This window comes from Parageobacillus sp. NEAU-HV-2 (genome assembly GCF_059115485.1).
The window spans coordinates 1-57,671 of the sequence record NZ_JBXUJJ010000006.1; the positions used below are offsets into that span (position 1 = coordinate 1).

At 47.1% G+C, this 57,671-nt stretch carries 53 protein-coding genes, 1 tRNA gene, 3 pseudogenes and 1 riboswitch (1 of these 58 running past the window's edge); of the genes and pseudogenes, 46 read left to right on the plus strand and 11 right to left on the minus strand.

The genetic code is table 11. The features are described from left to right. The coding region (locus AC1WMD_RS11000) for an IS200/IS605 family accessory protein TnpB-related protein (RefSeq protein ID WP_494257221.1) at positions 1–1,184 on the plus strand (1,184 nt) is incomplete at its 5' end. Between the two features lie 222 nt (positions 1,185–1,406). Beyond that, on the plus strand, positions 1,407–1,937 hold the full coding sequence (locus tag AC1WMD_RS11005) for a hemerythrin domain-containing protein (protein WP_494257378.1): 531 nt from the start codon (positions 1,407–1,409) through the stop codon (positions 1,935–1,937). 132 nt (positions 1,938–2,069) lie between these two features. On the opposite strand, the gene narI is transcribed toward AC1WMD_RS11005, so the two are convergent. Genes narI through AC1WMD_RS11025 form a run of 4 tightly spaced genes read right to left on the minus strand, consistent with a single transcriptional unit; the run spans position 2,070 to position 8,486 of the window. After that, a complete protein-coding gene (gene narI / locus AC1WMD_RS11010; protein WP_494257222.1) occupies positions 2,070–2,774 on the minus strand; it encodes a respiratory nitrate reductase subunit gamma in 705 nt (234 codons plus the stop codon). A gap of 2 nt (positions 2,775–2,776) precedes the next feature. Continuing rightward, positions 2,777–3,325, minus strand: coding sequence for a nitrate reductase molybdenum cofactor assembly chaperone (narJ, locus tag AC1WMD_RS11015; RefSeq protein WP_043904524.1), 549 nt, complete (start codon positions 3,323–3,325; stop codon positions 2,777–2,779). A gap of 15 nt (positions 3,326–3,340) precedes the next feature. Then, entirely contained in the window at positions 3,341–4,813 is a 1,473-nt protein-coding gene (narH, locus tag AC1WMD_RS11020) for a nitrate reductase subunit beta (RefSeq protein ID WP_494257223.1), read from the minus strand. Next, positions 4,803–8,486: a nitrate reductase subunit alpha gene (locus AC1WMD_RS11025; RefSeq protein WP_494257224.1), complete on the minus strand. Its 3,684-nt coding sequence runs from the start codon at positions 8,484–8,486 to the stop codon at positions 4,803–4,805. Before AC1WMD_RS11025 ends, narH begins: the two co-directional genes overlap by 11 nt. Before the next feature lie 180 nt (positions 8,487–8,666). Here AC1WMD_RS11025 and AC1WMD_RS11030 point away from each other — a divergent pair, with 180 nt between their 5' ends. From AC1WMD_RS11030 to AC1WMD_RS11065, 8 genes are all read left to right on the plus strand, one after another. Next, on the plus strand, positions 8,667–9,173 hold the full coding sequence (locus tag AC1WMD_RS11030; protein ID WP_494257226.1) for a metal-dependent hydrolase: 507 nt from the start codon (positions 8,667–8,669) through the stop codon (positions 9,171–9,173). A 75-nt stretch (positions 9,174–9,248) separates the two neighbouring features. Continuing rightward, positions 9,249–10,004 carry an alpha/beta hydrolase gene (locus tag AC1WMD_RS11035; protein ID WP_494257227.1) on the plus strand — a complete coding sequence of 252 codons (756 nt, stop codon included), beginning with the start codon at positions 9,249–9,251 and terminating at the stop codon, positions 10,002–10,004. 213 nt (positions 10,005–10,217) lie between these two features. Continuing rightward, entirely contained in the window at positions 10,218–14,411 is a 4,194-nt protein-coding gene (locus tag AC1WMD_RS11040) for a tetratricopeptide repeat protein (RefSeq protein WP_494257229.1), read from the plus strand. A 90-nt stretch (positions 14,412–14,501) separates the two neighbouring features. Then, the gene (locus AC1WMD_RS11045) at positions 14,502–14,777 is read left to right on the plus strand and encodes a hypothetical protein (protein ID WP_043904530.1); all 276 of its coding nucleotides are present in this window, start codon (positions 14,502–14,504) and stop codon (positions 14,775–14,777) included. A gap of 29 nt (positions 14,778–14,806) precedes the next feature. After that, positions 14,807–15,562: a membrane protein insertase YidC gene (gene yidC, locus AC1WMD_RS11050; protein ID WP_494257230.1), complete on the plus strand. Its 756-nt coding sequence runs from the start codon at positions 14,807–14,809 to the stop codon at positions 15,560–15,562. Positions 15,563–16,019: 457 nt separating this feature from the next. Beyond that, on the plus strand, positions 16,020–16,571 hold the full coding sequence (locus AC1WMD_RS11055) for a cysteine hydrolase family protein (protein WP_494257232.1): 552 nt from the start codon (positions 16,020–16,022) through the stop codon (positions 16,569–16,571). A gap of 72 nt (positions 16,572–16,643) precedes the next feature. Continuing rightward, positions 16,644–18,113, plus strand: a complete 1,470-nt coding sequence (locus AC1WMD_RS11060; protein ID WP_494257234.1) for a nicotinate phosphoribosyltransferase — start codon at positions 16,644–16,646, stop codon at positions 18,111–18,113. Between the two features lie 229 nt (positions 18,114–18,342). Next, complete coding sequence (locus tag AC1WMD_RS11065) at positions 18,343–18,783, plus strand: hypothetical protein (RefSeq protein ID WP_494257235.1); 441 nt, start codon at positions 18,343–18,345, stop codon at positions 18,781–18,783. Between the two features lie 97 nt (positions 18,784–18,880). Here AC1WMD_RS11065 and pepF read toward each other — a convergent pair whose 3' ends face one another. Continuing rightward, positions 18,881–20,737 (minus strand): oligoendopeptidase F, encoded by a 1,857-nt coding sequence (gene pepF / locus AC1WMD_RS11070; protein WP_494257379.1) that lies wholly within the window; start codon positions 20,735–20,737, stop codon positions 18,881–18,883. 128 nt (positions 20,738–20,865) lie between these two features. Here pepF and AC1WMD_RS11075 point away from each other — a divergent pair, with 128 nt between their 5' ends. The 4 genes from AC1WMD_RS11075 (at position 20,866) to AC1WMD_RS11090 (ending at position 25,169) form a co-directional block, all read left to right on the plus strand. Continuing rightward, positions 20,866–21,756: an aldo/keto reductase gene (locus tag AC1WMD_RS11075; protein WP_494257381.1), complete on the plus strand. Its 891-nt coding sequence runs from the start codon at positions 20,866–20,868 to the stop codon at positions 21,754–21,756. 28 nt (positions 21,757–21,784) lie between these two features. Further along, complete coding sequence (locus tag AC1WMD_RS11080) at positions 21,785–23,941, plus strand: DNA topoisomerase III (protein WP_494257237.1); 2,157 nt, start codon at positions 21,785–21,787, stop codon at positions 23,939–23,941. A 157-nt stretch (positions 23,942–24,098) separates the two neighbouring features. Beyond that, positions 24,099–24,560, plus strand: a complete 462-nt coding sequence (locus tag AC1WMD_RS11085) for a helix-turn-helix transcriptional regulator (protein ID WP_494257239.1) — start codon at positions 24,099–24,101, stop codon at positions 24,558–24,560. A gap of 45 nt (positions 24,561–24,605) precedes the next feature. Beyond that, complete coding sequence (locus AC1WMD_RS11090) at positions 24,606–25,169, plus strand: netrin-like domain-containing protein (protein ID WP_494257240.1); 564 nt, start codon at positions 24,606–24,608, stop codon at positions 25,167–25,169. Positions 25,170–25,185: 16 nt separating this feature from the next. On the opposite strand, the gene AC1WMD_RS11095 is transcribed toward AC1WMD_RS11090, so the two are convergent. Beyond that, positions 25,186–27,393, minus strand: coding sequence for a glycerophosphodiester phosphodiesterase family protein (locus AC1WMD_RS11095; RefSeq protein WP_494257241.1), 2,208 nt, complete (start codon positions 27,391–27,393; stop codon positions 25,186–25,188). Positions 27,394–27,908: 515 nt separating this feature from the next. On the opposite strand from AC1WMD_RS11095, the gene AC1WMD_RS11100 reads away from it, so the two are divergent. The 21 genes and pseudogenes from AC1WMD_RS11100 to cobO all read left to right on the plus strand — a co-directional run bounded on the left by AC1WMD_RS11100 (position 27,909) and on the right by cobO (position 45,960). Next, positions 27,909–27,980 (plus strand) — tRNA-Gln (locus AC1WMD_RS11100). 102 nt (positions 27,981–28,082) lie between these two features. Beyond that, entirely contained in the window at positions 28,083–28,568 is a 486-nt protein-coding gene (gene rraA, locus AC1WMD_RS11105; RefSeq protein ID WP_494257382.1) for a ribonuclease E activity regulator RraA, read from the plus strand. A gap of 59 nt (positions 28,569–28,627) precedes the next feature. Then, positions 28,628–28,820, plus strand: a riboswitch (cobalamin riboswitch). 124 nt (positions 28,821–28,944) lie between these two features. Beyond that, on the plus strand, positions 28,945–29,343 hold the full coding sequence (locus AC1WMD_RS11110; RefSeq protein ID WP_043904540.1) for a (2Fe-2S) ferredoxin domain-containing protein: 399 nt from the start codon (positions 28,945–28,947) through the stop codon (positions 29,341–29,343). Beyond that, on the plus strand, positions 29,340–30,080 hold the full coding sequence (locus AC1WMD_RS11115; RefSeq protein ID WP_494257243.1) for an energy-coupling factor ABC transporter permease: 741 nt from the start codon (positions 29,340–29,342) through the stop codon (positions 30,078–30,080). Before AC1WMD_RS11110 ends, AC1WMD_RS11115 begins: the two co-directional genes overlap by 4 nt. Positions 30,081–30,083: 3 nt before the next feature. Then, positions 30,084–30,368 carry an energy-coupling factor ABC transporter substrate-binding protein gene (locus AC1WMD_RS11120; RefSeq protein ID WP_494257245.1) on the plus strand — a complete coding sequence of 95 codons (285 nt, stop codon included), beginning with the start codon at positions 30,084–30,086 and terminating at the stop codon, positions 30,366–30,368. Further along, on the plus strand, positions 30,365–31,081 hold the full coding sequence (cbiQ, locus tag AC1WMD_RS11125; protein ID WP_494257247.1) for a cobalt ECF transporter T component CbiQ: 717 nt from the start codon (positions 30,365–30,367) through the stop codon (positions 31,079–31,081). Before AC1WMD_RS11120 ends, cbiQ begins: the two co-directional genes overlap by 4 nt. Positions 31,082–31,098: 17 nt before the next feature. Then, positions 31,099–31,943: pseudogene (locus AC1WMD_RS11130) on the plus strand (energy-coupling factor ABC transporter ATP-binding protein). A 68-nt stretch (positions 31,944–32,011) separates the two neighbouring features. After that, positions 32,012–33,574, plus strand: coding sequence for a precorrin-3B C(17)-methyltransferase (gene cobJ, locus AC1WMD_RS11135; RefSeq protein WP_043904545.1), 1,563 nt, complete (start codon positions 32,012–32,014; stop codon positions 33,572–33,574). 15 nt (positions 33,575–33,589) lie between these two features. Next, positions 33,590–34,420: a sirohydrochlorin chelatase gene (locus AC1WMD_RS11140; RefSeq protein WP_494257249.1), complete on the plus strand. Its 831-nt coding sequence runs from the start codon at positions 33,590–33,592 to the stop codon at positions 34,418–34,420. 12 nt (positions 34,421–34,432) lie between these two features. Next, positions 34,433–35,209, plus strand: a complete 777-nt coding sequence (cobK, locus tag AC1WMD_RS11145; protein WP_494257250.1) for a precorrin-6A reductase — start codon at positions 34,433–34,435, stop codon at positions 35,207–35,209. 21 nt (positions 35,210–35,230) lie between these two features. Continuing rightward, positions 35,231–35,878, plus strand: coding sequence for a precorrin-8X methylmutase (locus AC1WMD_RS11150; protein ID WP_494257251.1), 648 nt, complete (start codon positions 35,231–35,233; stop codon positions 35,876–35,878). Between the two features lie 4 nt (positions 35,879–35,882). After that, a complete protein-coding gene (locus AC1WMD_RS11155) occupies positions 35,883–36,980 on the plus strand; it encodes a cobalt-precorrin-5B (C(1))-methyltransferase (protein ID WP_494257252.1) in 1,098 nt (365 codons plus the stop codon). After that, positions 36,967–38,172, plus strand: coding sequence for a precorrin-6y C5,15-methyltransferase (decarboxylating) subunit CbiE (cbiE, locus tag AC1WMD_RS11160; RefSeq protein ID WP_494257254.1), 1,206 nt, complete (start codon positions 36,967–36,969; stop codon positions 38,170–38,172). Before AC1WMD_RS11155 ends, cbiE begins: the two co-directional genes overlap by 14 nt. Next, positions 38,169–38,870 (plus strand): precorrin-2 C(20)-methyltransferase, encoded by a 702-nt coding sequence (cobI, locus tag AC1WMD_RS11165; protein WP_494257255.1) that lies wholly within the window; start codon positions 38,169–38,171, stop codon positions 38,868–38,870. Before cbiE ends, cobI begins: the two co-directional genes overlap by 4 nt. Beyond that, positions 38,867–39,637, plus strand: coding sequence for a precorrin-4 C(11)-methyltransferase (gene cobM, locus AC1WMD_RS11170; protein ID WP_494257257.1), 771 nt, complete (start codon positions 38,867–38,869; stop codon positions 39,635–39,637). Before cobI ends, cobM begins: the two co-directional genes overlap by 4 nt. 4 nt (positions 39,638–39,641) lie before the next feature. After that, positions 39,642–40,715, plus strand: a complete 1,074-nt coding sequence (locus AC1WMD_RS11175; RefSeq protein WP_494257258.1) for a cobalt-precorrin 5A hydrolase — start codon at positions 39,642–39,644, stop codon at positions 40,713–40,715. A gap of 13 nt (positions 40,716–40,728) precedes the next feature. Beyond that, positions 40,729–42,093, plus strand: a complete 1,365-nt coding sequence (locus AC1WMD_RS11180) for a cobyrinic acid a,c-diamide synthase CobB (protein WP_494257259.1) — start codon at positions 40,729–40,731, stop codon at positions 42,091–42,093. Then, a complete protein-coding gene (locus AC1WMD_RS11185) occupies positions 42,086–43,597 on the plus strand; it encodes a cobyric acid synthase (RefSeq protein ID WP_494257260.1) in 1,512 nt (503 codons plus the stop codon). The genes AC1WMD_RS11180 and AC1WMD_RS11185 overlap by 8 nt, the downstream gene beginning before the upstream one ends. After that, positions 43,597–44,652: a nicotinate-nucleotide--dimethylbenzimidazole phosphoribosyltransferase gene (gene cobT / locus AC1WMD_RS11190; protein ID WP_494257261.1), complete on the plus strand. Its 1,056-nt coding sequence runs from the start codon at positions 43,597–43,599 to the stop codon at positions 44,650–44,652. The genes AC1WMD_RS11185 and cobT overlap by 1 nt, the downstream gene beginning before the upstream one ends. Beyond that, complete coding sequence (gene cobA, locus AC1WMD_RS11195) at positions 44,649–45,428, plus strand: uroporphyrinogen-III C-methyltransferase (RefSeq protein WP_494257262.1); 780 nt, start codon at positions 44,649–44,651, stop codon at positions 45,426–45,428. The genes cobT and cobA overlap by 4 nt, the downstream gene beginning before the upstream one ends. Further along, positions 45,415–45,960 (plus strand): cob(I)yrinic acid a,c-diamide adenosyltransferase, encoded by a 546-nt coding sequence (cobO, locus tag AC1WMD_RS11200; RefSeq protein ID WP_494257384.1) that lies wholly within the window; start codon positions 45,415–45,417, stop codon positions 45,958–45,960. Before cobA ends, cobO begins: the two co-directional genes overlap by 14 nt. Positions 45,961–45,970: 10 nt before the next feature. Here the strand turns inward: cobO and AC1WMD_RS11205 are convergent, their stop codons facing one another. Together AC1WMD_RS11205 and AC1WMD_RS11210 are read right to left on the minus strand one after the other, a co-directional pair. Beyond that, positions 45,971–46,123, minus strand: a complete 153-nt coding sequence (locus AC1WMD_RS11205) for a hypothetical protein (RefSeq protein ID WP_494257391.1) — start codon at positions 46,121–46,123, stop codon at positions 45,971–45,973. 25 nt (positions 46,124–46,148) lie between these two features. Beyond that, complete coding sequence (locus AC1WMD_RS11210; protein WP_494257263.1) at positions 46,149–46,310, minus strand: DUF3892 domain-containing protein; 162 nt, start codon at positions 46,308–46,310, stop codon at positions 46,149–46,151. Positions 46,311–46,445: 135 nt separating this feature from the next. Here AC1WMD_RS11210 and AC1WMD_RS11215 point away from each other — a divergent pair, with 135 nt between their 5' ends. Beyond that, positions 46,446–47,126 (plus strand): class I SAM-dependent methyltransferase, encoded by a 681-nt coding sequence (locus AC1WMD_RS11215; RefSeq protein WP_494257264.1) that lies wholly within the window; start codon positions 46,446–46,448, stop codon positions 47,124–47,126. Positions 47,127–47,225: 99 nt separating this feature from the next. Here AC1WMD_RS11215 and AC1WMD_RS11220 read toward each other — a convergent pair whose 3' ends face one another. Together AC1WMD_RS11220 and AC1WMD_RS11225 are read right to left on the minus strand one after the other, a co-directional pair. Then, positions 47,226–47,324 carry a YjcZ family sporulation protein gene (locus AC1WMD_RS11220; RefSeq protein WP_494257265.1) on the minus strand — a complete coding sequence of 33 codons (99 nt, stop codon included), beginning with the start codon at positions 47,322–47,324 and terminating at the stop codon, positions 47,226–47,228. Positions 47,325–47,467: 143 nt separating this feature from the next. Next, on the minus strand, positions 47,468–47,596 hold the full coding sequence (locus AC1WMD_RS11225) for a hypothetical protein (protein WP_017434161.1): 129 nt from the start codon (positions 47,594–47,596) through the stop codon (positions 47,468–47,470). 359 nt (positions 47,597–47,955) lie between these two features. Here AC1WMD_RS11225 and AC1WMD_RS11230 point away from each other — a divergent pair. Then, positions 47,956–48,178 (plus strand): annotated as a pseudogene (locus AC1WMD_RS11230) (radical SAM protein); the annotation flags it as partial. Between the two features lie 277 nt (positions 48,179–48,455). On the opposite strand, the gene metA reads toward AC1WMD_RS11230, so the two are convergent. Further along, positions 48,456–49,364, minus strand: a complete 909-nt coding sequence (gene metA, locus AC1WMD_RS11235; protein ID WP_494257266.1) for a homoserine O-acetyltransferase MetA — start codon at positions 49,362–49,364, stop codon at positions 48,456–48,458. Between the two features lie 108 nt (positions 49,365–49,472). On the opposite strand from metA, the pseudogene AC1WMD_RS11240 reads away from it, so the two are divergent. From AC1WMD_RS11240 to AC1WMD_RS11280, 9 genes and pseudogenes are all read left to right on the plus strand, one after another. Next, positions 49,473–49,667: pseudogene (locus AC1WMD_RS11240) on the plus strand (formate--tetrahydrofolate ligase); the annotation flags it as partial. Positions 49,668–49,699: 32 nt separating this feature from the next. After that, a complete protein-coding gene (locus tag AC1WMD_RS11245; protein WP_494257267.1) occupies positions 49,700–50,221 on the plus strand; it encodes a hypothetical protein in 522 nt (173 codons plus the stop codon). Positions 50,222–50,282: 61 nt separating this feature from the next. Continuing rightward, a complete protein-coding gene (locus tag AC1WMD_RS11250) occupies positions 50,283–50,759 on the plus strand; it encodes a glutathione peroxidase (protein ID WP_494257268.1) in 477 nt (158 codons plus the stop codon). 197 nt (positions 50,760–50,956) lie between these two features. After that, positions 50,957–52,837, plus strand: a complete 1,881-nt coding sequence (locus AC1WMD_RS11255) for an ABC-F family ATP-binding cassette domain-containing protein (protein ID WP_494257270.1) — start codon at positions 50,957–50,959, stop codon at positions 52,835–52,837. A gap of 18 nt (positions 52,838–52,855) precedes the next feature. Beyond that, positions 52,856–53,989: a conserved virulence factor C family protein gene (locus AC1WMD_RS11260; protein WP_494257271.1), complete on the plus strand. Its 1,134-nt coding sequence runs from the start codon at positions 52,856–52,858 to the stop codon at positions 53,987–53,989. Between the two features lie 182 nt (positions 53,990–54,171). Then, positions 54,172–54,609, plus strand: a complete 438-nt coding sequence (locus AC1WMD_RS11265) for a BrxA/BrxB family bacilliredoxin (RefSeq protein ID WP_043904568.1) — start codon at positions 54,172–54,174, stop codon at positions 54,607–54,609. A gap of 160 nt (positions 54,610–54,769) precedes the next feature. Beyond that, positions 54,770–54,901: a YuzL family protein gene (locus tag AC1WMD_RS11270; RefSeq protein WP_088124130.1), complete on the plus strand. Its 132-nt coding sequence runs from the start codon at positions 54,770–54,772 to the stop codon at positions 54,899–54,901. 266 nt (positions 54,902–55,167) lie between these two features. Further along, positions 55,168–56,331 carry an LL-diaminopimelate aminotransferase gene (locus AC1WMD_RS11275; protein ID WP_043904569.1) on the plus strand — a complete coding sequence of 388 codons (1,164 nt, stop codon included), beginning with the start codon at positions 55,168–55,170 and terminating at the stop codon, positions 56,329–56,331. 210 nt (positions 56,332–56,541) lie between these two features. Next, positions 56,542–57,671, plus strand: partial view of an SSO2105 N-terminal domain-containing protein gene (locus tag AC1WMD_RS11280; protein WP_494257274.1) — the 5' portion only. The gene runs 439 nt beyond the window's last position; 1,130 of the gene's 1,569 nt are visible here — the first part of the coding sequence; the start codon lies at positions 56,542–56,544; the stop codon falls past the right edge of the window.

The following is a 57,671-nucleotide window of genomic DNA, read 5'->3' on the forward strand; positions in this document are numbered from 1 at the left end:
CAAAAGAAGCCGAGCTAAAGCACCATCTCGACCAAGGAACGATTCCACGTGTGATTTTTGGCGGAAAACAAAACTTTTACAAGCGCTTGAAAGGAAACATCACGAACGAAGAATGGAAAGATTTGCGCTCCAATCAGTTGTATGCCAGAGGCGATAAAAGCAAAAAAGGAAATTTAAATATTCGCCTCGTGTATGACGATCACACTGATGAATGTTATGTAGAAATTGCGAATCCACTTGGACAACAGGAAAGTAAAACCGCTCCCCGTTTACGATTCCCTGTGTCTGTTCCTGAAAAATATGAAGAGGAAATCATCGATCTCGTCATGGGAGAACAAGTCGGAGTGAATGCAAAAGGAAAGTCGATCATCGAATATCAACCATATACCGTCGAAATCCAACGCAAAAGCGGGGAATATTATGTCCATCTCATCTATGAAGAAGAGGTATATGGCAGAGAACTTGCCTATGATGAACCGATTCAAGCAGAACGAATCGCAGGGATTGATATCAATATGGACCGCATCGCCGTAAGCATCGTTTCGAAACAGGGAAATTTTCTTCAATCAAAGGTGTTTTACTGCCATGAACTCGAATATGTGCGGGCGAATAAACGAAACAACATCATTGGCGAAACAGTAAGAGATGTGTATGACTGGCTGCTTCAAGAGAATGTGGGGGCAGTCGTCATCGAAAACATTCAACTGAGGCAGCGGCACGATACAGACAAACGATTCAATCGCCTCACCCATAATTTTAAAAAGAAAAAGCTGACGGAAACGATCGTTCGTCGGGGAATGCGGCTTGGGTTTCGCATCAAAAAAGTGAATCCGGCGTACACAAGTGTTATCGGTCGTTTCAAGTATATGAAAAAATATGGGCTATACGTTCATGAAAGTGCCGCTTCGGTGATTGGCAGACGAGGATTAGGGTATCGTGAACGATTGCCAAAAGAACTCATGGACACCATAAAAACGAAAGTGAAACGCCATTTGGTTGCCGTGTTAGGGTCGATGGAAGAATCCTACAAGCAATCGAAAAGCGGAACGAAACAACGACAATATCTCGGCATGATGTTACGCAAAATCGAGAGCTTCAAACAAGAGCATGAATGGTCATTATGGAATATCTTGCATAAATTCTGCTGGCTGAACCAGTATCAAATTCAACTAAGGGAGGTGTAGACCTGGTTACTAAAATCGTTGTCGTGTACTGACCGAGGGAAGGAATGGTGCACGACAGGTGCCGTCGCTAACAGCGAGCCACGGGGTGTCTTTCACAGCAGGTGAATGACAAGGGGATTCCCTTCCTGATGGAACTCGGTGAGAATCCGAGCGACAAGCGGTGTTTCCTGGTTCCATCGCGATGTGTCGATTTTTATAGATTTTAGTAACCAGGGATGGATGATGCATTTGTTTTGTCATATGGGCGGACAGGAAGAAGTGGAGCTATGCCCAGGTTTAGAGCGTTTAAAACAGGAGCATGGACCGTTGCGTGAGCTAAAACAGCGTATGTTTGAACTTGCACAAGCAATCGGCGACGAGGAAGGGCAAAATTGGAAGGAACGGTTGCTTGCGTTGCGGGAAAGTGTACAGTCATTTGTGAATGAACTCGATCCGCACTCCGAGCGGGAAGAAGGCGTGCTGTTTCCAATGATGGCGCAGTATATTGGAAGAACATCCGGCCCGATTGCCGTCATGGAGTATGAACATGATCAGGCGAATCAGCGGCTTGCTTCCTTTTTAACGAAAACTGCGGAGCTTCCGGAAACGGTTAACCGTGAAAGTGCGGTGGCGCTCGCCAATGAGGTGATCGACGCTTATCATATTTTAGCAGAACACTTTATGAAAGAAGAAAACGTGCTATTTCCGATGGCAGAACGCCTGTTGTCCGACGAAGAAAAAGAAGAATTGGCGGAAAAAATCAACCAAATATAAGAAAAAACGGGATGTCTCCTTCATAGGTGCATCCCATTTTTTACATACGCACAAAAAAATCTCCCACCCCTGAAAGAAAGGAGGAGGTGGGAGAGATAGATTATATAAAAGAGGGATTCGGACACGTTTCAATCAATGAATGTTATATGGCTGTTCTGCCTGTTTCGGCATGCGTTTGCGGTAAACGACATAGCTTCGGCGCAAGTAGCGAAGTGGAAGGCTAAACACATGCACGAGCCGCGTAAACGGCCAGACAGCGAAAATGCCGAGAGCAGCCAAAATATGAATTTGAAACCAAACTGGCACGGTTTCCATGTAAGATGGATCGGGATGGAATAGAAGGATGCTCCGGAACCAAGGGCCGATCGTTGTTCGATAATCGAAACCATGCGAATCGACGTTCAGCAGCGTCGATGACAGCCCCGTTGCGATGACCATCGCCAAGAACAAGAGGGCGATCCAGTCACCGCGGCTGCTTGTAATCCGCACCCGTTTGACGGTCGCGCGCCGGCGGATCAGAATGAGAAGCCCAATAAGAGCGGCCAATCCTGCCGGAATACCGCCGGCAAGGGCGATGAGATGGTACGTTTCTTCCGTTATGCCGAGCGTTGCGTACACCGATTCCGGAATTAAAATGCCCATGACGTGGCCGACGAACACAAACAAAATTCCCCAATGGAACAGCAGGCTGCCAAGCCGCAATTGCTTCTTTTCCAATACTTCGCTCGATTTCGATGTCCAGCCGAATTGGTCGTATTGATAACGCCAAATATGACCACCAATAAAAATCGTTAACACAATATAAGGGAAAATCACCCAAAGAAATTGCTCCAACACGGTTACACACTTCCTTTCGGAGTCGGCGTCACGCCGAGTTCTGCAAATGCGAGAAAAATTGCGTCCAACACCGCGGCATAAGGGCTGCTGCCCGCGGCAAGCTGTTTCCGTATTTCATCGATGTTATCGGCGTATGCGGCAAAGAGCGGCACGACGTGCTCCTGTTCGGCATAAGCGGCGAACTCAAGCATGAGCGGCAAATAATCCGGGAGTTCCTGCTCAGTCATATCAAATCCAGCCGCTTTATAGCGCTGTTTCAGCTGCAATAGCTCGAGACCGCGTTCGCGCTGTTCGCCTGTATTCATGTAGGTCACATATAAATTCGTTTTTTTGCCGAAATCAAATGCTTCGACATATTGTTCCATCCGTTTGCGGGCAGGCATCGATTGGATGTCGTGAATAAAAGCGCTCATTTTTTCGACGATGGCGTCGTTTGGGACGACGCTGATTGCCTCGAGGCAATCAGCGAGAGAGTCCGCCCATTCTTCATCGGGATAGGACAATAGATGGGACGCGCATAAAAACACCGTTTGCATTTGTTCTTTATTCATGTTTCCTCACCTCCATTAAGAAAGTGTGCCGCAGGCGCCAGGACCGCCGGCAAACGCCAACCCGCAGCTTCCTTGTTCGGCGTATAGTTCCGCGACTTCTTCACGGTGGGAGGCAGGAATGACAAAGCGGTCATTGTATTTTGCGATGGCGAGCAGACGATACATGTCTTCGATATCTTGCTCGCTTAGCCCGAGTTCTTCAATAATGCGGACATCCGGCTGTTTGTTCGTTTGTTTTGCGCGCATATATGAGCGCATCGCCGCCATTTTTTTCAACGTAATGCGGATATGTGTTTCGTCGCCGGCTGTCAGTAAGTTCGCCAAATATTCGATCGGGATGCGCATTTCGTCAATCGCCAGGAAAATGTCTTCCGCATTCGCTTTGCTTCCTTTTCCTTCAAACATGTTCATAATCGGGCTTAATGGCGGAATGTACCATACCATTGGCAATGTCCGGTATTCCGGATGAAGCGGAAGCGCGATTTTCCAATCGACAATCATTTTATAAATCGGCGAACGCTGCGCTGCTTCGATCCATTCGTCTGGAATGCCTTCTTTTTTTGCTTTTACGATCACTTCCGGATCGTGCGGGTTGAGGAAAATGCCAAGCTGGGCATGGTACAGCTCTTTTTCGCCTTCTACGCTCGCCGCTTCCTTCACTTTGTCGGCATCGTAAAGCATGACACCGATGTAACGGATGCGGCCGACACACGTTTCCGCGCAGATCGTCGGCATGCCTGCCTCAATGCGTGGGAAGCAGAGCGTGCATTTTTCTGCTTTATTTGTTTGCCAGTTGAAATATACTTTTTTATATGGACAGCTCGTTACGCAATGGCGCCAGGCGCGGCAGGCGTTTTGATCGACGAGGACGATGCCGTCCTCGTCGCGTTTATACATCGCTCCTGACGGGCAGCTCGAGACGCACGATGGATTGATGCAATGCTCGCAAATGCGCGGCAAATACATCATAAAGACGTTTTCGAACTCCGCTTGAATCGACTGCTCCATTTTGACAACGTTTGGATCTCTCAACCCGGTAATATGGGCGCCGGCAAGGTCGTCCTCCCAGTTTGGACCCCATGACAGTTCCATGAATTCGCCGGTAATGGCCGATTTCGGGCGAGCAACCGGCTGATGGCGTTTTTGCGGGCTGTTGATCAATGTTTCATAATCGTAATTCCACGGTTCGTAATAATCATCGATCGTTGGCTGGTACGGGTTGTAAAACAAGTTAAGCAGACGGGTTACTTTCGAGCCGGATTTGAGCTGGAGCTCGCCGTTTTTGAGCTCCCAGCCACCTTTATATTTGTCTTGGTCTTCCCATTGTTTCGGATAACCGATTCCCGGTTTTGTCTCGACGTTATTGAAGTACATGTACTCCGCTCCAGGACGGTTTGTCCATGTGTTTTTACAAGTGACGCTGCACGTATGGCAGCCGATACATTTATCCAAGTTCATCACCATGCCGACTTGCGCTTTAATCTTCAAGCCAATCGACCTCCTCTAATTTGCGGATAATGACGTACAAGTCGCGTTGATTTCCCGTTGGGCCGTAATAGTTAAAGCCGTAGCTTAATTGCGCATACCCGCCGATCATATGCGTCGGTTTCACATGAATGCGCGTCGGGCTGTTGTGTGTGCCGCCGCGATTGTTCGTCAGCTTCGTGCCTGGCACGTTAATGTGGCGGTCTTGTGCGTGATGCATAAACGCCATTCCGCGCGACAGGCGGTGGGAAACAACGGCGCGGGCAACGACGACGCCGTTGCGGTTGAAGCATTCAATCCAATCGTTATCGCGTATACCGGCTTCTGCGGCATCCTCTTTGTTGATCCAGACGGTCGGGCCGCCGCGGAAAAGGGTGAGCATTGGCAACGAATCGAAATACATGCTGTGAATCGACCATTTGTTATGCGGCGTTAAATAGTTCAAAATGATTTCTTTTCCTTTTGCTTCCGGCCGTTTTCTCGAGAACGGGCGGTGCTGCAATATCGGCTTAAAGGTAGCCATCGTTTCGCCAAATTCGTGCATTAATTCGTGATCCAAGTAGAATGACTGCCGCCCGGTGAGCGTACGCCACGGAATGAATCGCTCGACGTTTGTCGTAAACGGCGAGTAGCGCCGGCCGCCTTTTTCCGAACCGCTGAACGCCGGCGAGGTGATCACTGTTTTCGGCTGCGCCGTAATTTGTTCGAACGTAAAGCATTCTTCCTCGCGTTCTCTCGCTAAATCGGCGAGCTGCAATTTCGTCTTTTTCTCGAGCGCTTTCCATGCTTTCACCGCCACTTTTCCGTTCGTTGTCGATGATAATGTGAGAATGGCTTCCGCTGCTTTTTTCGCATCGCTGATGTCCGGGCAGCCGGCGGCGATCGAAGCACGTTTGATCGTTCCTAACGTCTTTTTCAATTTTTCGTATTCGTCTTTGGCTGACCAAGCGATGCCTTTTATGCCCATTGGCTGTTTGGCTGCGTTCGGTCCAAGGGAAATCATTTTGTCGTAAATAAGCGTATAATCGCGCTCGACGACATGAATGTTCGGCATCGTTTTTCCCGGAATCGGTTCGCACTCGCCTTTGCTCCAGTCTTTCACTTGGCCAAACGGCTGCGCCAGTTCTTGTGCTGTATCGTGCAAGAGCGGGGTGGCGACGACCTCTTTGACCGGCTTCATGCCGATTTGTTTGGCGACATCGGAGACGGCTTTCGCTAACGATTTAAAAATGTCCCAATCCGAGCGTGCTTCCCATGGTGCAGAAATCGCTGGATTGAACGGATGCACGAACGGGTGCATATCCGTACTGCTTAAATCGTGTTTTTCGTACCATGTCGCCGCCGGAAGAACAATATCGGAATAAAGCGCTGTTCCCGCCATGCGAAAATCAAGGTTCACTAATAAGTCGAGCTTTCCTTCCGGCGCCTCGTCGCGCCATGTAATTTCTTGCGGCCGCAGGCTGTCCTCATCATCGTTTAACAAACCGTGCGTCGTGCCGAGCAAATGTTTTAAGAAATATTCATGGCCTTTGCCCGAGCTGGAAATTAAGTTCGCGCGCCAAACGATTAAGTTTCTTGGAAAGTTTACTTCATTGTCCGGGTCTTCGATCGCAAATTGCAATTGCCTTGTTTTGAGCTGTTCGGCCACGTAATTTCCGATTTGTTCCGGAGTCGTTGCTCCATTGGCGATAGCTTCTTTGTAAAGGTCAATGCCGTTCTTGTTAAACGTCGGGTAAGACGGAAGCCAGCCAAGCCGGGCGGCGAGAACGTTATAATCTGCGTAATGGGAATAGCGCGCTTTTTTCACAAGCGGTGATACAAGTTCATCGACCGGCATTTCTTCATATCGCCATTGATCGGTCGCAAAATAGAAGAACGATGTGCCGTTTTGCAATTTCGGCGGCATCGTCCAATCGCGTGCCGTTGCGATCGTTTGCCATCCTTCCGCCGGCCGCAGTTTTTCTTGTCCGACGTAGTGCGCCCAGCCGCCGCCGTTGACGCCTTGTGCGCCGACAAATAAGACGAGGTTTAAGACGGCGCGGTAAATCGTATCGGAGTGGAACCAGTGGTTAATGCCAGCGCCGACAATAATCATCGAGCGGCCATTAGTATCAATCGCGTTTTGCGCAAACTCGCGCGCGATTTTAATGGCAAGCTCCCGTTTCACGCCTGTAATCGCTTCTTGCCATGCCGGCGTGAATGGAACAAGATCATCGTACGTACGGGCGACGTTTCCACCAATACCGCGGTCAACGCCGTAATTGGCAAGGACAAGATCATAGACGGTCGTCACATACGTTTCGCCATTTTCGGTTTGTATTTTTTTTGCCGGGACGACGCGTTCAATCGTTTCCCTTCCTTCATTAGTAAAGTACGGAATATGAATCGTAACGAGCTCGTCTTCGCTCCCTAAAAACGATAGACAAGGTTCAATCGGCTGTTCCGTTTCTTCATCCACCATATGTAAATTCCATTTTCCTTGATCGTCCCAGCGCGAACCGATTGTTCCATGCGGAATCGCAAACGTTTTTTTGTTTTCATCGTAAACGACCGGCTTCCATTCGGAGTTGGTGACGCTGCGGCCGAGGTCTTTTGCCTGCAAGAAGCGGCCGGCTATCCATTTGTCGCCATCTTTTTTCAAGGTGACGACGAACGGAAAATCGGTGTACGTTTTCGCATATTGCTGGAAGTAAGGAACTTGCCGATCGACATAATATTCTTTTAAAATGACATGTCCCATCGCCATCGCGAGTGCGCCGTCTGTTCCTGGTTTTACGCTGAGCCAGTCGTCGGCAAATTTCGTCGATTCGGCGTAATCCGGGCTGACGGAAACGACTTTCGTGCCGCGGTAACGGACTTCCGCTAAAAAGTGAGCGTCCGGCGTTCGAGTAAGCGGTACGTTCGAGCCCCATGTAATGATGTAGCCGGAGTTATACCAGTCGCTCGATTCGGGAACGTCGGTTTGGTCTCCCCAAACTTGCGGCGATGCTGGCGGCAGGTCTGCATACCAATCGTAAAAGCTAAGCATCGGCCCGCCCATGAGCTGCATAAAGCGAGCCCCAGAGGCATAGCTGACCATCGACATCGCTGGGATCGGCGAAAAACCGACATTGCGGTCCGGGCCGTATTTGATGACAGTATATAATAAGGAAGCAGCGACAAGCGTTAACGCTTCATCCCAGCTGACGCGGACAAATCCCCCTTTTCCGCGCACCTGTTTATAACGTTTTGCCTTTTCGGGATTTTCAACGATGCTTTTCCATGCATCGAGCGGATTTTTGTGTGTTTGCAGCGCTTCTCGCCACATGTCGATTAACACGCCGCGCACATATGGGTATTTGACGCGCAGCGGGCTGTAAATGTACCAAGAGAAGCTCGCGCCGCGAGGACAGCCGCGCGGTTCAAAATCCGGCATATCCGGCCCGGTTGATGGATAATCGAGCTGTTGTCCTTCCCAGGTAACGATGCCATCTTTTACGTAGATGTTCCAACTGCATGAACCTGTGCAGTTGACACCGTGGGTTGAACGAACGACTTTATCGTGCTGCCAGCGGCGGCGGTACGCATTTTCCCAAGCGCGGTCGCCGTAGTTTGCTTCGCTATGCTCATTCGCATACCGTTCGATCGGTTTCATATATTTGAAACGGTTCCATAACGGTGATCGTTTTCGTTTCATTTTGTTCACTCCTTATCAATGTTTGTAATTTTACTATAGCCATAATGGAAATAAAGGGATGTTAACTTTGTCACAGTTGACGCGATTGTCACAAATTTGTCAAACGGTGACGAAAAAACGAACAAACATTCCTTTCTTGTGTTATAATAGAGAAAAAGTTTTACATAATGAGGAGGATAAATGCGATACCATAGCCATATTGTTACGTCATTATGCCTTGGGGCGGCGGCCGCCGCGTACACATCGCTTTCCTTTACAGCAAGCTATACGGCGGGAGTCGTCATCGGCAGTTTGCTCCCCGACATTGATGAACCGAAGTCATACGTCGGGCGACGCTCAATGGGGATGTCCAATAAAGTAAAAGAAGCATTTGGCCATCGCGGTATGACCCATTCGCTTGTTGTATGGGGGGTTATTGCTCTCGTCATTTCTTGGGAATCGTCTTCGTTATTTGCGGCTGGCTTTGTGCTCGGCTATTTGTTTCATATTCTCGAAGACTTTTTCTCTGTCCAAGGCGTGCCTCTCTTTTGGCCGTTCACCGCAAAGCGATTGAAAATTCCTATCTATCGCACAGGCAATCTCGTCGAAAAAGCGCTTTTTTACGTGGCGTTTGCCTTGCTTGTCTATATCGGCGCAAAAGAACAGCTATTTTCCGAATGGTGGCGTTCGCTTGCTTTATTTCGATGAGAAAAAAGGAAAAAGTCTGTCTGCAGCGAAATAAAAGATAAAAGGAAGTGCATTTTCTAAAGCGGGGGAGAGGCGATGAAAGAGAAGTATCCTGTACTGCCAGGGGCGGAGCCGTTTTATTTTGAAGGAAGCCGGGTGGGCATTTTGGTTTCCCACGGTTTCACCGGCACGACGCAAAGCATGCGTCCGTTAGGCGAAGCGTACGCCAAGGCGGGCTATACCGTTTGCGGCCCGCGTCTGAAAGGACATGGAACGCATTATGAAGATATGGAACAGACGACATACGAAGATTGGATTGATTCCGTTGAAGAGGGGTATCAATGGCTGAAAGAGCGGTGTGACACTATTTTTGTGACGGGATTGTCGATGGGCGGGACGCTCACCTTGTATATGGCCGAGACCTATCCTGACATTCAAGGTATCGTTCCGATTAATGCGGCGATCGACATTCCGGTCATGGCTGACGGTGCCGCTCATCGTGCTGAGCTACCGCGCTACTTAGACGCGATCGGCTCGGATATCAAAAACCCGGAAGTGAAAGAGCTGGCGTATGAAAAAACACCAACCGCTTCACTCCAACAAATTGTTAAACTGATGGAGAAAGTAAGAAACAACCTTCACCGCATTACGTGTCCGGCGCTCATTTTTGTGTCGGAAGAAGACCATGTCGTTCCGCCCGATAACTCACGGCTTATTTTGGAGAAAATCAGCTCGGCGGAAAAAGAGCTTGTATCCTTGAAAAACAGCTACCATGTCGCGACGCTGGACTATGACCAGCAAACGATTATCGATTTATCGTTGCGCTTTTTTGCCGCGCATGCGAACAAATAGTTTTTTCACAAAAAGGATTTGCCCGCCATCATCCGCGGCAAATCTTTTTTGTTAGAAAGATAGGATTCATTTCCCATCTGTTATTTCTAAAAACTTATAGCACTTCTCTGCGATTCATTTTACACTAAAAATATCACGAAAAGTTGGCATCATCTGTTGGGCAGGCTTGTACAGTTATAGTATGAAATGGAAGAAAGAAAAGGAGCTTCGTACATGAATATAGAACGAATCGCAACCTATATAAAAGAAAAACGCATTATCGAAGCATTAGAGGAAATAAAGCCGATGATTCAGGAAGCAAACGGGCGTCCATTTTGCTGGAGGATGCCGCTGCGGGCATGGCAATCAGCGGACTCGTTTCATCATCTGATCCGCTTGTTTGATTATGCGTTAATGTACCGCCATAGCGCGCTGTTGGCGCGCTACGCCCACCGCCGCTTTTCGACGCTGCAGACGCTGACGTGGGTATGTGATGAGTGGATTGAAGAACGACGGCCGTTGGATGTCGAGGAAGCGCTGCGGCCGCGCTTGGAAGAAGCGATCGCGAACGGAAAGGAAAAACCGGAACATATCGCGCGTGCTGCTTTTACACTTGTGCGCGCTCTTTTAGAAATGCGCCGGATCGAAGAAGCACGGCAGTGGATGAACGTGGTAGAACGATATGAAACTATTCCGATGTACGATAAATGGGGATACTTTTATATGGAAACCGACGATCGCAATAGAGCGGAAGAAATATTACGGAAAGGATTGGATGAGCCGGAGCGCGGCGATATGTGCCATTTGCTTTTGGCCGACTTGTACGCGCTAAACGGCTGTCAGCGGAAAGCACTGGAAATCGTTGAATGCGGCATCAAACGGTTTCCGCAAGTACCGGCACTATATGCCGAAAAAGCGCGCCGGTTGCGCGATTTGCATGAGTACAAGGCAGCGCTCGAAGCGATGGACGAGGTCGACCGTCTCACTCCGTTTCATGTTCACCGCCGCTATTTTGCCCATGTGCGTGCGCAAATCTATTACAAGCTTGGCAAGTTCGATGAACTAGCGGCGCTTGTTCAAAGAGAGAAATCATTGGTATCTACGCCATACGCGCGTGCAAGCGAACGAGCTTCTCTGCCGCAAGTGATCTTGCCGCTTGTGCCTGTTGTACAAAAGCATAATTATTGTGTGCCCGCAAGTTTGGAAATGATGCTGCGGCTGTTAGGTAAGGAACGCACACAAGATGAAGTGGCCGAGCATATTTTCGATGTGCGCGGTTCAAAATTGTCGACGACGGTACATTATTTGGAAACGCTTGGCTTTTTATGCCGCTTTTTCATCGGTTCAGCGGAGCGGTGGAAACGGCTGCTCGATGCTGGAATTCCCGTGCTGTTAAGCGTCGATTACGAACAATCGTCCCATGTGCAAGTATTGTTCGGCTATGATGAGCGCCTCGGGGCGTTTTACGTGCAAGACCCAAACATGCTCGAGCCATTTGTCGTTGCTTATGACGAAGTCGAAAAATGGTATGCAGGAACACATTATTTGTCGATTGCTGCGATTCCCCGGGAAAAAGAAGCGATTGCCGTGTCGCTGCCGGAAGCGGAAGATCAATATTTCCGTCAACTTCATGCCTTCGCCGAAAAAATGGATGAAGATGAACAAGCGTATATGGCGCCGTTTCTCGCGTTTTTGCGCAAGCACGAACACATTCCATACACATGGCTGTATGTCGTCAAACATTTTAGCACGGAAGAAGCGAAAGAACTGCTTCTCGACTATACCGAGCGGGTACTTGCTAAATACGGTGATATTAATGATTTGCTGCTTGCGGCGGCGAAAGCGTATGTGTATGTGAAAGAAATCGAACGGGCCGAAGCGGTGTTGGCGCGGGTGAAAAGAAAAAACCACAGTCCGCTCTATCACTATTTACAGGGACGGATCGCGTTTTACGAAAGCCGGTACGAAGAAGCAAGCCGCCATTTCCGGGCTTCGCTCCAGCTCGATCCCGACCAGCCCGACGTCTGGAGCTATATGGCCCTTAGCACCACGTACGGCGGAAAGGAAAAGAAAGGGCTGGAACTGTCGCAAATCGCTTTAACGATACACCCTGACGATCCGTTTATTGGCACGAACCATGGCATCATGTTATTTCATGCCAAACAATTTCAGGAGGCGCGCGCCTTTTTTGACGAATTGCTGCGCCGCCATCAACGCGATGCCCATCTATGGTATGAACGGGCGCGTTGCGATGAAAGGCTAGGAAAGATCCGTAAAGCGGAACGCGGCTTTCTTGTCGCTAAAGCGCTTGATGGCAAAGAGCCGTATCCGTATTTGGCGTTAGCGGATTTATATGAAAATGAGTTAGGGGATTGGCAAAAAGCTGAAGCTGTTTTGCTAGAAGGAGCGGCAAAGGCCGGAAGCTCCCCTGCATTACACGTTCGTCTTGGCGACTGGTATATGGAACGAGACGAAGCGGAAAAGGCGGAAGCGCATTACCAAAAAGCGCTCGAGCAAGAGGAAAAAGATGTCTTTGCCCATCTCGGCCTTGCATACGTGATGATGCAACGGGGGCAGCGCGATGAAGCAAAACAGTATCTGTTGGATAAGAAGCCATTATTTGCTCAAAACAGCGAATATCTATTAAATGCCGGAAAAATGCTCCTGGCCAATAAGCTAGCTATAGAAGCAGAAGAAAAAGGCATCGCGCTTGCCTTTCTTGAAGAAGGATTGCGCCTTGCGCAATTTGATGTGGCAGAAGCGTACGAGTTTTATATTGAACAATTAACCGACCATTTCCTTGTCGACCGAGGAATTGCTTTTCTCGGGCAACTCATCAACGAGCGTCCAACCGATGTAAACGCGCTTTGTTATCTCGGCGTACTTTATGAGCAAAGCGGCATGTTTTCGAAAGCGATCGATTTATACGAACGGGCGAGCAAGGTGCGAAAAAGCACGTTCCCGCTCTATCGCTTGGCCGAAACGTATCGGGCGTTCGAGCGCTGGAACGAGGCAAAACGGTATTATGAAGCGTGTCTCGAAGTTGATGATACGTTTGCGGTGGCTCACCTTCGCTTAGCGGTTCTTTACGAAATGGAAGAAAACATTGATAAGCAGCGGTTCCATTTGCAAAAAGCGTTCGAGTGCGACCCGCTTCAAGTTCATGTCGAAAATGCGGTGTGGCTGTTTGACGATCCCGCCACATTAGTAGACACGATCGAAGCGGTGCGGACGCAAGCAGGCGATATTTGGTATTATAACAGCCTTGGCTACGTATATGGAGCAATGGGGGACGGTGCCAAAGAAAAAGAGGCGGTCGAACACGCGCTTCGCCTCCATCCTGATCATCCGGAAGTGCTCCACCATTATGCGAAAGTGCTTGTCAAGGAAGGGAAGTTACGCGAAGCGATCGCCATCCTTGAACGATTGATTGAGCAGGATGTCCGCAATGAAGCCTTGTATGAAACGTATATTCAAGCATTTTCGTATACAATGAGAGGAATAGGAAAACTGCGTGAGCGGCTGCGCCGATGGAAACTGGAAAACAGCAAAAAAAGTGTAGTATGTATGTATGCCGCTTCCGCTCTTTCCTCGTATATGATGAACATGCAGCGAATCGGGGGGGAAGGATTTCTCCCCAAACGACTGTGGACAAAAACGAAAGCGTGGACGAAACAGGTTATTTTTGCTTCCGCTGTTTTGGATTTATATGAAACGGCGATTCGTTTGGACCGAAGCAATATAGAAGCGTATGAGCGCCTCGCTGGGTTTTACGAAGCGTCAGAATTGACGGATGACGCGATCAAGACGCTGCGCAAGGCGTTAACATATGAGTGGAATGGCGATGTCGCCCGTGAACTTGTTATGCTTCTCATTCACTCCGAAAACAGCAAGCGGCAAAAAGAAGCAGGCGAGTGGATCGAGCGGCTGCTCGAAGAACAGCCGAACGACCTAACTATGCTGGAGCTAAAGGCGTTCCTGCTCCTTGACGATGGACGGGAAGAGGAAGCAGAAAATTTGCTTCGTTCCATTATCGAAATAGAGCCGCTCTTACATCGCAGTATTTTGACGTTAGGAACGATGTATATGGCAAAACAGCGCTATGATGAAGCGATTGCCGTACTTGCAAACGGGCTTTTCCATCATCCATATGATGTAGAGATGAGTCAAGAATTGGCGCGTGCGTATGACGAAGCGGGGCAGACGGAAAAAGCGCTTTCCGTTATCGACAAATGGCTTCAATTTGCCCAAGAAGACTTATCCGCTCGTTATCAACGGGCGTGCTATTTAGCCAAGCTCGGGCGAATGGAGGAAGCGAAGCGCGAACTAGCGCATGTTCTTGATAAAGATGAAACAGGAGATTTTGCCGAACTGGCTAACGAAGAACCGGTGTTGGTGCCGCTATTACGGCCATCGGCGGAAAAATAGCGGCGTGCGAATCTTTTTCTTTTCTTTTTTCGCTAAGTTTGCTATGTTATGTAAGGAAAAGTTTTTCTTGAATAGAAAAGAGGTGGGAGAATGGAAGCTCCCTTTGATTTGCTGGCATATGTGTCGCTTGTGGGCGCACTGCTTGTCGTCGTGAAATGCTATATCGGCGAATATCGAAAAACGAAAGCCTTTTTATATGACGTTACGCTCTCGCGTGTAGCGGGAAAAAAAGACGAAAGATATGTGGCAGGCACGATGGCCCCGCTCTGCCGCGTTTTCATTAGGAAAAGGCGAAAGATTCCTGTGCACGAACGTTCACATCAAACTGATGAAGAAGGAAGGAGACCTCGCTTATTTCTTGCCTGATTGCCTAAAAAACAACAAGGAGGTCTCTTATGAGAAAGTGGATTTTTGCATTACTAGGAACGGTTGTTTTACTAAGCGGCTGCAATCGCAACGCGCCGATTAATGAACATAGTCAAGGAATTTGGGATCATTATTTTGTCTATCCAATGTCGAAATTGCTTTTAACGATTGGGCATCTGTTTGGAAATAACTACGGGATTGCCATCATCGTATTAACGTTAATCGTCCGTTTTTGCCTGCTGCCGCTCATCTTAAAGCAGTTTAAAACGACGATTGCGATGCAAAAGCTTCGCCCGGAACTGAAAAAGCTCCAAGAGAAATATAAAGGCACTGACATCGAAACACAGCGCAAGCTCCAGCAGGAAATGATGCAATTGTATCAAAAGCACGGCGTCCATCCTGCGAGCGGCTGCCTGCCGGTGCTGATTCAAATGCCGATTTTTATGTCGCTTTATTACGCGATTTCGCGCACGCAAGAAATTAAGATGCACTCGTTTTTATGGGTGCAGCTCGGCCATCGTGATCCGTACTTCATTTTGCCAATTTTGGCCAGCCTGACGACTTTCATCTCGCTGCGCTTGTCACCGTCAATGGCGGAAGAACAAATGCCGCAAATGGCGATGATGTCGTATATCATGCCAGTCATGATTTTTATCGGGGCAAGCTCCGTTCCGTCCGCCCTGTCGCTTTATTGGGTTGTCGGCGGCTGCTTCTCGATTATTCAATCATTGATTTTGCGCACGCAACTAAAAGCGGCCAAAGCCGCAGAAAATGGACAGGCATGACAACTCCCCGCTTTCCAACAACGGAAAGCGGGGGTGTTTTTTTGTAATCGTGACAAGGCATCGCAAGTGGCAAAGAAAGACGCGAGCAGCAAGCGGTCAAATGGATTGGTGAAAAGGCGGCAGTTTAGAAGTAAGTTTCTTATTTCATAACTCAGCAACAGAAAATGAAATAATAGGGTGTCCGTGGAGACGCGTAATCTGGCGGAGCGATTCGACGATATGGAAGATCGTACAGTTTGCGTATATCTACTCATGATGCATTTGGGTTGGATTAAGGAGAATATTTAATAAATAATGTCCAGCATATTTTTTGTAGTCCCTTTGTTATTTAGAAAGAACAACGACAGGTTTTCAAGAGTGAACGTCGACCTCTACGCGCGCTATTAAATTTTTTTATTTTTTCTTTTAACAATATTATAATAAGTGTTAAATTCGAATATTGGGGGGGGAATTGAGTATGAAAAAAGCATTGATTAACATTGATTATACGATTGATTTCATCGCCGACCACGGCGCACTTACTTGCGGAAAGCCCGGCCAGCAAATCGAATCGGAGCTGGTGCGGATTACGAAAGAGTTTATCGAAAATGGCGATTTTGTCGTATTTGCGATCGATATACATAAAGCGGGGGATACTTATCATCCGGAAACGAAGCTGTTTCCGCCGCATAATATCGAAGGAACGGACGGGCGGAAATTATATGGGGAATTGGAAGCGGTTTATCAGGCGAACAAGCACAAAGACAATGTGTATTGGATGGATAAAACGAGATATAGCGCATTTGCCGGTACGGATTTAGAAATAAAGCTAAGAGAGCGCGGCATTACCGAAGTGCATTTAGTCGGCTGCTGTACGGACATTTGCGTGCTTCATACTGCGGTCGATGCGTACAATAAAGGTTTTCACATCGTTGTACATAAAAATGCGGTCGCCAGCTTCAATCCGGTCGGGCATGAATGGGCGCTCGAGCATTTCAAACATACATTAGGTGCGGAAGTAGTGGAATAATAGAATAAAAATGGTAGAATAGACGATGGACGTTTTTTGTGTCAAACTGATTTGTGTTTTGGAGGTAGCACCATGAACGAAAAATATGCGGATGACAGTTTTACCCTTCATACGGACTTATATCAAATTAATATGGTGGAAACGTATTGGGAAGACGGCATTCATAACCGCAAGGCAGTGTTTGAAGTGTTTTTCCGCAGGCTGCCGTTTGGAAACGGATACGCGGTATTTGCCGGCTTGGAACGGGTCATTCAATTTTTGCAGGAATTCCGGTTTTCCGAAAGCGATATTGACTATTTGCGATCGGAATTGGGATATCGGGACGATTTTTTAGATTATTTGCAAACGGTTCGTTTTACCGGCACGCTGCGCTCGATGAAAGAAGGGGAAATCGTTTTCGGCAACGAGCCGATTTTGCGCATTGAAGCGCCGCTTGCCGAAGCGCAGCTCGTGGAAACGGCGATTTTAAACATTATCAACTTTCAAACGTTAATCGCGACAAAAGCGTCTCGTATTAAACATATTCTCGGCGATGAGCCGGCGATGGAGTTCGGCAGCCGCCGGGCGCACGAGATGGATGCCGCGCTGTGGGGAGCACGCGCTGCCTATATCGGCGGGTTTGAAGCGACATCGAACGTACGGGCAGGGAAACTTTTCGGCATTCCGGTTGCCGGCACCCATGCGCACGCGATGGTACAAGCCTATCAAGATGAATACACCGCGTTCCATAAATATGCGCGCCGCCATAAAGATTGCGTCTTTCTCGTCGACACGTACGATACATTGAAGTCAGGGGTGCCAAACGCGATTCGTGTCGCCAAAGAGCTGGGCGATCAAATCAATTTTATTGGCATCCGCATCGACAGCGGCGATCTCGCCTATTTGTCGAAAGAAGCGAGAAAAATGCTCGATGAAGCGGGATTTACGAAGGCGAAAATTTTCGCGTCGAACGATTTAGACGAAGAAACGATCCTCAATTTAAAATCACAAGGCGCGAAAATCGACGTCTGGGGAATCGGCACGAAATTAATAACCGCGTACGATCAGCCGGCGTTGGGCGCCGTTTATAAATTAGTCGCCATTGAAGATGAAAACGGAAATATGGTCGATACGATTAAAATCAGCGGCAACCCGGAAAAAGTCACGACCCCGGGGCTGAAACGGGTGTACCGCATTGTCAACAAAATCAATAAAAAAGCGGAAGGCGACTATATTGCCTTAGAAAGCGAAAATCCGCAACAAGAAGAACGGCTCAAAATGTTTCATCCTGTTTATACGTTTATCAGCAAATTTGTCACCAATTTTGAGGCAAGGGATTTGCATGAAACGATTTTTGACAATGGCAAGCTTGTGTATACGTCTCCGCCATTAAAAGAAATTCAAGCGTTTGTCAAAGAAAATTTGCGATTGTTTTGGGATGAGTATAAACGGACGATGAATCCCGAACAATATCCCGTCGATTTAAGCCAGGCCTGTTGGGATAACAAAATGGAAAACATTAGGAAGGTGAAGGAGAAGATTGAAAAGCTGGAAGAATATTGAGAAATTGTCGATTTTAGCGCTAAAATGGTCATCGCAGGTTCACATGCGGTGATCTTTTTTCGTTTTTCCGACTATTTCGAAGCATTGGTTACAGGTAGAAGAAATAGTGTGATGAAGGGAGACGCAATGGATCAGATAAAGATTAGTTGGAAGTGATGGATTCACCATAGTAACATTTATCTTTGCGCGCCGTCTAATAAGTAAAAGGCATATAGAGGGAGCGGTAGCCATGAAAAAATTTTTTGCCATATTGATGATCGCCGGGTTATGCAGTTTTGGGACATACTTTTTTGTGACTGCCAGCTCCAAACCACCTGAGTTAGACATATCGGCGGCAGGACAAAAAATTCCGGTTATACAAGGTTCTTACTGCTGGAAAACATTTTTCTCTAAAAAGTGTGTCGATTGGGCTTACGCGTCTCCATGGAAAATAGGAGACGTACACGAACCGGTTGAGGTTGTGCCTCATTCAGAAATAGAAATTGATTTTGAAAAAGAACCAGTTTCTTTATCTGTAGAACAGTGGATTAATAAAGGAAAGGCAAAAAATATAAAGGTAAAGAACAAAAAAATTACCGCGCCAAGTGAAAGCGGGGTATATGTTTATCATCTTATGGCGAATTGGAAGCAAGGAGAAGGCAACTATGTTTTCCGTATTAAAGTAAAATAAATGTTGTGTGTCGATTGCCGCTTAAATATCATGAATCAAAAAGCGCTGGCTCGAAAAGGCTCGGAAAGCTACCTTTTGGAGCCATCGCCATATCCAGTTACAGTCTTCCTTGCTTTTTTAACAGCTGTTCCATTTCGCGAACGAGCGAGTCGAAATAAGACAGCAGGTTCTCGAGCGGCTTCGGCGATGTCATATCCACTCCTGCTTTTTGCAAAAGGCGGATCGGGTCGTCGGATGTGCCGGCGCTTAAAAACTGCAAATAGCGTTTCGTTGCCTGTCCGGTTTCATCCGCTTTCATTTGCTTGACAAGCTCGAAGGAAGCGGCGAGAGAAGTGGCGTATTTATAGACGTAAAATGCGTCATAAAAATGCGGGATGCGCAGCCAGCCGCGCGCGGCTTCTAAATCGGCGGCGTACGCCGGGCCGTAATATTTTTTCAATAGGCGAAGCCAAAGCTCGTTCAACTCCTTGGCGGTTAAGCTCCCGCCTTGCCGCACTTTGTCGTGAATCGCTTGTTCAAATTCGGAATACATCACTTGCGTGTATAATGTGCCGCGAATTTGATCGATTTGCTGGTTGAGTAAATACAGCTTTTCTTCGTCCGATTTTGCTTGCTCTAGGAAATAATCCATCATCAGCCATTCGTTGGCGGTGGAAGCGACTTCAGCGGTAAAAATCGATTGCCCGGAATAATGGTACGGCTGCGTTTTGTTTGTATAGACGGAATTCATCGCATGCCCGATTTCGTGGGCAAGCGTCAGCACGCCATCAAGCGACTCGTCGTAGTTGAGCAAAATAAACGGATGGGTGTCGTACGCTCCCGTATTATAGCCGCCCGTATATTTTTTCGGACGCGGATATGCGTCAAGCCAGCGCTGTTCGAAAGCGCGCCGCACATGTTCGAGGTAGTCATCCCCGAGCGGTTTCAGCCCTTTAAGGAGGAGCGTCTGCGCCGTTTCGATCGGAAACTTCATTTTTTTCGTGACCGTCTCGTCGACAAGCGGCACATACATATCGTAACTATGGACGCGGTCGACGCCGAGTGCTTTTTTGCGAAGTTCGACATAGCGGTGCAATGATGGCAAATGATCCTTGACGGTAGAAATGAGATTCGTAAACACTTGTTTTGGCACATCATCGGCCGATAGTGCCGCATCGAGGCCAGATTGATATTTTCGTGCTTTCGCGTATAGTTCATCCGCTTTTACGGAAGCGTATAGCGTGGCGGCGGATGTGTTTTCGATCGCTTCATAGCTTTGAAAACGTGTTTGAAACGCCCGCTTGCGGTAGCCGCGGTCCGGGTGTTCAAGCGCTTTTGTATAGTTTTCATCCGTCAGCGAAATCGTTTTTCCTTCCGGTGTGCGGATCGAAGGCGGCTCATAATCGCCGCGTGCGGCATTGTTATAAATGTTTTCCGGGTCGCTCATGATGGGAGAGAGCTTGGCGAGCAGCTGTTCTTCTCGTTTGGAAAGAGTATGCTTTTTCCGCTCGCTCAATTCTTCAAAATAATAGCGGTACGGCTTGAGCGGCTTGCTTTTTTGCAGCTTGTCAAGCGTATGCTCGGAAAGCGACAGCAGTTCCGGTTCGATAAACGCCGTTTTGGCCCCATAGTCGGAAATAAGTGTTTCCACTTTTGCTTTCAGCCGTGCCGCGCTCTCGTCTTCAATATTTAAATCTTGTTTTAAATGAGCATAAAGCGACAATTTTTCGAGCTTTCGTGCTATCCTTTCATTAAGGGCAAATAGTTTGGCGACGTTGGAAGGCCGCGCTAGTTCTCCTTCATAGGCGGACAGTTTTGGCAGCGCATCGACGACTGCTTGATAGTCGCGCTCGAAATCGGCTTCTGAAGCATAAATGTCAGCAAGGTTCCATTGATATTTTGTGTCTGCGGCGTAGGCGCGCCATGGAGCAAGCAGCAGTACGATCATTAGCCATACATATAGCTGTTTTTTCATCATCTTCCCATTCCTTTCCTGTTTTTCCGCTGTTACGTAGTATGCGCAAAAAGAAACAGATTACTCTAAAAAGGAATGGGGAAATCGATTTGGTATATACCGCATGAAAAAGAAAGAGAGGACAAATGATGGAACGAATTCGTTTAGCAGAAGATTTAACATTTTCCCGCATCATTCATGGATTATCGAGACTAGCGAAGTGGAACTATTCCAAAGAACAGATACTCGATCTCATTGAATTTTGTCTTGAACAAGGAATCACGACGTTTGATCATGCCGATATTTACGGGAATTATACGTGCGAGGCGTTATTTGGCGAAGCATTGGCGCTCAAGCCAAGCTTGCGCGGGCACATCGAGATTGTCACAAAATGCGGGATTAAGCGCGCATCGAAATACGGCTTGAATCATTATGATACGAGCAAGGAGCATATTATCGCTTCCGTCCACCAATCGTTGAAAAATTTCCGCACCGATTACATCGATGTGCTGCTTATTCATCGTCCGGACCCGTTTATGAATCCGGAAGAAGTGGCAGAGGCGTTCACCCAGCTGAAAAAAGAAGGGAAAGTGCGCCATTTTGGCGTGTCCAACTTTAAACGTTCGCAGTTTAACATGCTTCAATCGTATTTAGATTTTCCGCTTGTGACCAACCAAATTGAAGTGTCGGCCTATTGCTTAGAAAATATCGAAGACGGAACCGTTGATTTATGCTTAGAAAAGCGGATTCCGCCGATGGTGTGGTCGCCGCTTGCGGGCGGGAAAATATTTACGGCGGATGATGAAAAAGCGGTTCGTCTCCGTGATACGCTCGAGCGGATCAAAAATGAATTAGGCGCGGAGACAATCGACGAAGTATTGTACGCCTGGCTGCTTGTCCATCCGGCTCGGATGATGCCGATTGTCGGTTCCGGTAAAAAAGAGCGTATTATTCGTGCGGTGCGTGCGCTAGGGCTGCCGCTTCGCCGCGAGCAGTGGTTTGAAATTTTGCAAAGCTCGATGGGGCATGAGGTACCGTAATTAGTTCAACAGCGAGGAGAAGTTTGCAATGAAAGTGATTATCGCCGAAAAACCAGACCAAGGCGCGACTCTCGCGTCCATTTTTAAAAACAAAAAACATCAAGGTTATATTGAAATTTTTCCAAATGAATTGTTTCCGAAAGGAGCATATATGACGTGGGCGGTCGGGCATCTTTTCCAGCTTGTGCCGCCCGAACGGTATCGTCCGGAATGGAAACAATGGAAACTCGAGACGCTGCCGATCATTCCGGAGCGTTTTCAATATGAGGTAGAAAAAGCGAAAGCAAAACAGTTTGCGATTGTGAAAGAATTGCTTCGCAAACCGGAAGTGACGGAAATTATCCATGCCGGTGACGCCGGAAGAGAAGGGGAGCTGATTGTCCGCAATATTATTCAAATGAGCGGCGTGAAAAAGCCGATGAAGCGCCTTTGGCTTTCGTCGTTAACGCCGAAAGCAATTGAGGCCGGATTCCGGCAGCTGTTAGATGAAGCAGAAACAAGAAATTTATATGAAGAAGCGTACGCGCGCGCTTGTGCCGATTGGCTTGTCGGGATGAACGCCTCGCGCGTGTACAGCATTTTGCTAAAGCAAAAGGGAATGAATGACGTTTTTTCGGTTGGAAGAGTCCAAACGCCAACACTCGCGTTCATCGTGAAGCGGGAAAAAGAAATTGAGCAGTTTCGTCCCGAACCGTTTTGGGAAGTCGTGGCGACGTTTGCGGTTGATGACAGGCGGTATGAAGGGAAATGGACAAGTGAAGAAGGAGAAACGCGGATCAAGGAGGAGCAGCTGGCGCAAAAAATCGCCCAGTTTTGCCGAAACAAGCCGGCCGAAGTAAAAGAGGTTCAAACGGAAAGAAAAACGTTTCAGCCGCCGCTCTTATTCAATTTGTCCTCCTTGCAGGCAACGGCCAACAGGATGTACCAATTTTCCCCGAAAAAGACGCTCGATATTTTGCAGAAATTATATCAAAAAGGAATTGTGTCATATCCGCGTTCCGATTCGAACTATGTGACAAAAGGCGAGGCGGAAACATTCCCGGACATTTTGCAAAAATTGCGAGCGTTTCCGGAATATCAGCCATTTTTTCCGCTGCCGAACGCGTCTATTTTACATAATAAACGTTATGTAAATGAAAAAAAGGTGACCGACCACTATGCGATCATCCCGACGGAACAGGTGACCGATCCGGCGAAGTTATCGGCGGATGAGCGGAAAATTTACGATTTGGTCGTGCGCCGTCTTATTGCCGCGCATTACGAAGCGGCGGTGTTTGACTATACAACCGTCACAACGCTTGTCGATGGGCGCGCCCGTTTTATCTCGAAAGGAAAGCAGCAAATTCAGGAAGGATGGCGGAAAGTCATCAGCCAGCGCGAGGAGGACGAGGAAGCGATCCTCCCGGCGCTTCGGGAAGGAGAAAGCGGCAATGTGCTTGATGTCCGTGTCAAAGAAGGAAAGACCCAGCCGCCGAAACGGTATACAGAAGGTCAGCTGATTACGCTGATGAAAACGGCGGGGAAATTTTTAGATAACGAAGAATTGGAAAAAGTGCTCGCCAAAACGGAAGGTCTCGGCACGGAAGCGACGCGCGCGGCCATCATTACGACGCTGAAAGAGCGCAACTATATTGAGGTAAAGAAAAACCTAGTGTATGCGACCGACAAAGCGAAAGTGTTAATTGAAGCGATTGGCGATAAAATTTTAGCATCTCCGGAAATGACGGCGAAATGGGAACAACGCTTAAGCGAGATTGGCGAAGGAAGGGCGTCAGCGGCGCAGTTTATGGAGCAAGTAAAAAGGCTGTCTGCAAAAATTATTCAAGACGCCGTTGAAATGTCGGAAGCATGGAACTTCGCCGGGTTGGATACCGAATCCATTCAACGGGCAAAATCGAAAGCAACACTTGGAAAGTCTATTGGCACCTGCAAGCTGTGTGGCGGCACGGTCATCGACAAAGGCGCGTTTTACGGCTGCGCCAATTATGCCAAGACGAAATGCTCGTTTACGATTTCGAAAAAAATTCTTGGCAAAACGATTTCGCAAGCGAATGTGAAAAAGCTTTTGCAGCATGGGAAAACGAACATGATTAAAGGATTTAAAAAAGGAGAAAAAACGTTTGATGCGGCGTTAGTGTGGGATGAAAAGGAGAAAAAAATAGTGTTTTCGTTTCCGAAAAAATAATCTCCTTCCTCATGTTGAGGGGGAGATTATTTTTCCATCACTAGAAAATGGCAATTAGGATATTTACGAATAAAGCCAAAAATTGTACGATTACACTTGTAAGGGAATTTTTTAAAGAAACAGTAATTATATTATGTAAACACAAGAAGGGAGAACAATGGATAAACAAGAAGTAATCGATCTTCTCTCCAGTAAAATGAAGTTAATTCGCGTCGAAAAAGGATATACGCAAGATAAGATGGCGGAAGTGCTGGGGATTTCGAAAAAAACGCTCGTGCAAATTGAAAAAGGACGGATACAGGCGAGCTGGACGCAAGTTGTCGCGTTATGCGCGCTATTCCGTGATAGCGAAATTATCGAATCAGTGCTTGGCGATAGCCCACTTGAAGTGATTGAAACGATCGCCCATGAAGAAATCGATGTACCGAAAGGAAAGACGTTCGGCGGAAAAGTATGGTGGAGAGAAATTAAGCGGATGGGTCCGTTTCGCCTCCAGCAAAACATTATCAGCAAGCATTACCGTATTTTAGATGTGTACAATGACCGCTGGTACAGTTCTTTCGATAAGGAGGAAGCGTTAAAGCGACTGGAGGAACTCGCGAAGGGTGCCAATGTGTAACCAACTGCCCTTTGGCTGCGACTAATGAAGAAAAAGGGTGGTTTAATGGAACGATGCTGGTGGTGGCTGCTTGGCATTGCTGTCCTTTTTTGCCTGTATGGGGGAGCGCAGACGTATGCGTGTGACTGCGTTCCGCCTCGTTCTCCGTCGGAAGAGTTTACGAAAAGTGATGCGGTGTTTTCTGGGAAAGTCGTTCGTATTTATGAAACAACGCGGAAAGAACCGGAAATCGGAGAGCGGGTTTCGCAACGTGCAGTGATTTTTTCAGTCGACCGTACGTGGAAAGGGGTAAACGAAACACATGTTGTCGTGTACACCGGCTTCCACGAGGCAGATTGTGGGTATCCGTTTGAAGTCGGAAAAGAGTATCTTGTCTATGCGTATGACGATACGGACTGGGTCACAGGAATTTGCTCGCTGACAAAACCGTTGTCGCACGCCAAGCCGGACATCGAAGCGTTTGGAAAAGGAAAGCCGCCGACGCAGCACGTGGCGGCAGAAGAGTTGAAGGAAGGTAGATGGAATCCATTCTTACCTTATATCATCGTCATTGGCGTGATTGGTTTTGTCGCATTTCTCTATGTTGTCCAAGCACGCCTACAGAAATAAGGACATTCGAATGTGATTACTGCGATTCGATTGGAAAGTCGATATGAAAATGGACGCGCCCATTTTCATCGCGAATTTCGGCAGTTATTTGTTTGTGTTCTGGATTAATTTTAATCACACCGAAGTTAAAAAATCCTCCCTCGGCATACAATCGCTTCGGTCCAAATGTAGGGTCAAGCGCTGATGGCTGGCCCGTACCGGCTCCAATCGGTCCGCTTACCAGCTCACGATAATCGACGGTCCCGTTATGGTCAGGATCGTATTCGATGATATCCGCAAAATGCACATCGGCTGTGACAAAATAGACGTTCTTAATCTTGTTGTCCGTAATAAATGTAGAAAGTTTGGCAAATTCATGCTCATATCCAGTTTGGTCATTCGGGTCGATATGGTTGCCGTTTGCCCATCCATCACGTGCATGCGGTTTTCCCGTTGGAATCGAAATAGGAACGGAAGAAGCAATAAGCTTGACTTGAGCATCCGAGTTGGAAAGCTCCCGTTTTAACCATTCGAATTGCTCCTGGCCGAGCATCGTTTTTTCATCGCTGTCCGGCTGGGTATTTGAATCACGGTAGCCGCGATTATTTAAGATAAACAAGTCGATCGTATTTCCCCATGAAAATTTATGATAAAGCTTGCCCGATGAACTCCGCTCTGCCAATATTGGCCAATAATTGATGAACGCCCGAAATCCCGTCGAAGTGAGGGGTTCAAACGGTCCAGAAAAATCATTGGTGACCTCGTGATCATCCCAAATCGCATAAACGCTTGTTGATTGAAGCAGCCTGCGTAAGTTGGGATCTGTGCGGTTTTCCTTATATTTCGCCCAAAAGTCCTCGATGCTTTTCGACGGTGGCGTTGGAACCGCTGGGGTCGCATTATCCGCATAAATCGTATCCCCGCTAAATAAGAAGAAATCTGGTTTTAATTCTGCCATTGCCGCAAAAGTACGAAACGGAGGAATTTTCCCCTGGCCCCCTGTGTCACCTCCCCAGACGATTGTGAGGGGGATTATGTCATTGGACGTTGGCGCTGTTTTGAAACTTCCCGTTACTTGATAAGAGCCTGGAAGAGCCTGTACGCGGTAATAATAAGTGGTATTCGGTTTTAATCCTGTTACATTTACCTGTACGGTGAAATCATATTTCGAAACTGCTTTGGCCTTTTTGATCATTTTGTGTTGAAAGGACGCATTCTCGGAAATTTCAAATTGTACGGTGGCAGGCTTGTTTGTCCGAGCCCATAATACGGCTGAAGTATCCGTTACTTCCCCGCTAGCTATTCCATGGGAAATATAAGGTTTTTTGTTCAATTCTACTAATTTATCGGGGTAGTCTGTAAACATGCCGTCCACACCTAGTGATAATTGTTCAATCATTTTGTCCTGTGTATTCACTGTATACGGGTGGACGACCATGTTGCGTTCGTGGGCTTCCTGCATCAATGTCGGGGTAATGAGAGAGTAATCCGGCCCAACTCCTTCTGCGTATTCGGCCGCTCGGTTAAAGACATCGTCAAGATTTTTGCCTTGAATCATTTTGGGGCTAAAAAGCTGGATAAGTGGAATGTCTTCTGGAACGATTTGCTGCAATTTTCTTAAGCTTGCTTCACTGAATGATTGGAAAATTACTTTCCCTTTTTCTAAATATCCGTTCTTTTTTAATATATCGACTAGTTTTTCTTCCATTCCTGGATACACATCCGGATCCTTTGTTTCTATGTAAAGAGCTACTTTGTCGTCTTTCTTTTTGATTAAATCAATGACTTCTTGGAGAGTTGGAATTTTCTCTTTTTCATATTGTTTTTTCGCGTATTCAGGGTGTGTTTCGTTAAACCAAGAGCCAGCATCGAGCCGTTTGATTTCGGCAAGGGTAAAGTCTTTTACCTGCCAAGGAGCACGGTCGGGATACACATCTTCTACGTTCGTTGTTCTCGTTAATGTGGAATCATGAATGGCAACCAATTCTCCGTCTTTTGTCATATGCAAATCTAACTCTACATAATCCGCCTTCATCTGAATGGCTTTTTCATACGCCGCCAATGTATGTTCAGGCGCATAACCGGAAGCGCCGCGGTGGGCGACGACTTCGACGTTTTCAACGATAGGCTGCAATGTAGACGGATGGCGGTTCTGGTTGGCAGCAATGGTTTCTGTCGAAAAATAAGGGGCCATTAATCCTAACGACATCGAAAGAGACAAACCGATTTTTGTTGATTTTTTCACTGATTCTTCACTCTCCCTTTCCAAGAATGGATTTCTTTCGACATGGTTATTGTAAAAAATAAGGGTAAAGTGAATATGGAATTAAGTTTAAAAAACTGTAAAAATATAAAAAATTTAGATGGAAGCAAAATCAAACGTTTTGATTACTTTGCGTGCTTTTTTTATTTGGGAGAAGTTCGGATCATGTCCAAGAACAAAGGCAAAACAAGGTTGTTCCATTATTACGAAGGAAAAGCGGGCCCCATGTTGTAATGGTCAAACTTGAACGTTTTTTAAAGAACTTTCAGCTTTTCATCGATTCGATTAGTGCTTTGCCAATCATATCGAGATAAATATATTATTTGAAAAAATGATTCCGCCCATACCGAAACGAATAAAAAATCGGGAAGGAAAAGCGTATAAAATTTAGATGTTTTCAGGTATAGAGACAAAAACTCCTGTATATAATACAAAATGTACAAATCATCTCGCCGCAAACCGTTTGGCGAGAACATGATGACTATCATTATTATAATTGGGCTATAGCCAAGTGGTAAGGCAACGGACTTTGACTCCGTGATGCGCTGGTTCGAATCCAGCTAGCCCAGTCTCTAACAGACAAGCAATGTCGCTTGTCTGTTTTTTTGTGCAAAAAAGCAGGAGTTTCGACAAAGATGTCAAATATAAGACGTAGCGAGGAGGGAATGATGGTGAAAACAGCAGATTTATGCGATGAATTTTTAAGTGAACTGCAAGTTTGCCAACTGCCAATGCAATCATACGGCGGCAAAAAAGAATTTTCCGGACCGATTGCGACCATTGAGGTGTTTGAGGATAACGTGCTCGTCCGCGAGGCGTTAGAGACCGTTCCTGCGGGAACAGTGTTAGTGGTTGACGGAAAAGGTTCACGCAATTGCGCGCTGCTTGGCGATCGTTTGGCGCAAATTGCCTGCGATCGAGGGCTTGCGGGCGTGATTATCCATGGTTGCATTCGCGATTCCGCGGAGATTGCCAATATGCCGATTGGGGTGATGGCGATTGGCACCTGCCCGGTGAAAAGCAAAAAAGAAGGGAAAGGAAAGCGGGACGTTGTGCTCGAATTTGGCGGCGTGCGTTGGGAGCCAGGCGCTTATGTGTACGCTGATCAAGACGGTATTGTATTGGCGAAAACGGACTTATTGAAAAAAAGTGATTGACGATATTTAAAAATTTATACTACTATGAATAACAGAAATGTTCTATGAAAAATCGATATCATATGCCAAACAAATAAGGTGCCTTTTCTCATTAGAGAATCGGCTTAAAAGGGAAGTACGGTGAAAATCCGTCACGGTACCCGCCACTGTGATGGGGAGCTTTGCTACATCATGTCACTGAAGGGAACTTCGGGAAGGCGTAACAAAGCGATGATCCTAAGTCAGGAGACCTGCCTTATTTGTTCGGACGGATACCTACGGGATTATAGGTAGACGTGCGGGAGAATGGTATACTTTTGGGCTATATTTGTATGCATTTTTCTGCACCTCTGCGTATAGAGGTGCTTTTTATTTTGCCAAAAAGGAGAGATTGAACGTGACAACATGGAACCTAATCGGAACGAAACATCATGTGCTGATTTGCAATGGAGGCAGCTGTATGCGTAAAGGGGGAGAGGAAGTAACGCTTGCCATCCGCGAAGAAATCGCACTGCTGGAGTTAGATGGCCTCGTACATACGACGCGGACGCGCTGCAATGGCCGCTGCCAAGATGCATGTGTAGTCATCGTTTACCCTGAAGGCGTATGGTACAACGGGATGACGCCGGAAAAAGGAAGGGAAGTTGTGCGAAGGCATTTACGGAACGGGGAATGGTTGGAAGAAACGATAACGTACCGTTATGAAGGGACGCAAGGATTGATGATGGCAAAGCAATCTACTGCCCCTCTAGGAATCTCGAAATTATGCAAAACAACGGGAGGAACGAGAGCATGAAAAAATGGAAATCCGTCCTTTTCCTTTTCGGTTTAGTTGTCTATTTTACTTTTTCTGAAAGTTCATCGGCATTTGCGATGCATATTATGGAAGGGTTTTTACCTGTAAGATGGGTGATTTTTTGGTGGCTCATGTTTTTGCCATTTTTGATCATCGGTTTGCGTTCACTCATTCGGATTACACGTGAGCATCCGGAACTAAAGTTGCTCATTGCGCTGTCGGGGGCATTTACGTTTGTACTGTCCGCCTTAAAAATTCCATCCGTTACTGGAAGCAGCTCACATCCAACGGGGGTAGGGCTCGGCGCGGTGCTGTTTGGTCCATGGACGATGGTGATGATGGGCAGCATCGTATTGCTGTTTCAAGCGTTATTGCTAGCACATGGCGGATTGACGACATTAGGGGCGAATGCCATGTCCATGGCAGTCGTCGGTCCGCTCGTAGCATACGGCATTTATCGTTTCGGGAAAAAGTGGAATATACCGCAACGTTGGACCATATTTTTCGCTGCCTTTTTCTCGGATTTGGCCACATATGTGGTCACCTCATTCCAATTAGCGTTGGCGTTTCCGGATGCGACAGGTGGCATTTTCGCTTCGTTTGCCAAATTTGCCGGCATTTTTGCTATCACGCAAATACCACTGGCGATTACAGAAGGGCTGCTTACGGTCGTCGTTTGGAATTTCTTATCCACTTATAGTAGCCGGGAACTAAGTCAATTAGAGAGAGGAGTGTAAATAGTGAAGCGCAGTCTTTTTCTCCTCGTTTTTGCCGTTTTATTAGTAGTAGCACCGTTATTGTTCATTCATGAATCTGATTTTGGCGGCACGGATGGCCAGGCGGAAAAAACGATTCAGGTGATCGCTCCTCATTATAAGCCTTGGGCGCAAACCATATTTGAGCCGCCAGGCGGAGAGGTGGAAACGTTGCTGTTTTCTGTGCAAGCGGCAGTCGGAGCCGGTATTATTGGCTATATTGTAGGCGTCTATAAAGGCCGAGCGAACCGAAGAGAGGAAACAAAATGATCCGGCAGTTTGACACCATCGCTTACAATAACCGCCTGCGGACCATACGTCCCGAACAAAAAGTGATATTTTCGCTTCTATTATTAATAATGGCCATGATAGGGAACTGGAAAACGCAAGTAATGATGACGATTTGGCTTGCCGTATGGATTATCGGGTATGCGCGTGTTTCATGGACAGTGTACGCCAAAACACTCGGAGTCGTGGCATTGTTTCTGATGGTGAGTTTTCCAGCTTTGCTTGTTTCCATTGACAGTTCTTTTCATGTTTCTATTGATCGTTCGCAAATGTTCACTGCGATGTCTTTACTATCCCGTTCGGTCGCGGCATGGTCTTGTTTATTTTTCCTGCTAGTGACTACCCCGTTTCCAGAGATGTTGTATGTTCTCAAGCGAATGAAAGTGCCATCCATCATCATTGAGTTGTTGTTTTTTACGTATCGGTTTGTATTTGTTTTCGAGAAAGCAGCAGAAGAGCTATACGTAGCAATGAAAGCAAGAAACGGAGGAAACCATTGGCGGCATGGCGGGATGTTGGTGTTTCAGCTGTTTCAAAAAATATGGCATTCCTATGAAGCGCTGCGCCTTGCTTTATGGGCCCGTGGAGTTTCCGATGAAATGGTCTATGTTCATGTGGAAACATACCACGAAAAAAATAAACGTTATCTGTGGGAAGCAGCCATCGGCATCAGTTTGCTTCTATGGCTTGGATGATAGGAGGGCAGCAGGCGATGTTGAAAATGGACGAAGTATATTATACGTATCCGAACGGACCGTGTGTGTTGAAAGGATTAAGCCTTCATATCCCTAATGGAAAAAAATGCGCGCTCATCGGTCATAACGGATGCGGCAAGACAACGTTATTTTTACATGCGAACGGGCTGTTACGACCAGATTCCGGCAATATCTATTGGAATGGCGAGAAGATGGACTATCGGCGTCCAACATTGCAAAAATGGCGTCGAGAAGTCGGCATCGTTTTTCAAAATCCGGAACACCAGCTTGTGGCGCCATTGGTACGTGATGAACTGGTGTTTGGCCTGTGCCATTTAGGAATGAAAAAAAGGGAGATGGACGAGCTCATGGAAAAAGCGCTGGACGAGTTTGGATTGCGTTCATGGTTGGACAAACCCGTTCATCATTTAAGCCTCGGTCAAAAAAATGGCTGACGCTTGCCGCCGTCATGGTGATGAACCCGAAATTATTAGTGCTCGATGAGCCGACGGCGTATTTAGACCGCCTTCAGATCGATCGGTTTATCAAGAAGATAAACGATATTCATCAAGCCGGCACGACGGTTTTGATTGCAACTCATGATTTTGATTTTGTCTTAGAGTGGGCGGATATCGTGTTTGTGATGCATGATGGACAAATTGTCATGCAAGGAGCACCGCAAGACGTATTTGCTAGACAGCACCAATTGCAAAAATGGAACCTTGGTGTTCCGCTGCTTGCTTCTGTATGGAAAATGTTGTTTCCACACGATACGCGCATCCCGCGGAATGTGGAAGAAATGAAACAATGGATGAGAATAGATGAGCGCACAAGCCTTCGTATTAGTGAAAAAGTGATATAGTGTTCAAGTTTTTTCGACAAATGAGCCCAGTTCACATGGACAAGAAAGAGGGAAATTGAGGTGAGACAATGAAAGGAAAATTGCTGATTGTCGGATTTGGTCCAGGCAGCGAAGAACATATGACAAAGCGAGCGAGGGAAGCGATTGAAGAAAGCGATATTATTATCGGTTATAAAACGTACGTTGACCTAGTTGCGGATTTAATCGGCAATAAACAAGTGATTAGTACCGGAATGACGGAAGAAGTAAGCCGCGCTCAAGAGGCGGTGAAATGGGCGGAACGCGGAAAAACGGTCGCCGTCATTTCAAGCGGGGACGCGGGCGTGTACGGAATGGCAGGGCTTGTGTATGAGGTACTCATCGAAAAAGGATGGACGCGAGAAAGCGATATCGAAGTGGAAGTCATCCCAGGCATTTCTGCCATTCACTCATGTGCCGCTCTTTTAGGAGCGCCGATTATGCATGATGCGTGCACCATTAGCTTAAGCGATCACCTAACGCCGTGGTCGCTTATAGAAAAGCGCATCGAAGCGGCAGCCGCTGCCGATTTTGTCATCGCTCTATATAATCCGAAAAGCGGACGACGCACGCGGCAAATTGTCGAAGCGCAGCGTATCCTTTTGCGTTATCGCTCGCCAAATACTCCGGTCGGATTAGTGAAAAGCGCTTATCGTGCGCGGCAACATATCGTATTGACGGATTTAGCGCATATGCTCGATTACGATATCGGAATGTTAACGACCGTCATTATCGGCAATTCTTCAACGTTTGTATACGATGGGCTGATGATCACACCGCGCGGATACCAACGAAAATATACGTTAAGCGCAGCCGAACAGCCGCTGAAACCATACGAACGGCTTCGCAAAGAAGCGGAACCGTGGGCGCTTGATCAAACGAAACGAGAACCGGCAAGAGAAATAGCGGAAGAAGCGTTGCAAACATTGGCGATTGGCCACGATGACAGCGCGACGTTTGCACCGGTGATTTTCGAAATCGCGGTTAGCCCAGGGGTAGCGGACAAAAATTTTACACCAAAACAAATGATGGTACTAGCTGACATCGTCGGCGAAGACGGAACGATGATGTATACCCCGGATCATTATTTGAAGCTGGAAGTGCCTACTTCTGATCCAGACCGTATCATCGCTAGACTGAAAGAAGCGGGACTGACTGTTGCCCCTGTTGGTGACGTACTGACATTGAAAGCTTGTGATTTTTGCGACGGTGAGAAAAAAGACGCGATTCCATACGCGGAACAGCTATACGATCAGCTTGCAGGAATGGCGCTTCCGAAAGAATTGAAGCTCGGTGTAAACGGCTGCGGCATGGCATGTTACGGAGCGGTGCGGGAAGATATCGGAATCGTCTATCGGAAAGGAGCATTCGACTTATTTTTAGGAGGAAAAACGGTCGGAAGAAACGCTCATCCAGGGCAACTTGTCGCTGAAGGAATTCCGCCTAGTGAAATTGTGTCCGTGGTTACCCGCGTTATTCAAGAATATAAGGAACGAGCACACCCGAACGAACGGTTTTATAAGTTTTTCCAACGAGTGAAACAAGTCGGCGGATTTGTGTATCAAGAAGCGAAGCGGGAGGCAAAAATCGAAGTGCCTGCCTGCGGTGAATAAGGGGGAAGAAAATGAATGAAAGCAGTATTATTTGTCGGGCACGGCAGCCGTGACCCAGAAGGAAACGACCAAGTCCGACAGTTTGTCGAGCAGCTAAAACCGCACATTGCAGCATCCTTACATATCGAAACAAGTTTTTTAGAATTTGGGCTGCCAACGATTCGCGAAGGGATTGACCGTTGTGCCGATGCCGGGGCTCGCGAGATTATCGTTATTCCGATTATTTTGCTGTCAGCGGGTCATTCGAAGCTGCATATTCCAGCGGAGATCGATGAAGCAAAGAAGCGTTATCCGCATGTGGCGTTCATCTATGGCCGACCAATTGGCATTCACGAGCAAACGTTTTCGATCTTAAAAACAAGATTACAAGAAATCGGTGAAAATATAGAAAATCCTGACCCGGGAACAGCGGTAGTGCTGCTTGGTCGCGGGGGAAGCGATCCGGATGCCAACAGCGATTTATATAAAATTTCCCGCTTATTTTGGGAACAAACGAACTATTTCCTCGTAGAACCAGCGTTTATGGGAGTAACGACGCCATCGTTAGAAGATGGTGTGGAACGTTGCGTGAAGCTAGGGGCGCGAAAAGTGGTGGTTTTGCCGTACTTTTTGTTTACCGGTGTACTTATCAAACGTCTTGAAGAAAAAGTAAAACAATTTCGTTTTCAGTATCCGCAAGTTGATTTTGCACTAGCAGGCTACTTTGGATTTCATCCGGAGCTAAAAACGATTGTACTTGACAGATTAGAAGAAGCGCTTGGCAAGGCGGTTATGATGAACTGCGATATGTGCCAATATCGGCTTCATGCTGCAGAGCATCATCACCATCACCACCATCATCATTAAGGAGGAACTTGCATGATTATCGTATTAGCGGGAACGAGCGATGCCCGCCAGCTGGCGCTTTGCATCCAACAAGCGGGCTATGATGTATTAGCGACGGTCGTTACAGAACATGCAGCAGACCAGTTGCGTGCTTCCGGCTTAGCGGTGCATCTCGGACGGCTGACGGCGGAACAATTGGTGGAGTTGATCCGCGCAAAGAAAGCGAAAGCGGTGGTGGATGCGAGCCATCCGTTTGCCGAAGAAGCGTCGAAAAACGCGATGCAAGCTGCCACCAATGCGGGGGTTCCGTATATCCGTTACGAGCGGCAAGCTGCTTCGGTTGCTTACGAGCGCGTCACGTTTGTTGACAGTTATGAAGAAGCAGCCGAGCTCGCTGCGAAAAAACAAGGCGTCATTATGCTAACGACTGGAAGCAAAACGTTATCCACTTTCGCAAAAAAGCTGTTAGGACTCCCGAATACGCGCGTGATTGCGCGCATGCTGCCGCGCAAAGACAATATGGAGAAATGCGAACAACTAAAGTTTCCACAAGAAAATATCGTTGCGATGCAAGGTCCGTTTACAAAAGAACTCGATAAGGCGCTATTCCAACATTTTGGCGTTACGTTACTCATTACGAAAGAAAGCGGAAAAGTTGGGTTTGTCGATGAAAAAATCGCTGCCGCACAGGAGTTAGGGATTGAGACGATTGTCATTCGCCGTCCATCGATTCAGTATGGCACGGTGTATTCGCAGTTTTCCGATGTCGTTAAGGCGTTACAACAAATGGTACCGTTATCCATTCATTGATAAAAGAAAGGAGCTTTTACAATGGATTTTCGCACGGAATTTCGCCCGATTACAGTTCAACCGCAACAAATTGAAAAAAGAAGTTTTCAAATCATTGATGAAGAAATTGGTGAACATCATTTTACGGAAGAACAATATCCGATTGTACAGCGCGTCATTCATGCTTCTGCCGATTTTGAGCTTGGAAAAAGCTTGTTGTTTCACCCTGATGCCGTCCGCGCGGGAATAAAAGCCATACGCAGCGGCAAAACGGTCGTCGCTGATGTGCAAATGGTACAAGTCGGTGTGAACAAAGCGCGTATTGAAAAGTTTGGCGGAAAAGTGAAAGTGTATATTTCCGACGAAGATGTCATTGCGGAGGCGAAACGGCTCAACACGACAAGAGCGATTGTCGCGACGCGAAAAGCGGCGAAGGAAGCAGAAGGCGGGATTTTTGCCATTGGCAACGCGCCAACGGCATTGCTAGAATTGATTCGTTTAATTAAAGAAGGAGAAGCGCGTCCGGGATTAGTGATCGGCCTGCCGGTCGGGTTTGTGTCGGCGGCAGAATCGAAAGCGGAATTGGCGAAATTGGATGTTCCATTTATTACAAATATCGGCCGAAAAGGAGGAAGCACCATTACAGTGGCGGCGCTAAACGCGCTTTCACTGTTAGCAGAGCGAGGGTAAACGAATGGAAGCAAAAAAAACGTTACGCGAAGGATATACGACAGGGGCGTGTGCCACAGCGGCAACGAGAGCGGCATTAACGGCTCTAATTACCGGTATTCGGCAAACGGAGGCAACCATTTATTTGCCAGTCGGACGATGGGTGACATTTGCGATTGAAGCGTGCGAAATTCACGGTGATTCGGCGACAGCAACGGTGATCAAAGACGGCGGGGATGACCCTGATGCGACGCATGGAGCGGCGATTGTATCAACCGTTTCATGGGCGGAGCAACCCGGCATTCATTTAGATGGCGGAAAAGGGGTAGGTCGTGTCACGAAACCGGGCTTGCCGGTGCCGGTTGGCGAAGCGGCAATTAATCCTGTTCCGCGGAAAATGATTCACGAAACAGCGCTCGAAATATTGGAAGAATACGGAATTTCCCGTGGAGTAAACGTCATTATTTCCGTTCCTAACGGGGAAGAAATCGCCAAAAAAACATTAAACGCGCGCCTCGGCATTATCGGCGGCATTTCGATTTTAGGGACGCGCGGCATTGTCGTTCCTTTTTCGACGTCCGCGTACCGCGCAAGCATCATTCAGGCCATTCAAGTAGCGAAAGCAAACGGATGCGACCATGTTGTGATTACGACGGGGGGACGGAGCGAAAAATTTGCGATGCGACAATATTCTCCTCTTCCTGAGGAAGCGTTTATTGAAATGGGCGATTTTGTCGGCTTTACGCTGAAACAATGCAAGCGGCTCGGCATCCGAATCGTTTCCATGGTTGGGATGATGGGGAAATTTTCTAAAGTGGCGCAAGGCATTATGATGGTGCATTCGAAAAGCGCCCCCGTTGATTTTTCGTTTTTAGCATCCATTGCTGAACAAGCCGGAGCTTCACCGGAACTTGTTGCCGCTGTTCGCGAAGCCAATACGGCATCACAAGTTGGCGAGATGATGCAGGAAGCAGGAAATGAGCGCTTTTTTGAAATATTATGTGACCATTGTTGTTTATCCGCGTTACGTGAAGTGGGCGGCGGCATGACCGTGGAAACGTCGCTATACACAATGGGTGGTCAATTATTAGGAAAGGCGGTACGAAACGATGCAGGCGATTAAACTAATTGGCATTGGGGCCGATGGAAAAGCGAGCCTCCCGCGCCTTTATGAACGTTGGATTTATGAAAGCGAGTTATTGGTAGGAGGAGAGCGTCATTTAGCCTTTTTCCCTGATTATCAAGGCGAAACGCTCACGATTCGAGGAGGTCTATCACAGCTTGTCGAGCAGCTTCGCCATGAAACGAAACGCACCGTCATTGTTGCATCTGGTGATCCGATGTTTTATGGAATCGGTAGCTATTTATCTAGCAAACTACCGATCGAAGTGTACCCGACAGTTAGCTCGGTGCAATGGGCGTTTGCGAAAATGGGAGAAAAGTGGCAGGACGCCGAATTTATTAGCGTCCACGGTCGCAGCATGAAAGGACTTGCCCAGCGCATTGATGGATGTGAAAAAGTAGCGCTATTAACGGACGAAACGAATTCTCCTAATGCCATTGCGAAATATTTGCTTTCGTACGGAATGACCGAATATCGCGCATTTGTCGGAGAAAATCTTGGCGAACAAGATGAACGGTGCCGCTTTTTCGAATTAGAAGAGATGGCAGATGCCGAGTTTTCCCCATTAAATGTGGTTATTTTACAAAAAACAAAAGCAGGTCCGAGGTGGCCATTAGGAATTGACGATGACGAATTTTTGCAGCGCAAACCAGAGAAAGGACTGATTACGAAAAAGGAGATTCGGGTGTTAAGCATTAGCGCGCTCCGTCTTCATGCTAAAAGCGTCGTTTGGGATATCGGTACATGCACCGGTTCTGTTGCGATTGAAGCGGCGAAAATCGCCCGCGAAGGCGCTGTGTTTGCGATTGAAAAAAATGCCCATGATATCGAAATTTGTAAAGAAAACTTAAAAAAATTCCGCGTTGACATTACGCTTGTACACGGCAAAGCACCTGAGCATTTAGACGAATTTGCCGACCCGGATGCGATTTTTATTGGCGGAACATCAGGAGCAATGGGGCCGCTTCTTGATGTTTGTTGTCGACGCTTGAAACGGAACGGACGCATCGTTGTGAATGCAGTTACGATTGAAACGCTGGCGCAGGCGGTGGAAGGATTAAAGCAGCGTGGCTTTCAAGTAGACGTTACGCTCGCGCAAATCTCAAGAAGCAAGCCGATTTTAGAGCTGACGCGGTTTGATGCGCTTAATCCGATTTATATCATTACGGCAAAGAGGGAGGAAGACGAATGAGCGGAACATTGTATGGCATCGGCGTTGGTCCAGGAGACCCCGAGCTGTTGACGGTGAAGGCGTTTCGCCGCCTGAAAGAAGCGCATATCATTGCCTATCCGAAAAAACAGCGCGGCAGCAAAAGCTACGCCCAGCAAATTATTGAAGCATATTTTTCTCCGGCGGAAAAAGAGATGCTTGGTCTCGTCTTTCCAATGACGAAAAATATGGATGTGTTAACAAAGAAATGGAACGAAACGGCAGAAGCGATATGGGAACAGCTAAGAGCAGGAAAAGATGTCGCGTTTGTGACGGAAGGAGATCCGCTTTTATATAGTACGTTCATCCATCTGATGAAAATCATGAAAGAGCGGTATCCAAATGTCGCGATTGAAATTGTTCCGGGAGTTTCCTCCGTCAACGCGGCGGCAGCGAGACTGCAAATCCCGCTTGCCGACGGGGATGAACAGGTGGCGATTATTCCAGCGCGCGACGACTATGAGGCGATGAAAAAGGCACTTGAAGACCATGATTGCGTCGTCTTTTTGAAAGTGGCGAAAGTGATGGAAATGATGATCCGTCTTCTTCGCGAACAAAATTTATTGCAAAACGCTGCCGTGGTAACAAAAGTGACGTCAAAGGAAGAAATCATTTGGAATATCGAACATCTTGAAGGAGTAGAGTTGGAATATTTAACGTTATTGGTGGTGAGAAAGTGAAACTACATATTATTGGCGCAGGCCCGGGGGCTCCGGATTTGATTACTGTGAAAGGTGCGCAACTGCTCCAAGAAGCGGACGCAATTTTTTACACCGATTCGCTCGTCAGTAACGAACTGATCGAACGCTATCGAAAGCCGGAAGCGGAAGTATTTCATACGGCAGGAATGCATTTAGAGCAAATGGTTGAAGCGATGTTAGAACAGCTTAAACAAGGAAAAAAAGTCGTGCGCATTCATACGGGAGATCCATCTGTTTACGGAGCGACGCTTGAACAAATCGCGCTATTCAAAAAGCAAGGGGTGGAAGTTGAAATCGTCCCTGGCGTCAGCTCGGTATTTGCGGCGGCAGCGGCTGTTCAAGCGGAGTTAACCGTTCCGAATTTAACGCAGACGGTCATTTTAACGCGAGCGGAAGGACGGACGCCGGTTCCAAAGCAGGAAAAACTGGAAGACTTAGCAAAACATCATTGCACATTAGCGTTATTTTTAAGCGCAACATTAACAAAAAAAGTAACAAAGGCACTAAGGGATGCGGGATGGAGGGATGATACCCCCGTCGTGATTGTGTATAAAGCGACATGGCCAGATCAAAAAATTGTTCGTTCGACGGTTGGCACGCTGGACGAGGATATGCGCGCAAACGGCATCCGTAAACACGCGCTCATTTTAGCAGGATGGGCGTTAGACCCCGCAATTATCGAGCGCGACTATCGCTCGAAGCTGTACGATAAAACGTTCACACACGGATATCGGCGGGGGGTGTGACGAGATGTATGCCATTGTTGCGATTACGAAGCATGGCGTTGATATTGCCCGGCGTGTCGGCGAGGAGCTTCCGAACGCCCATGTGTATTATACGAATAAGTTTGCGAGAGGAGACGAAGACGAAAAATGCATTCGCTTGTTTGAAGGGAACGTGCGATTATTATTGCCGTCGCTTTTTCAAACATACCGCGGGCTTATTCTCATTATTTCGCTTGGCGCGGTTGTGCGGATGATTGCACCGCTATTAAAGGATAAAAAAACCGATCCGGCGGTCGTCGTTATTGATGATAAAGGGGAACATGTCATTAGCGTTCTTTCCGGACATCTTGGCGGAGCGAACGAACTGACGCGGCAAGTCGCCGAGATTTTACATGCCCATCCCGTCATTACGACTGCGTCTGACGTACAAAAAACGATTGCCGTCGATTTGTTTGGCCGTTCCTTCGGCTGGGAGTGGGAATCCGACGAAAAGCTGACTCCCGTAAGCGCCGCCGTCGTTAATGAACAACATGTTGCTATTGTACAAGAATCAGGGGAGCGAGAATGGTGGAACTATGATACCCCGCTGCCAAACAATATCCATATTTATCATTCGATTAATGAAGCGATAGCGGCAAAACCGGCCGCCGCGCTTGTCGTGACCCATCGCCTGTTGATGAAAGAGGAAGAAGCGATATTGCAAAACGGCGTTTTGTACCGCCCAAAAGTGATCGTGCTCGGCATCGGCTGCAACCGCGGTACAACGGCGGAAGAAATTGAATCCGTCATTCGCGATACATTAGAGGAGCTGCACTTTTCAATGAAAAGTGTGAAAGCGGTATGTACGATCGAATTAAAAAAAGACGAGCCAGGGTTGCTTGAAGTTGTGCGAAAATACGGATGGGAATTCGTCTATTATACCCCTGAACAATTGAATCAAGTAAACATCGAACAGCCTTCTGAAACCGTGTACCGTTATACAGGCGCTTACGGTGTGAGCGAGCCAGCAGCGAAGCTTTATAGCGGTGCAGAGAAATTGGAATTAGTGAAGAAAAAAGCAGGTAATGTCACGATTTCCGTGGCACTTTTACACCATTAAGGGGGAAAACAACATGCGAAGAATCGTAATCGCCGGGACGGAAAGCGGCGTTGGCAAGACGACCATAACGATTGGAGTGATGGCGGCGTTAAAACAAAAAGGCTACATTGTACAAGGGTTTAAATGCGGCCCGGATTATATTGACCCAACCTATCATACCGCTGTCACGGGCAGACCGTCGCGCAATTTGGACAGTTGGATGGTTGGACATGAAGCGGTTCAAGCGATTTGCGCAAAAGGCTGTGAAGGGGCGGATATCGCCATTATTGAAGGAGTCATGGGGATGTTTGACGGGAAGCGGCCGACAACAAACGAAGGAACGACGGCGGAAATTAGTGTATTAACGAATAGTCCGGTGCTATTGGTCATCGACTGTGCCGGCATGGCACGGAGCGCGGCAGCGGTTGTCCGCGGCTTTCAAACGTTTGATGAACGCGTGCGCATTGCGGGAGTGATTGCCAACCGCGTCGGTAGCGAAGGGCATTTTCGTCTTGTGAAAACGGCAATTGAACAAGAATGCGGCATTCCCGTGATCGGATTTTTAACCAAAGAGGATGCGCTTCACATTCCGGAACGTCATTTAGGGCTCATTCCATCGATTGAGCGCGGGGAATTAGATCATTTTTTTGCGGAATTAGGCGAGCGCGTTTCCAAGACGGTGGATCTTAACGCGTTGCTAGAGCTGGCGGAAGCCCCAGCATTAAATGTCCCTCAATCGTATTTCGATATAAGTAAATCGTATGATGTACGGATTGCGGTCGCAAAAGACGCGGCGTTTCATTTCTACTATCCGGAAAACTTAGAGCTGTTACAAGCGTATGGCGCCGAGTTAGTCTTTTTCTCCCCGCTTGCCGGCGAGCCGCTGCCAAATGGGGTGCATGGGTTATATATCGGCGGTGGATTTCCCGAAGAGTTCGCAAAACAGCTGTCCGAACAACAAAATGTCAAACAGTCGATCAAAACCGCGGTCGAAAGTGGGATTCCGACATTGGCAGAATGCGGGGGATTTATGTTTTTAACCGAAGGCATTGAAACGACGAATGGCCAGTATTATGACATGGTTGGCGTCATTCCGGGACGGATTGTCATGCATCCGAAGCTTGTAGCGCTTGGATATCGTGAGGTGAAAGGAGAACCAGGAAACTTTTTGCTTTCGGAAGGCCTGCGAGCGCGGGGACATGAGTTTCATTATTCCACGTTCGAAGCGCGCGGCGAGATTCCGTTTGCCTATGAAACAATGGGGTTGCGCGGTACGAAAAAAGATGGCTATCAGCATCAAAACTTAATTGCAGGATATGTCCATTTTCATTTTGCTTCTTGTCCGCCAATGGTTGAAAATTGGCTAACGAAATGCGAGAAGGTGAAGGAACGTGGCTAAAGCGTTGCCGATTATGTTTCAAGGAACCCATTCCGATGCGGGAAAAAGCATTATTTCCACGGCATTCTGCCGCATTTTCGCGCAAAGCGGCTGGAAAACGGCGCCGTTTAAATCGCAAAACATGTCTCTTAACTCGTACGTGACGGTCGATGGGAAAGAAATCGGGCGGGCGCAAGGGATACAGGCGGAAGCGGCTGGCGTTGCCGCAACAACGGATATGAATCCGATTTTAATTAAACCGAGTCGCGAGCATGAATCGCAAATTGTCGTGCACGGAAAGCCATATAAAAATATGCAAGCTTTTGTGTACCGCACTGAATTTTTTGAAAAAGGGTTAGCCATTATTCGAGAGTCGCTGGACGTATTAATGAATGAATATGACCGGCTCGTCATCGAAGGAGCGGGAAGTCCGGCAGAAATTAATTTAAACGACCGCGAACTTGTCAATATGCGTGTTGCCCGCATGGCGAACGCGCCGGTCGTGCTGATTGGCGATATTGAACGGGGCGGAGTGTTTGCCAGTTTAGTAGGGACGTTGCAGCTGCTTGACAAAGAAGATCGCAAACGGATCATCGGCGTGATCATTAATAAGTTTCGCGGTGACTTGGCACTATTGAAGCCGGGGCTTGATTGGTTTGAACAATATACCGGCGTTCCTGTGTTAGGCGTCGTTCCATATTTAGAAGATTTACATATTGACGCAGAAGACTCTGTTCGTTTAGAACAAATGTCCACAAACGTCAATCCGGATAAAGACATTGATATTGCCGTTATTCGATATCCGAAAATAGCTAATTTCACAGATGTGGACCCATTTTTGGCTGAGCCGGACTGCCACGTTCGCTTTGTAACGACGGCATCTCAGCTTGGGAAGCCAGATTTGCTTATTTTGCCGGGCAGCAAAAACACCATTGAAGACTTGCTATATATGAAGAAAAACGGGATTGCGGAACAAATTGCACAGCTCTACAAACATCACCATGTGACGATTGTCGGAATATGCGGCGGTTATCAAATGTTAGGGGCTCGTATCCGTGATCCATTTGGTGTGGAAACACCGCTGCGGGAAATTGCCGGATTGAATCTCCTTCCGATTGAAACGACGCTTGAGCGCGAAAAAACGACGATTCTATCGGAAGGAATCGTAACATTTGCCGGCGAGCGGTTTGCTGTGAAAGGATATGAGATTCATATGGGCCGCTCTGAACCGTTAGCAGGGCATATTTCTCTTATTGAGATGCACGGGCGGAAAGAAGGCGGTAAAAGCGAGGATGAACGGGTGATGGGTACCTATTTTCACGATCTTTTTCATAACGATGCGTTCCGTGAGGCGTTATTGAACAAAATTCGCCGCGAGAAAGGATTAGCGCCTATTTACGGACGTCAGTCGTTTCGTACTATAAGAGAACAAGCTTTTGACCGCCTTGCCGATCATGTAAAGCGGCATGTCTGTATCGAAGAAATCGAAGAAAAAATGCATGCGTTTCAAAAGGGTGATGTGTAATGTTATTTTCGATTCCAAAGATTGATAAAGAAATAGGAAAAGAGGTACGCGCTTACGTCGACCAATTGACAAAACCGGTTGGCAGCCTTGGTCGTTTGGAACAGTTAGCGGTAGAGCTAGCGGAAATGACAGGGAACAAATTTCCTGATGTTTCCCCACCTGGCGTGCTTGTGTTTGCTGCTGATCACGGTGTTGCGAAAGAAGGAGTGTCAGCGTTTCCGCCGGAAGTAACGGCACAAATGGTATGGAATTTTGCTCAAGGCGGCGCGGCGATTAACGTATTTAGCCGGCAAATTGGCGCCATATTTGCCATCGTTGATGTCGGGGTCGCTGCACCAATTGAACATGAAGCGGTAATTTCGAAAAAAGTACGGTACGGAACAAACAATTTTTGCGAAACGGAAGCGATGAGCAATGCGGAAGCGGAACAAGCGCTAATGGTTGGTTACGAACAAGCAAAGGAAATAATCGACAAAGGAGCGCGTACTCTCATTGTCGGTGAAATGGGCATCGGCAATACGACGACCGCGAGCGCGATTTTAACGGCGGTGAGCGGCAAGCCAATTGAACAACTCGTCGGGAGAGGAACAGGCATTTCGGAAGAGAAGATTGTGCATAAAGCCGATGTCATTCGGCGTGCGTTGTCACTTCATAAGCCTGATCCATCTAAACCGATTGAATTATTAGCCAAAATCGGTGGCTTGGAAATCGCTGCGATGGCGGGGGCGATGCTGACGGCAGCGGAGCGGCGCGTTCCGATTTTGTTGGACGGGTTTATCTGTACGGTTGCCGCACTTGTAGCTAAGCTTCTCGCTCCAGATGTTGCCGATTATATGATTGCTGGTCATCGTTCTCAAGAAATTGGTCATCAAATTGCTCTTGAATTATTAGGAAAAGAGCCGCTCATCGATTTAAGCATGCGCCTTGGCGAAGGCAGCGGAGCGGCGGTTTCATTTCCGCTGTTGACATTTGCGACAGCGATGATAAAAGAAATGGCGACATTTGCTTCTGCCCACATTTCAAATTCTGTAGAAGGAGCAGGAAAACAATCATGACAAATGGAAAAGTATATATCGTCGGTGCCGGTCCCGGTGATGAAAAGCTAATTACTGTCTATGGATTGGAGTGTATTCAACAAGCTGACGTCATTATTTACGACCGGTTGATTAATAAAAATTTGCTAAAACATGCCAAAAATGACGCGGAGCTCATTTACTGCGGAAAAGAACCAGGGAAGCATGCCCTCATTCAAGAACGGATTCACGAACTGTTAGTCGAAAAAGCACAACAAGGAAAAATTGTCACTCGTCTAAAAGGAGGCGATCCTTGCGTATTTGGACGGGCCGGGGAAGAAGCAGACGTGCTTGCGCAACATGGCATTCCGTTTGAAATCGTTCCTGGCGTAACGGCGGGAATCGCAGCTGCCGCTTATGCCGGCATACCGGTTACACACCGGGAATATGCTGCTTCGTTTACCATTGTTACTGGTCACGGCCGTCAAGAAAAGGGAGATGACCGTCTTCATTGGGAAGGGTTGGCGAAAGGAAGCGATACGATTGCCTTTTATATGGGTGTCGGCAATTTGCCGTATATTTGCCAAAAACTGATCGAACATGGAAAGCCGTCGAATACTCCTGTGGCGGTGATCGAATGGGGAACGACGGAACGACAACGAACGGCTGTCGGTACGCTGCAGACGATTGCTGATGTCGTCAAGAAGGCTGGTCTTTCCCATCCAGCGATTATTCTTGTCGGAAAGGTCGTTCGGCTCCGTGAAACGATTCAATGGTTTGCTGAGATGAACCGAGGTGAGACGGTTGCTACCACATAAAAAGAAAGGGCGCATCATCATTTATACGGGGGATGGAAAAGGAAAAACGACCGCCGCTCTCGGATTGGCGATACGAGCGGCAGGAAGGGGGAAAAAAGTCGCCGTCATTCAGTTTATTAAGTCACCGGAACGCATGTATGGCGAGCATCTTATATTTCAAAAACTCGGGATCGAAATGTATCAAATGGGTGCCGGGTTTACGTGGACGAAAACGCCGGAAGTACACCGGCAGGCATTGAAAGCTGCATGGGAATTTACGGAAGAAAAAGTATTATCAGGTATGTACGACTTAATTATTTTAGATGAACTGAATAATGCGCTTGCGATTGACCGGTTTCCGGTTGATGATATCGTTTCTGTTCAAGACGTACTTCGATTAATGGAAAAGCGTCCACCTAATCTTCATTTAGTTATTACCGGCCGTTCGGCGAAGCGGGAATTAATTGAGATCGCCGACATTGTTACGGAGATGAAACTAATTAAACACGATTATAAGCAAGGCGTTACGGCGATGAAAGGGATTGAGCTGTAGCTCATCCCTTTTACTCATATAGGTCGGTTTTGTCGCTTTGCGATTTGTTTTGTTTTCTGCCTTTACTGTTGTCGCCGGAAACCGAGCTATTAAGCAAGGACATGGCATCTTGCGTCGGCGCATTTTGGTTTTTGCTTCCTTTGTTCGGGCTTTTTGTCATCATTGCGTCATCCTTTCTTTCATTCGTTTTAGAAAAAAGTTGGAAGATGGTCAAGGTTGTTGGGCGCATCTCCATCCGGATTTGAACGGATATATCGTTCGTTTACGACATGGAAGCCACTAATCGCGCCGCTTTCTACTTTCATCAGTGCTTTTCGGTACGAAAGCACCCGTCCTGTCGATGTTTTCAAGCTAATAATGTCACCTTGGTGATTTTTAGCACAGGGACAAACGTTTCTTGTTCGTTCATCGTCATTCACTCCTTCTTGCCCCCGCTATTATTTTTAGTGAAAAGGGAACATTTTATGTAGAAAGAGGTGATATTCGTGGCAACGTTTGATTGGCATAAAGAAGCAGAAAGACAGTGGGACGAAAAAGCCGAGTTTTGGCACCAAAGCAGCGAGGAGATGTGGGAGCGGGGAAGCCGAAAAACGGTCATTCCTTTTATTGCTTCTTACATTCCAAAAGGAAGCAACATCGTCGATTTAGGTTGCGGCGACGGCTACGGCGCATGGAAGCTGGCCAAGGCAGGATATGAGGTAACCGGCGTCGATTTATCCATCGAAATGATCGAAAAAGCAAAAGCGCGCGGGGAAAACGAACAGCTTCGCTTTGTGCAGGGCGATTTAACGAAGCTGCCGTTTGCCGATGAAATGTTTGCCGGAGCGATGGCCATTAATTCCCTCGAATGGACGGAGCGGCCGCTTGAGGCGCTCGAAGAAGCAAAACGGGTGTTAAAGCGAGGTGGCTATTTTTGCGCTGGCATTCTCGGGCCGACCGCCGCGCCGCGCGTCAACAGCTATCCACGTTTATACGGAAAACCAGTCATCTGCAATACGATGATGCCGTGGGAATTCGAGCAGTTAGCTAAAGAGAATGGATGGGAGATCATCGACGGACAAGGGGTGTACAAACGGGGAGTGTCCGAAAGTCTCATTGGCTCGCTGCCAACCGAGCTGAAGCAAGCGCTGACGTTTATGTGGATTTTTATGCTAAAGAAGAAATAAAAAGGTGCGCAATCGCTGTCTTTGTGCATATGATGAAAATAAATAGAGAGAGCTGCTTATTTGCCAAACAGCTCCCTCGTCTTCTTTTATCCCGCTATGTTAGTAACCGAAGCCGACAAATGCAGTGCCGACGATAATCAATAAAATAAACAATACAACAATCAACGCAAAGGCGTTTCTGTGTTCACCGTAGCTCATTCCCCTTCACCTCCTCGATCAAGCTACTGTATTGTATGAAAAAATGGCGAAAGGGAATTGGACAATCGTAGGAAACCACAAAAAATAAGAAAATTACCTTGTAGATGGAAAAGCAAAAAACCTTGGCGTTTCGCCAAGGCTTTTTAGCTTGCGGTATATTTTTCTTCCCATTTTTGCCGCCATTTATTGCGGCGTTCCGTGCGCGCCCCTTTATACAAATGTTTGTATTTGCGCCAGTGTATTTTCCATTGCTTTCTCCGTTCCGCTCTCACGCATGCTCATCCCTTTCTCTAGTTGTTTCTTGTTCTATGATGTGTATTCGTTGAGGGAGTATTCGAATCCTTTGACTAGTTTTGTCGAGGGGTAGGAAGTTTCCGCGAACAATCGCGAATTAGAATAGTTCTTTTTTTAAAATTTGTCAATAGGAAAAATCGATTATCTCCAAAAATGAAAGAGCAAGCCGTAAAGATCGCGACGGGACGCAAAACCTGACGGCATGGATATATGAATTTTTCAAAGGTGAATGATACCCGGTGAAATTAAATGACGAATCGAACTTATTCTATGAAAATTAATAAAGGAATCTCCATAAATAAAAAGTTGCGGTTGTTCATACTGCTATGTGCGTCAAATGCCTGTTTCGATGTTCCGTAAGGAGGAATGGGGAACTTGGGTAGACAATAAAAAAGAAAGCGGCAGATTTACTGCGCAAAGAGCTTGTCAAAGCCAAAAATAAAGGGAAAGTGACGATTTTTATGTCATCTAGCACAGACCCTTATCAGCCTATCGAGTATAAGGAGAAAGTAACAAGATCCTTGTTGGAAGTAATGGTAGAAAATCAATCGGATTTTCTTATATGTTGACTATGCTGTTTTATCGTGAAAATGGCAGTGCCATCAGGTGTAAGAATAAAAAAGAAGGCGGAGTAATCCTCCTGCCTTCTTGACCACATTTTGACCACGCAAATGAACCTTTCCCACCTTCATCCACTAAGAGGTGGGAGTGCTTCTTACCATTTCTATCGAAAACGCTTCTTCGTAGAAGAAGGCGCTCTCCTTTCACTCGATGCTTGCATCGGAAGTCTTCCCGATGGATTCCGCAAGCAATATCGGCTTAGAAAAAAGAATATACTTATTCCCAAATATACGGCGTTTCTTGATAAACGTAATAGTTCAGCCAGTTGACAAACAATAAATTCGCATGAGAGCGCCAAGTGTTTAGCGGCTGTTTCGTCGGATCGTCGTTCGGGAAGTACGATTCCGGAATGTGAATCGGCAAGCCTTTGGCCAAATCGCGTTCATATTCTTCTTTTAATGTCGTGGCGTCGTATTCCGGATGGCCGGTTAAAAAGATTTGCTTTCCGTCATTGGACGCGACTAAACATACGCCGGCTTTTTCGGCAACGGATAAAATCGTCAGTTCCGGTACTTTTTCAATATCTTCGCGTTTGACATCGGTATGGCGCGAATGCGGCATGCGGAAGATATCGTCAAACCCACGCAATAGTTTGACATTTTTCACTTCAAGTGAATGTTCGAACACACCGAAGCATTTTTGCGGTAGCGGGTATTTTGGAATGCCGTAATGATAATAAAGGCCGGCTTGCGCTCCCCAGCAAATATGTAAGGTGGAGGTAACGTTCGTTTTTGTCCATTCCATAATTTCTGTTAACTCTTTCCAGTATGTGACTTCTTCAAACGGCATTTGTTCGACTGGAGCGCCGGTAATGATCATTCCGTCAAATTTGCGATGACGGATATGCGGAAAGATCGTATAAAACTGCTCTAAGTGATGTTTGCTTGTCGTTTTCGGCTCATGGGTAGCTGGGCGCAAAAAAGTGACGTTCACTTGCAAGGGCGAATTGCCAAGAAGGCGCAATAGCTGTGTCTCCGCTTTTTCTTTTTCCGGCATTAAATTTAAAATCACTATGTTCAACGGACGAATGTCCTGCGAATACGCCCGCTCCTCATCCATGACGAAAATGTTTTCTTGTTCGAGTATTTCTTTGGCTGGCAAATCTTTTGGAATGTTGATTGGCAACAGTCTCACCCTCCATTCTTTCAATGTTTTAAATAACTTAATTATAAAAACATTACAAATTTTATTCAACGAATTTTTTTTCAATTTGTATCAATGGTAAAATGTATATTAAAATCGCTTACGGATTTTTGCGATATGAATGGATATCCTGTATCGTTAACGGAAGTGTGGGCAAAAGGCGGAGAAGGCGGCATCGATTTAGCGGAAAAAGTTCTCCATGTGATCGAAAACACAGAGAATCATTTCGCACCTTTATATGACGGTAACGAATCGGTTCCGGAGAAAATCCGCAAAATCGCCCAAATGCAGTAGGACTATTTTAAAGGAGCGATGGGATGTTTGATCCAACGGCGTTTGACAATTTGAAAACGGTGCTGGAAGGTGCAGTATACGATTTGGATTTAGAGGGAGAGATTGTAGTCATTGACCGGCACGACCTCGTTGATTTAGCTCATTTTTCACGAACGTATACTATTACTTTCCGTTTGGCTTCGGCTCATACACCGTACGTATCTTGCACGATCCGTTTGGAAATGGATTTAGAACAAATTGCAAAAGAGCTGCTTCGGCAGGCGATTCGACCGGGCTGTACGCTTTCCATTACATTTTCGTTACCAATTCGGCAAACAGCGGCATGTTCACATATAGAAAGGGTATTGCGTCGAGTTTGGGGAGAGGAGCGCATCATCCGGCAAACGTTAAGCCATGAGTTTCCTCATGAAACACTTAGTTACCGCAATGAAGCAACGATTGAGTTCGGCCGTTTGATCTATGAAGATAATGTCTCCGACCTGCAGGAAATGATCCCGTACATGATTGCTTCGCTCGAACAATTGAGTGAGTTTTCTGATAAATGAAGGGCGTGAAAGTGGAAAAAGGGCGGAAAATCCATTATGATGGGAAGTGAGGTGAAATGGGGTGAGTGTGTACGATTTTACCGCGAAAACGATTCGCGGCGAAGAACAGTCATTAGCGGATTACAAAGGGAAAGTGTTGCTGATTGTTAATACGGCGAGCAAGTGTGGCTTTACTCCACAATATAAAGAGCTGCAGGAGCTGTATGAGCAATACCGTGACCGCGATTTGGTCGTTCTCGGCTTTCCGTGTAATCAATTTGGCCATCAAGAGCCGGGCACGGAAGAAGAGATTGAACAGTTTTGCCAAGTCAATTACGGGGTTACCTTTCCGATGTTTGCCAAAGTCGATGTCAATGGCGAAAACGCCCATCCGCTTTTCGAGTATTTAAAGGAAAAAGCCCCAGGTGTACTTGGAACGAAGGCGATTAAATGGAACTTTACGAAGTTTTTGGTGGATCGAAACGGAAATGTGGTCGCCCGTTTCGCTTCGCAGACGCGGCCGAGCGAGTTAAAAAGCGAAATTGAAAAACTGTTATAAAAGAGGAGAAAAACTGTCTTCCCCCTGCGGAAGACGGTTTTTTGTCCAAAGCGGAAGAAAGCGGAAGTGGTAAGCGATGGCGAAGTTTTTCCGGTACGTTTGAAAATAGAAACTTTTCTCAGCGGTGCACAAGCGGTATGTTACGCTCCGTCGCATTCCGCGCCCGAAGAAACAGAAGCGAGAGTAGGATGGTTGCCATGAAAATGTTGACAGTAGAAGGAATTTCGAAAAGCTACGGGGAAAAAGTGTTGTTTCAGCAATTGTCTTTTACAGTGAAAGAAGGGGAGCGCATCGGCATCATTGGCGTCAATGGCACCGGGAAATCGACATTGTTGCGCATTATTGCCGGTGTGGACGCGCCGGATGAAGGAAATATTGCCTGTCCAAAAGATTTTACGATCGGATATTTGCCGCAGCAGCCGGAACTTCGCCCTGATTTGACCGTGCTTGAGCAAGTATTTCAGCGCGATACGCCCCTGATTCGCCTGTTGCGCGATTATGAGCTGGCGCTCGCTGAGCTCGCTGAGCATCCGCTTGATGAAAGGCGGCAGGCGCGCTTGTATGCCCTTTCACAGCAAATGGATGCGCAAAATGCATGGGATGCCAATGCCAACGCCAAAGCGATTTTAACAAAGCTCGGCATTCCTGACATGACGAAGCGCATCGGCGCGCTTTCCGGCGGACAAAAGCGGCGCGTCGCGCTGGCGCAGGCTTTAATTGAAGCGCCCGATCTGCTTGTGCTTGATGAGCCGACGAACCACCTTGATGATGAGGCGATTCGCTGGCTCGAGGAATATTTGGTGCGCTATCGGGGGGCGGTATTGTTTGTCACGCACGACCGCTACTTTTTGGACCGTGTCACGAATCGCATCTTTGAGCTAGACGGCGGCAAGCTATATACGTATGTCGGAAATTATGCGGCGTTTTTAGAAGCGAAAGCGCTCCGCGAAGAACAAGAGCGCGCCGCTTCGCAAAAGCGGCGTCAGCTGTATCTTCGTGAACTTGAATGGGTTAAACGTGGCGCCAAAGCGCGGACGACGAAGCAAAAGGCGCGCTTGCAACGGTTTGCCCAGCTCGAAGCATCGCTGGAGATGGAAAAAAGCGGACAGCTTGAGATGAAGCTGGGCGGCAGCCGGCTTGGCAAAAAGGTGATCGAGCTGAAGCGAATCAGCCATTCGTTCGGCGGCAAAAAGCTTTTTCATTCCTTTGACCTGCTTGTCAAACCGGGTGACCGCATTGGTATTGTCGGGCCGAATGGCAGCGGCAAATCGACTTTACTCAACATCATCGCCGGGCGGCTGCGGCCGGAGGAAGGGGAAGTGGAAATTGGTCCGACCGTGAAAATCGCTTATTATACACAGGAACATGTGGAAATGGATGAACAAAAACGGGTTATTGAATATATTCGCGAAGCGGGTGAGGCAATACGCACCGTCGATGGAGAGACGATCTCCGCCGCGCAGTTGCTCGAGCAGTTTTTGTTTCCAATGCATATGCATGGAACGCCGATTCGCAAGCTGTCCGGCGGGGAAAAGCGCCGCTTATATTTGTTGCGCTTGTTGATGAGCGGGCCAAACGTGTTATTGCTTGATGAGCCGACGAACGATTTGGATACGCAAACGTTAACGGTTCTTGAAGATTATTTGCAGTCGTTTCCAGGCGTTGTGATGACCGTCTCCCACGACCGCTACTTTTTAGATAAAGTCGCCGAACAGCTTTTGATTTTAGATGGGAACGGCAACATCCGTACGTATATCGGCGAGTATTCCGAATACTTGGAGGAACAGCGGCAATTGCCGCCAAAACAAGAAAAGCAAGCCGCAAAAGAAACGAAGCCGCCAAGAAAACAGACGAAGCGCCGGCTGACGTACAAAGAACAAAAAGAGTGGGAAGAAATTGAAACCAATATAGCCAAACTAGAAGCAGAATTGCAGCGGGTGGCCGAAGAGATGGAAGCGTGTGCGAGCGACTATGAAAAAGTTCAGCAACTTGCCGAGCAATACGAAACGCTTTCTAACGAGCTCGATGCGCTGTTAGAGCGGTGGGCCGAGCTTTCGGAGCTCGTCGAGTCGTTATAAGCAAAGGAGGAAACGGAATTGAAAATTAAATCGATTGAACCGACGCCAAGTCCGAATACGATGAAAGTGCTCTTAGATGAGGAGCTGCCTTTTGGCACGAGCCATAACTATAAGCCGGACAATGTCGATACGGCGCCGCCTCTGATCCAAGAGCTGATGAAAATCGAAGGCGTCAAGGGGATTTATCATGTCGCTGACTTTTTGGCGATTGAGCGCAATCCGAAATATGATTGGAAAGGCATTTTGACAAAAGTTCGTGAAGTGTTCGGGGAAGATGTGGAAAGCGAGCAAGAGACGGCCAAAAAACCAAACGAACATTTTGGCGAAGTAAAAGTATATGTGCAAATGCTTTACGGGTTGCCAATGCAGGTAAAATTGACCGATGGTGAGAAAGAACACCGAGTCGGACTGCCAAAACCGTTTATCGATGCGGTGATTGAAGCGCAAAAATATGCGGGGAATATCGTGCTCGAGAGAAAATGGATTGAAAGAGGAGTCCGCTACGGCACGTTTGAAGAAATCGGCAACGAAATTGTCGAAGAGCTTTCCGCTGCCTATCCGCCGGAGCGGTTAGAGCGGATTGTGCAAATGTTCCGCCGCGGTGAGCAAGAAAAAACAGTACAAAAGCGCCAAAGCGTGAAAGTAACGAAAGAAATGCTCGATGATCCGGATTGGACGAAACGGTACGCGGCGCTAGAACAAATGGCCGATCCGAGCGAAGACGATATTCCGGTGCTGGCGAAAGCGCTGAAAGACGAAAAGGTGGCGATCCGCCGCCTGGCGACGGCGTATTTAGGGATGATCGGCGGCAAAAAAGTGTTGCCGTATTTGTATGAAGCGCTGAAAGATAAGGCGGTGTCCGTCCGCCGCACTGCGGGCGATTGTTTGTCCGACATCGGCGATCCGGAAGCGATTCCGGTTATGATCGAAGCGTTGAAAGATCCAAGCAAGCTCGTTCGCTGGCGCGCTGCCATGTTTTTATATGAGGTCGGCGATGAATCGGCATTGCCGGCGTTAAAAGCGGCGGAAAACGATCCGGAATTTGAAGTAAGCATGCAAGTGAAAATGGCGATCGAGCGCATTGAAGGCGGCGAAGAAGCGAAAGGATCGGTTTGGAAGCAGATGACGGAGAGCAGAAGAAAGGGCCAATAGTCAAGCGTGATAAAAATTGGAAAAGGCGCGCTACATACGATTGCACCTTTTCTTTTTACGTTTTATGTGTAATGTTTGCATCATTCATAACGTAAGTACGACCGTGTTAGTTATTTTGATTGATTTTTTAGGAATAAAATAGTATTCTGATGACAGCGAAAATGGTTTGGAGGGATTGTGTTATGTCCATGACATATGAAGAATATATGCGCCAGCTTGTGCAGCCGATGCGCGACGAATTAGTGAACGCCGGATTCCGCGAACTGCGCACAAGTGAAGAAGTGGAACAATTTATGGAAAATGTTGAAGGCACAACGTTTGTCGTTGTGAACTCCGTTTGTGGATGTGCAGGAGGATTAGCACGTCCAGCGGCAACGCAGGCGGTATTGCGCAGCGAGAAAAAACCGGATCATTTAGTGACGGTCTTTGCCGGTCAGGATAAAGAAGCGACGGCGAAAATGCGCGAATATTTTGTTGGCTACGCCCCTTCGTCTCCGTCAATGGCCCTGTTAAAAGGGAAAGAAGTCGTCCACTTTATCCCGCGCGAAGAAATTGAAATTCAATCAATGGAAGCCGTAATGGAAAACATTATGAATGCATTTGAAAAGTATTGCGAATAGGATGCTTATTTTAGGCATCCTTTTTTATATGACGTAACGACAGAACCATAAAGTTGGGACATAAGAGAGGACCTGGCTTTTATTAGTTAGGCACAAACGGTGAAGTGAAAGGAATAGAAAGAAAAAGGCAAGGGAACGTTAAGGGCGGAGGTGATGCAAGGTGGCAAAGCGGAAGAAAGATCCGTCGAAAACCGGGAGCAGTGCGCCAAACGTGAAAGGACAAGGAACAACGCAAACGGAAACAGGAGCGTATGAGCTCGATTCCGCGCGCAAGAAAACGAAAATCGATTAATAGAAAAACTCGCAGCCATCCTGCGAGTTTTTCTTATGCGTTGGCAATACAGCTATAGATAAAATACAAAAGCGTAATAATGCTTGCAGCGAAAAAGATCGTGCTCATGTTGTTCCCCGCCTTTCTCTATGTTTTGTATTGTAAAGTATGATACACTATTTATATATTCAGTATGATACACTATTTATTATATTCATAGTATATATCATTTAAAGCGGAAAAAGAAAGCGGTTTTCTGCGAAGCAAGTTGGGGGAGAGGTTGGAACATGAAACTGGCTATGCGAATGAATGCTTTTTCTGCGTCTATTTTTGCCGAATTATCGGCGTATAAACAGCAAAAACGTAGCGAACATGACGATTTGATTGACTTAAGCATCGGCAGCCCTGATTTGCCGCCGCCGCCGTTTGTCATGGAAGCGCTTAGCCGTTATGCAAACGATCCGCAGGCATACGGCTATACTTTAAAAGGCACAAATGAATTTCATGAAGCGGTGGCGTATTATTATCAAACTTCACATGGTGTCACGCTTCATCCGGAAACGGAAATCATGTATGTCATCGGTTCGCAAGACGGACTTGTTCATCTGCCGATGGCGTTTGCCGACCCGGGAGATATCATCCTCGTTCCCGATCCCGGCTATCCGGCGTATGCGGCAGGAATTGCGATGGCGGAAGCGGTTCCGTATTTCATGCCGCTTCGCAAGGAGAACGATTTCTTGCCAAATTTGCGGGAAATTCCGCACGAGGTCGCGGAAAAAGCGGTGATGATGTTTATCAATTTTCCAGGCAATCCCGTTCCGGCACTGGCGACGGAAGCGTTTTTTCGCGAAGTGGTAGAGTTTGCTAAACGATATAACATTATCGTTGTTTCTGATTTTGCCTATAGTGAGCTGTATTACGACGGTCAAAAGCCGATGAGCTTTTTATCAGTGCCTGGAGCAAAAGAAGTCGGCATTGAAATTAATTCGTTATCGAAAAGCTTCAATATGGCTGGCTGCCGCATCGGCTATATTTGTGGAAATGAAGAAATCATCCGCGTGTTTGGCAATTTTAAATCGAATTTGGATTATGGCATTTTTTTGCCGATTCAGCAAGCAGCAATTGCGGCGTTAATGGAAGGTGCGTCATTTTGCGAACAAAACCGGGCTATTTATCAATCCCGTCGCGACTGCTTCGTTGATGGGCTTGCTTCGATCGGTTGGCATGTCGAGCGCCCGAAGGCAGGGATGTTTGTTTGGGCGGAAATTCCAAAGGGGTGGACATCACTTGATTTTGCCTATGCGTTAATCGATCGCGCTGGTGTGGTCGTCACGCCTGGCCATGCGTTTGGACCAAGCGGGGAAGGCTATGTGCGCATCGCTCTTGTGCAAGAAGAAGACAAGCTGCTGCGGGCGGTAGAAAAGCTGAAGCAGAGCGGGATTTTTCGTTGAAGGGAGGTATAAGCAGTTTGATAAGCAAATATGAAATCATGTAAATATCTCCTGTTATTGAACGTAAAGAGGTGGATGTTCTCCATCTTTTCCATCGTCTCCTGTCCGATGATAAAAAATCATCTCCCCCTTCCGTATGTAAAAAAGGAAATGAAGAAAAGTTAGCGAATATATGTTCTTAAGGATCCAAACAAGGGGGAAGGCAAGGGGATGAAAACGGTTCGGGTGATGAAAATCGTTTCTCATGATGCATCACAACTTCACTCATTAGATGAGTTGATGCGCGTCTTTTGTTCAGCGAAGCGATATGCATTCCACCGTTTGCTGGAGGGAAGGAACGCAAAAGACATCATCAAACACCTTCCGCACCAATTTCGGCTCAACAAACGGTTTGCCGAAGACGCGGTCTTGCTTGCTCAATCGCTCATTTCTTCTCAACGTGAGTTACTTCCTATGCGCTTAGAGGATGTGCAAGCGAAAATCGAAAAAACCGAAAAGAAAATCGATGAGTACCAACATGGAAGAAAAACACCGAAAAAAGTCGATCTTCCTACATGTCTAGGTGGATTGCACCAACGGTTAGAAAAGCTCAAAGCGAAAGAAGCCGAGCTAAAGCACCATCTCGACCAAGGGACGATTCCGAGTGTGATTTTTGGTGGAAAAGAGAACTTTTATAAGCGTCTAAAAGGAAAAATCACGAACGAAGAATGGAAAGACTTGCGCTCGAATCAGTTGTATGCCAGAGGCGATAAAAGCAAAAAAGGGAACTTAAATATTCGCCTTATCTATGACGATCACACTGATGAATGTTATGTAGAAATTGCGAATCCACTTGGACAACAAGAAGGAAAACACGCTCCCCGTTTACGATTCCCTGTGTCTGTTCCTGAAAAATATGAAGAGGAAATCATCGATCTCGTCCTGGGAGAACCAGTCGGAGTGAATGCAAAAGGCAAGCCGATCATCGAATATCAACCATATACCGTCGAAATCAAACGCAAAAACGGGGAATATTACATTCATCTCATCTATGAAGAAGAGGTATATGGCAGAGAACTTACCGATGATGAACCGATTCAAGCGGAACGAATCGCTGGGATTGATATCAATATGGACCGCATCGCCGTAAGCATCGTTTCGAAACAAGGAAACTTCATCCAATCGAAAGTGTTTTACTGTCATGAACTCGAATATGTGAAAGCGAATAAACGAAACAACATCGTTGGTGAAACGGTGCGCGATGTATATGACTGGCTGCTTCAAGAGAATGTTGGGGCAGTGGTCATCGAAAACATCCAACTAAGACAGCAGCACGATACGGACAAACGATTCAATCGCTT

Bases quoted from the DNA above. Each gene is read 5' to 3' on its own strand.
- cobA (WP_494257262.1), top strand. From the start codon at position 44,649: ATGACAAATGGAAAAGTATATATCGTCGGTGCCGGTCCCGGTGATGAA.
- AC1WMD_RS11180 (WP_494257259.1), top strand. From the start codon at position 40,729: ATGCGAAGAATCGTAATCGCCGGGACGGAAAGCGGCGTTGGCAAGACG.
- AC1WMD_RS11115 (WP_494257243.1), top strand. From the start codon at position 29,340: ATGAAAAAATGGAAATCCGTCCTTTTCCTTTTCGGTTTAGTTGTCTAT.
- cobJ (WP_043904545.1), top strand. From the start codon at position 32,012: ATGAAAGGAAAATTGCTGATTGTCGGATTTGGTCCAGGCAGCGAAGAA.
- cbiQ (WP_494257247.1), top strand. From the start codon at position 30,365: ATGATCCGGCAGTTTGACACCATCGCTTACAATAACCGCCTGCGGACC.
- yidC (WP_494257230.1), top strand. From the start codon at position 14,807: ATGAGAAAGTGGATTTTTGCATTACTAGGAACGGTTGTTTTACTAAGC.
- AC1WMD_RS11085 (WP_494257239.1), top strand. From the start codon at position 24,099: ATGGATAAACAAGAAGTAATCGATCTTCTCTCCAGTAAAATGAAGTTA.
- AC1WMD_RS11060 (WP_494257234.1), top strand. From the start codon at position 16,644: ATGAACGAAAAATATGCGGATGACAGTTTTACCCTTCATACGGACTTA.
- AC1WMD_RS11075 (WP_494257381.1), top strand. From the start codon at position 20,866: ATGGAACGAATTCGTTTAGCAGAAGATTTAACATTTTCCCGCATCATT.
- AC1WMD_RS11155 (WP_494257252.1), top strand. From the start codon at position 35,883: ATGGAAGCAAAAAAAACGTTACGCGAAGGATATACGACAGGGGCGTGT.
- AC1WMD_RS11055 (WP_494257232.1), top strand. From the start codon at position 16,020: ATGAAAAAAGCATTGATTAACATTGATTATACGATTGATTTCATCGCC.
- AC1WMD_RS11275 (WP_043904569.1), top strand. From the start codon at position 55,168: ATGAAACTGGCTATGCGAATGAATGCTTTTTCTGCGTCTATTTTTGCC.
- AC1WMD_RS11140 (WP_494257249.1), top strand. From the start codon at position 33,590: ATGAAAGCAGTATTATTTGTCGGGCACGGCAGCCGTGACCCAGAAGGA.
- AC1WMD_RS11175 (WP_494257258.1), top strand. From the start codon at position 39,642: ATGTATGCCATTGTTGCGATTACGAAGCATGGCGTTGATATTGCCCGG.
- AC1WMD_RS11080 (WP_494257237.1), top strand. From the start codon at position 21,785: ATGAAAGTGATTATCGCCGAAAAACCAGACCAAGGCGCGACTCTCGCG.
- AC1WMD_RS11090 (WP_494257240.1), top strand. From the start codon at position 24,606: ATGGAACGATGCTGGTGGTGGCTGCTTGGCATTGCTGTCCTTTTTTGC.
- AC1WMD_RS11045 (WP_043904530.1), top strand. From the start codon at position 14,502: ATGGAAGCTCCCTTTGATTTGCTGGCATATGTGTCGCTTGTGGGCGCA.
- AC1WMD_RS11065 (WP_494257235.1), top strand. From the start codon at position 18,343: ATGAAAAAATTTTTTGCCATATTGATGATCGCCGGGTTATGCAGTTTT.
- AC1WMD_RS11035 (WP_494257227.1), top strand. From the start codon at position 9,249: ATGAAAGAGAAGTATCCTGTACTGCCAGGGGCGGAGCCGTTTTATTTT.
- AC1WMD_RS11205 (WP_494257391.1), bottom strand. From the start codon at position 46,123: ATGATGACAAAAAGCCCGAACAAAGGAAGCAAAAACCAAAATGCGCCG.
- cobT (WP_494257261.1), top strand. From the start codon at position 43,597: ATGTTATTTTCGATTCCAAAGATTGATAAAGAAATAGGAAAAGAGGTA.
- cbiE (WP_494257254.1), top strand. From the start codon at position 36,967: ATGCAGGCGATTAAACTAATTGGCATTGGGGCCGATGGAAAAGCGAGC.
- AC1WMD_RS11265 (WP_043904568.1), top strand. From the start codon at position 54,172: ATGTCCATGACATATGAAGAATATATGCGCCAGCTTGTGCAGCCGATG.
- cobK (WP_494257250.1), top strand. From the start codon at position 34,433: ATGATTATCGTATTAGCGGGAACGAGCGATGCCCGCCAGCTGGCGCTT.
- AC1WMD_RS11030 (WP_494257226.1), top strand. From the start codon at position 8,667: ATGCGATACCATAGCCATATTGTTACGTCATTATGCCTTGGGGCGGCG.
- AC1WMD_RS11245 (WP_494257267.1), top strand. From the start codon at position 49,700: ATGTTTGATCCAACGGCGTTTGACAATTTGAAAACGGTGCTGGAAGGT.
- AC1WMD_RS11220 (WP_494257265.1), bottom strand. From the start codon at position 47,324: ATGAGCTACGGTGAACACAGAAACGCCTTTGCGTTGATTGTTGTATTG.
- AC1WMD_RS11005 (WP_494257378.1), top strand. From the start codon at position 1,407: ATGCATTTGTTTTGTCATATGGGCGGACAGGAAGAAGTGGAGCTATGC.
- AC1WMD_RS11255 (WP_494257270.1), top strand. From the start codon at position 50,957: ATGAAAATGTTGACAGTAGAAGGAATTTCGAAAAGCTACGGGGAAAAA.
- narJ (WP_043904524.1), bottom strand. From the start codon at position 3,325: ATGAATAAAGAACAAATGCAAACGGTGTTTTTATGCGCGTCCCATCTA.
- AC1WMD_RS11040 (WP_494257229.1), top strand. From the start codon at position 10,218: ATGAATATAGAACGAATCGCAACCTATATAAAAGAAAAACGCATTATC.
- pepF (WP_494257379.1), bottom strand. From the start codon at position 20,737: ATGAAAAAACAGCTATATGTATGGCTAATGATCGTACTGCTGCTTGCT.
- AC1WMD_RS11025 (WP_494257224.1), bottom strand. From the start codon at position 8,486: ATGAAACGAAAACGATCACCGTTATGGAACCGTTTCAAATATATGAAA.
- AC1WMD_RS11150 (WP_494257251.1), top strand. From the start codon at position 35,231: ATGGATTTTCGCACGGAATTTCGCCCGATTACAGTTCAACCGCAACAA.
- cobI (WP_494257255.1), top strand. From the start codon at position 38,169: ATGAGCGGAACATTGTATGGCATCGGCGTTGGTCCAGGAGACCCCGAG.